This window comes from Sphingobium sp. VMM, from assembly GCF_056790315.1.
The window spans coordinates 172,097-229,767 of record NZ_JBXGSI010000005.1; the positions used below are offsets into that span (position 1 = coordinate 172,097).

General features: G+C 65.8%; 44 protein-coding genes (2 of these 44 running past the window's edge). 22 read left to right on the forward strand and 22 right to left on the reverse strand.

The features are described from left to right. The 6 genes from ACUCV3_RS08780 to ACUCV3_RS08805 form a co-directional block, all read right to left on the reverse strand. Positions 1-282, reverse strand: the 5' end (the start) of a protein-coding gene (locus ACUCV3_RS08780) for a polysaccharide biosynthesis/export family protein (protein ID WP_279731112.1). 558 nt of this gene lie to the left of the window's left edge; only the first 282 of its 840 coding nucleotides appear in the window; its start codon is at positions 280-282; its stop codon lies beyond the left edge, outside the window. Between the two features lie 19 nt (positions 283-301). Continuing rightward, positions 302-1,459, reverse strand: coding sequence for a hypothetical protein (locus tag ACUCV3_RS08785; RefSeq protein ID WP_279731113.1), 1,158 nt, complete (start codon positions 1,457-1,459; stop codon positions 302-304). A 261-nt stretch (positions 1,460-1,720) separates the two neighbouring features. Further along, positions 1,721-1,930 (reverse strand): hypothetical protein, encoded by a 210-nt coding sequence (locus ACUCV3_RS08790; protein ID WP_010339081.1) that lies wholly within the window; start codon positions 1,928-1,930, stop codon positions 1,721-1,723. 168 nt (positions 1,931-2,098) lie between these two features. Next, a complete protein-coding gene (locus tag ACUCV3_RS08795; protein WP_004212431.1) occupies positions 2,099-3,490 on the reverse strand; it encodes a sugar transferase in 1,392 nt (463 codons plus the stop codon). A gap of 286 nt (positions 3,491-3,776) precedes the next feature. Beyond that, positions 3,777-4,013 (reverse strand): hypothetical protein, encoded by a 237-nt coding sequence (locus tag ACUCV3_RS08800; protein ID WP_279731114.1) that lies wholly within the window; start codon positions 4,011-4,013, stop codon positions 3,777-3,779. Between the two features lie 91 nt (positions 4,014-4,104). Further along, positions 4,105-6,252 carry a TonB-dependent receptor plug domain-containing protein gene (locus ACUCV3_RS08805; protein WP_279731115.1) on the reverse strand — a complete coding sequence of 716 codons (2,148 nt, stop codon included), beginning with the start codon at positions 6,250-6,252 and terminating at the stop codon, positions 4,105-4,107. 75 nt (positions 6,253-6,327) lie between these two features. Here ACUCV3_RS08805 and ACUCV3_RS08810 point away from each other — a divergent pair, with 75 nt between their 5' ends. Next, entirely contained in the window at positions 6,328-6,855 is a 528-nt protein-coding gene (locus tag ACUCV3_RS08810; RefSeq protein WP_279731116.1) for a hypothetical protein, read from the forward strand. Further along, positions 6,852-7,838: a cytochrome-c peroxidase gene (locus ACUCV3_RS08815; RefSeq protein ID WP_482240559.1), complete on the forward strand. Its 987-nt coding sequence runs from the start codon at positions 6,852-6,854 to the stop codon at positions 7,836-7,838. The genes ACUCV3_RS08810 and ACUCV3_RS08815 overlap by 4 nt, the downstream gene beginning before the upstream one ends. Here ACUCV3_RS08815 and ACUCV3_RS08820 read toward each other — a convergent pair. Continuing rightward, positions 7,833-8,210: a winged helix-turn-helix domain-containing protein gene (locus ACUCV3_RS08820; RefSeq protein ID WP_279731118.1), complete on the reverse strand. Its 378-nt coding sequence runs from the start codon at positions 8,208-8,210 to the stop codon at positions 7,833-7,835. The genes ACUCV3_RS08815 and ACUCV3_RS08820 overlap by 6 nt on opposite strands. Before the next feature lie 160 nt (positions 8,211-8,370). Between ACUCV3_RS08820 and ACUCV3_RS08825 the strand changes: the two genes are divergently transcribed. The 3 genes from ACUCV3_RS08825 (at position 8,371) to ACUCV3_RS08835 (ending at position 12,924) form a co-directional block, all read left to right on the forward strand. Beyond that, complete coding sequence (locus ACUCV3_RS08825) at positions 8,371-10,812, forward strand: hypothetical protein (RefSeq protein WP_279731119.1); 2,442 nt, start codon at positions 8,371-8,373, stop codon at positions 10,810-10,812. 62 nt (positions 10,813-10,874) lie between these two features. Next, positions 10,875-11,843, forward strand: coding sequence for a magnesium and cobalt transport protein CorA (locus ACUCV3_RS08830; RefSeq protein WP_279731120.1), 969 nt, complete (start codon positions 10,875-10,877; stop codon positions 11,841-11,843). An 85-nt stretch (positions 11,844-11,928) separates the two neighbouring features. After that, positions 11,929-12,924, forward strand: a complete 996-nt coding sequence (locus tag ACUCV3_RS08835) for an AraC family transcriptional regulator (protein ID WP_279731121.1) — start codon at positions 11,929-11,931, stop codon at positions 12,922-12,924. Positions 12,925-12,928: 4 nt separating this feature from the next. On the opposite strand, the gene ACUCV3_RS08840 is transcribed toward ACUCV3_RS08835, so the two are convergent. From ACUCV3_RS08840 to ACUCV3_RS08855, 4 genes are all read right to left on the reverse strand, one after another. Then, complete coding sequence (locus tag ACUCV3_RS08840) at positions 12,929-13,768, reverse strand: TauD/TfdA dioxygenase family protein (RefSeq protein WP_161731026.1); 840 nt, start codon at positions 13,766-13,768, stop codon at positions 12,929-12,931. Between the two features lie 18 nt (positions 13,769-13,786). Continuing rightward, positions 13,787-14,560, reverse strand: a complete 774-nt coding sequence (locus ACUCV3_RS08845) for an SDR family NAD(P)-dependent oxidoreductase (RefSeq protein WP_482240560.1) — start codon at positions 14,558-14,560, stop codon at positions 13,787-13,789. Then, a complete protein-coding gene (locus ACUCV3_RS08850; RefSeq protein ID WP_279731123.1) occupies positions 14,557-15,312 on the reverse strand; it encodes an SDR family oxidoreductase in 756 nt (251 codons plus the stop codon). Before ACUCV3_RS08850 ends, ACUCV3_RS08845 begins: the two co-directional genes overlap by 4 nt. 108 nt (positions 15,313-15,420) lie before the next feature. Beyond that, a complete protein-coding gene (locus tag ACUCV3_RS08855) occupies positions 15,421-15,990 on the reverse strand; it encodes a TetR/AcrR family transcriptional regulator (RefSeq protein WP_279731124.1) in 570 nt (189 codons plus the stop codon). A gap of 149 nt (positions 15,991-16,139) precedes the next feature. On the opposite strand from ACUCV3_RS08855, the gene ACUCV3_RS08860 reads away from it, so the two are divergent. Genes ACUCV3_RS08860 through ACUCV3_RS08870 form a run of 3 tightly spaced genes read left to right on the forward strand, consistent with a single transcriptional unit; the run spans position 16,140 to position 18,205 of the window. Then, positions 16,140-17,312, forward strand: a complete 1,173-nt coding sequence (locus tag ACUCV3_RS08860) for an FAS1-like dehydratase domain-containing protein (protein WP_482240561.1) — start codon at positions 16,140-16,142, stop codon at positions 17,310-17,312. Positions 17,313-17,353: 41 nt separating this feature from the next. Next, positions 17,354-17,602, forward strand: a complete 249-nt coding sequence (locus ACUCV3_RS08865) for a hypothetical protein (RefSeq protein ID WP_004212448.1) — start codon at positions 17,354-17,356, stop codon at positions 17,600-17,602. Positions 17,603-17,614: 12 nt separating this feature from the next. Beyond that, on the forward strand, positions 17,615-18,205 hold the full coding sequence (locus ACUCV3_RS08870; protein WP_279776130.1) for a TetR/AcrR family transcriptional regulator: 591 nt from the start codon (positions 17,615-17,617) through the stop codon (positions 18,203-18,205). 38 nt (positions 18,206-18,243) lie between these two features. Here the strand turns inward: ACUCV3_RS08870 and ACUCV3_RS08875 are convergent, their stop codons facing one another. The 4 genes from ACUCV3_RS08875 to ACUCV3_RS08890 all read right to left on the reverse strand — a co-directional run bounded on the left by ACUCV3_RS08875 (position 18,244) and on the right by ACUCV3_RS08890 (position 21,612). After that, on the reverse strand, positions 18,244-18,558 hold the full coding sequence (locus ACUCV3_RS08875) for a hypothetical protein (protein ID WP_037521534.1): 315 nt from the start codon (positions 18,556-18,558) through the stop codon (positions 18,244-18,246). Between the two features lie 125 nt (positions 18,559-18,683). After that, positions 18,684-19,817, reverse strand: coding sequence for an N-acetylglucosamine-6-phosphate deacetylase (nagA, locus tag ACUCV3_RS08880; RefSeq protein WP_279776131.1), 1,134 nt, complete (start codon positions 19,815-19,817; stop codon positions 18,684-18,686). After that, positions 19,817-20,848 carry an SIS domain-containing protein gene (locus tag ACUCV3_RS08885; protein ID WP_482240562.1) on the reverse strand — a complete coding sequence of 344 codons (1,032 nt, stop codon included), beginning with the start codon at positions 20,846-20,848 and terminating at the stop codon, positions 19,817-19,819. The genes nagA and ACUCV3_RS08885 overlap by 1 nt, the downstream gene beginning before the upstream one ends. Before the next feature lie 20 nt (positions 20,849-20,868). Next, a complete protein-coding gene (locus ACUCV3_RS08890) occupies positions 20,869-21,612 on the reverse strand; it encodes a GntR family transcriptional regulator (protein ID WP_010339098.1) in 744 nt (247 codons plus the stop codon). A 200-nt stretch (positions 21,613-21,812) separates the two neighbouring features. Here ACUCV3_RS08890 and ACUCV3_RS08895 point away from each other — a divergent pair, with 200 nt between their 5' ends. The 4 genes from ACUCV3_RS08895 (at position 21,813) to nagE (ending at position 31,018) form a co-directional block, all read left to right on the forward strand. Continuing rightward, on the forward strand, positions 21,813-24,473 hold the full coding sequence (locus ACUCV3_RS08895) for a TonB-dependent receptor (protein WP_482240563.1): 2,661 nt from the start codon (positions 21,813-21,815) through the stop codon (positions 24,471-24,473). Between the two features lie 130 nt (positions 24,474-24,603). Then, positions 24,604-26,880: a beta-N-acetylhexosaminidase gene (locus tag ACUCV3_RS08900; protein ID WP_279731133.1), complete on the forward strand. Its 2,277-nt coding sequence runs from the start codon at positions 24,604-24,606 to the stop codon at positions 26,878-26,880. Continuing rightward, positions 26,877-29,345, forward strand: coding sequence for a phosphoenolpyruvate--protein phosphotransferase (gene ptsP / locus ACUCV3_RS08905; protein ID WP_279731132.1), 2,469 nt, complete (start codon positions 26,877-26,879; stop codon positions 29,343-29,345). The genes ACUCV3_RS08900 and ptsP overlap by 4 nt, the downstream gene beginning before the upstream one ends. Next, on the forward strand, positions 29,342-31,018 hold the full coding sequence (nagE, locus tag ACUCV3_RS08910; protein WP_482240564.1) for an N-acetylglucosamine-specific PTS transporter subunit IIBC: 1,677 nt from the start codon (positions 29,342-29,344) through the stop codon (positions 31,016-31,018). The genes ptsP and nagE overlap by 4 nt, the downstream gene beginning before the upstream one ends. Here the strand turns inward: nagE and ACUCV3_RS08915 are convergent. Next, entirely contained in the window at positions 31,015-32,595 is a 1,581-nt protein-coding gene (locus tag ACUCV3_RS08915; protein ID WP_279731130.1) for an ABC-F family ATP-binding cassette domain-containing protein, read from the reverse strand. The genes nagE and ACUCV3_RS08915 overlap by 4 nt on opposite strands. A 295-nt stretch (positions 32,596-32,890) precedes the next feature. Between ACUCV3_RS08915 and ACUCV3_RS08920 the strand changes: the two genes are divergently transcribed. The 7 genes from ACUCV3_RS08920 (at position 32,891) to ACUCV3_RS08950 (ending at position 44,533) form a co-directional block, all read left to right on the forward strand. After that, positions 32,891-34,063, forward strand: coding sequence for an FAS1-like dehydratase domain-containing protein (locus ACUCV3_RS08920; RefSeq protein WP_482240565.1), 1,173 nt, complete (start codon positions 32,891-32,893; stop codon positions 34,061-34,063). A 192-nt stretch (positions 34,064-34,255) separates the two neighbouring features. Next, positions 34,256-34,603, forward strand: coding sequence for a hypothetical protein (locus ACUCV3_RS08925; RefSeq protein WP_482240566.1), 348 nt, complete (start codon positions 34,256-34,258; stop codon positions 34,601-34,603). After that, positions 34,603-35,322 (forward strand): ParA family protein, encoded by a 720-nt coding sequence (locus ACUCV3_RS08930; protein WP_279731129.1) that lies wholly within the window; start codon positions 34,603-34,605, stop codon positions 35,320-35,322. Before ACUCV3_RS08925 ends, ACUCV3_RS08930 begins: the two co-directional genes overlap by 1 nt. Further along, a complete protein-coding gene (bcsA, locus tag ACUCV3_RS08935) occupies positions 35,319-39,698 on the forward strand; it encodes a UDP-forming cellulose synthase catalytic subunit (protein WP_482240567.1) in 4,380 nt (1,459 codons plus the stop codon). Before ACUCV3_RS08930 ends, bcsA begins: the two co-directional genes overlap by 4 nt. Then, positions 39,695-43,069: a cellulose synthase subunit BcsC-related outer membrane protein gene (locus ACUCV3_RS08940; protein ID WP_482240568.1), complete on the forward strand. Its 3,375-nt coding sequence runs from the start codon at positions 39,695-39,697 to the stop codon at positions 43,067-43,069. The genes bcsA and ACUCV3_RS08940 overlap by 4 nt, the downstream gene beginning before the upstream one ends. Then, positions 43,069-43,533, forward strand: coding sequence for a cellulose biosynthesis protein BcsD (bcsD, locus tag ACUCV3_RS08945; protein ID WP_010339109.1), 465 nt, complete (start codon positions 43,069-43,071; stop codon positions 43,531-43,533). The genes ACUCV3_RS08940 and bcsD overlap by 1 nt, the downstream gene beginning before the upstream one ends. Then, complete coding sequence (locus ACUCV3_RS08950; RefSeq protein WP_279730888.1) at positions 43,523-44,533, forward strand: family 8 glycosyl hydrolase; 1,011 nt, start codon at positions 43,523-43,525, stop codon at positions 44,531-44,533. Before bcsD ends, ACUCV3_RS08950 begins: the two co-directional genes overlap by 11 nt. Positions 44,534-44,552: 19 nt before the next feature. On the opposite strand, the gene hutU is transcribed toward ACUCV3_RS08950, so the two are convergent. From hutU to hutI, 4 genes are read right to left on the reverse strand one after another with little or no spacing between them, the layout of a single operon-like run. Further along, the gene (hutU, locus tag ACUCV3_RS08955) at positions 44,553-46,220 is read right to left on the reverse strand and encodes a urocanate hydratase (RefSeq protein ID WP_482240569.1); all 1,668 of its coding nucleotides are present in this window, start codon (positions 46,218-46,220) and stop codon (positions 44,553-44,555) included. A gap of 6 nt (positions 46,221-46,226) precedes the next feature. After that, positions 46,227-47,039: an N-formylglutamate deformylase gene (gene hutG / locus ACUCV3_RS08960; RefSeq protein ID WP_279730885.1), complete on the reverse strand. Its 813-nt coding sequence runs from the start codon at positions 47,037-47,039 to the stop codon at positions 46,227-46,229. Next, on the reverse strand, positions 47,036-48,565 hold the full coding sequence (gene hutH, locus ACUCV3_RS08965) for a histidine ammonia-lyase (protein ID WP_482240570.1): 1,530 nt from the start codon (positions 48,563-48,565) through the stop codon (positions 47,036-47,038). Before hutH ends, hutG begins: the two co-directional genes overlap by 4 nt. Next, positions 48,562-49,761, reverse strand: a complete 1,200-nt coding sequence (gene hutI, locus ACUCV3_RS08970) for an imidazolonepropionase (protein ID WP_279730891.1) — start codon at positions 49,759-49,761, stop codon at positions 48,562-48,564. The genes hutH and hutI overlap by 4 nt, the downstream gene beginning before the upstream one ends. A 96-nt stretch (positions 49,762-49,857) precedes the next feature. On the opposite strand from hutI, the gene ACUCV3_RS08975 reads away from it, so the two are divergent. Beyond that, entirely contained in the window at positions 49,858-51,213 is a 1,356-nt protein-coding gene (locus ACUCV3_RS08975) for a formimidoylglutamate deiminase (RefSeq protein WP_482240571.1), read from the forward strand. Next, on the forward strand, positions 51,210-51,920 hold the full coding sequence (hutC, locus tag ACUCV3_RS08980; RefSeq protein WP_099230102.1) for a histidine utilization transcriptional repressor HutC: 711 nt from the start codon (positions 51,210-51,212) through the stop codon (positions 51,918-51,920). Before ACUCV3_RS08975 ends, hutC begins: the two co-directional genes overlap by 4 nt. Positions 51,921-52,046: 126 nt before the next feature. Here hutC and ACUCV3_RS08985 read toward each other — a convergent pair whose 3' ends face one another. Beyond that, complete coding sequence (locus ACUCV3_RS08985) at positions 52,047-53,693, reverse strand: amidohydrolase family protein (protein ID WP_279730878.1); 1,647 nt, start codon at positions 53,691-53,693, stop codon at positions 52,047-52,049. Positions 53,694-53,766: 73 nt separating this feature from the next. Next, positions 53,767-56,685 (reverse strand): TonB-dependent receptor domain-containing protein, encoded by a 2,919-nt coding sequence (locus ACUCV3_RS08990; RefSeq protein ID WP_482240572.1) that lies wholly within the window; start codon positions 56,683-56,685, stop codon positions 53,767-53,769. A gap of 293 nt (positions 56,686-56,978) precedes the next feature. On the opposite strand from ACUCV3_RS08990, the gene ACUCV3_RS08995 reads away from it, so the two are divergent. After that, positions 56,979-57,671, forward strand: partial view of an amidohydrolase family protein gene (locus tag ACUCV3_RS08995; RefSeq protein ID WP_279730874.1) — the 5' end (the start) only. Its footprint extends 783 nt past the window's final position; 693 of the gene's 1,476 nt are visible here — the first part of the coding sequence; the start codon lies at positions 56,979-56,981; the stop codon falls past the right edge of the window.

A 57,671-nucleotide genomic window follows, 5' to 3' on the forward strand; every position in this document is an offset into this window, starting at 1 on the left:
CTTCGCATCCACCGGCCCGACCAGCGCGAGCAGCACCGTGCCGTCGGCCTTGATCCGGGTTTCGGTGGACAGGTCGGGCTGGCCGAAGATCGAAATCTTGAGCTGATCGTCCGGACCGAGCAGATAGCCGGCGGGGGCAGACGCCGCCGGCCGCGCGGGCGTGGCGGCAACCGCCGCAGCCGCCGCAGGCGCCTGTGCCGTCTGGGTTTGCGCCGACAATGCGGTCGGCCCCGCCAGCAGGGGGAGGGCGGCAAGGATATGGAAGCGTGTCGCTATTCTCATGGGTCAGGCTCCCTTCGGGTCAAAAGCGCAGCAGGGCTGAGAGCGTCACCTGCGTGCCGCTATAGTTGGAGACATCGGTGTCGGTACGACGGCGGTAATGCTGGGCGTCGAGGCTGAGATCGAAGCGATCGGTCAGCTTGCGCTTGAGCGTCGCGCCGAACTGGCGATTGCGGTCCGCCTCGATCGAGAAGGGGCGCAGCGCCGCATCCTGCCGGAACTTGCGCCTCTGCCAGTCGGCGTAGAGGCCGGCCGAGGTCAGCTCGCTGATCGCGAACTCCCCCTCGATCCGATAGCTGGACCGGATCGCGAAGCCACTGGCGATCAGGCTGTCATTCATGATGTCGCGGGCGGTGGAGGCGGTCAGCTTCACGCGCGGGATGATGCTGGTCGACAGCCGGACATCCCAGCCCATGCCATTATAAGTGCCGACGGCGGCGGAATCGCTGCTGACATCCAGCCATTGCAGGTCGGCATCGATCTGGGTGATCGGCGTCACCGACCGCTGGAAGCGCAGGCCATAGGCGTTGATCCGGTTCTTGATGCCCAGCGTGCGCCGGTCGCTGACCGTGCGCTCATAATAAGTGGTGAGCGTGCCGAAACTGGGCTTGTTATAGCCAAGGCCAACCTTGAAGCTGTCGCTGTCCTGGTCGGCATAGTCGAAATCATCGGCGTTGCGGGTCGTGTCATGCTGGTAGCCGGCGACCGGGAAGAAGCCCGGCCGTTCGCACGACAGGTCGGCCCCCAGCGTGGAGAAACGCTGGAGATTTTCGGTCGCGGCGTTGATGTCGCCATAATCGGCGCGCTGCTGGCGATAGCTGGCGCGCGGCGTGATGCCGCAGGTCGCTCCGAATCGAATCGTCGCCTTGGCCTCCGCATCGAGTCGCAGCTTGCTGCGCTGGGTCTCCGACACGAACTGGTCATAGCCGGCCTTGGCCCGGATCTGGATGTCGTGCCGCCCGATCGGATGGGCATAGGTCGCCTCGATCGAGGGTGTGACGATCAGGTCGCCGGTGGGGTCTTCGACCCGGTCGTCGACGCGATAGACATTGTCGTCATAGAGAAGATCGAGCCCGGCCGTCAGGTGCAGGCCGAGCGTATCTATGCGCTTGTCATCATCCTGGGCCTGCGCCGTGGAGGGCAGGCCGGCGAACAGCATTGCGCCGCCAAGAGCGGCCATGGCGGCCGCATGCGGCCATGCAAAATCATTTGGTGCGGGCGCACAGGGGCGCGCCCGCAAACACGGGTTATGGGCATTATCCAAACGCATGAATCCTTATTGCATTGCAGCAACAAGGGGCATGCTAATCGTATTTTTACGTAATGCACACGGGTCCGGACGCGACTTGTCGCGCCAAAACAACGGCTCGTTTCATCGACGAAAGGAGCCGTTAACAGCCGATCCCGGCTGTTAATCTGAGGGCAAGGAAACTGGCCCCGATCAGAAGATCAGATAAGCGATCGCGCCGATTGCCGCGCAGAAGGCGAGGATGCCTGCCCAGCGCGAAACAAACTGAATCGGTCCTTCTGCGCGGTCGGCGATCGACAGCGCATGGCCGTTTTCGGGGAGATCGCGGACGGCGATGCCCGCATCGGAAAAGGAGGTTTTCGTTGCGGCAACTGCCGCCAATTCATCAGCCACGACCGTCATCCTGGGAACTTTATGAACGGCCGTTAATATAGGATTTTAGGGTTCACAAATAGTTTACATCGGCATGAAAGCCGGCTCAGCTCATCGCAAAAGCCGGCTTCTGATGCGGAAAATCCTCAATCCTGGTCAAAGCCCCTGTAAACATTGGAGCTTCGTCAGGGCGTGGGATCAATAGGCGTTGCGGTGAACCAGAACCCGTGCCGTGCCGACCAGGATGCCGATGTCGCGCATCAGGCTCCAGCCATGCAGATATTCCAGATCCGCCTCGACCCGGTTCAGAATGTCGCGACGGGTTTCGGTCGCGCCGCGGAAGCCGCGGATCTGGGCCAGGCCGGTGATGCCGGGCTTGAGCGCATGGCGATGCCAATATTGGCGGTCGACCTGCCAGAACAGCTGGTCCTCGGCGGTCGAGCCCAGCGCATGGGGGCGCGGGCCGACCAGGCTCATCTCGCCGAGCAGCACGTTGAGCAGCTGGGGCAGCTCGTCGATGCTGGTGCTGCGGATGAAGCGGCCGACGCGGGTGATGCGGTTATCGTCGCGCTGGGTCGAGGTGGCGCCGGCGGTGTCGCACTGTTCCACCCGCATGCTGCGGAACTTGAGGATGTGGAACAGGCGGTTGCCGCGGCCGATCCGTTCCTGGCGGAAGAAGACCGGGCCTGGCGAGTCCAGTCGGATGGCGACGGCCACAGCGATCATCAGCGGCGCAAGCGCGATCAGCACCGGCACGGTGAGGATGATGTCGAGCAGCCGCTTCTTGGCGCGATTGGCAAGATTGAGCGGGCCGCGAGCGACCACCAGCGTCGACACGCCGCGATGGCTCTGCACCGCGAGCGGCGCCATCGGGTCGAGTTCCGGCACGATGATCTCGCCCAGGATATTGCCGCCCTTGAGCATCTGCGCCCAGTCGGCCTTGCGCTCCAGCGGGCAGGAAATGACCACCCGATCGAAATCCCGCAGCAGCATGCCCAGGCGATGCAGCATATAGGGATCGTCAAGATCGGCGCGCAGGCCGAGCGTCGGTGCATCCACGATCGTCATGCCGTTCACATCGTCGGGGATCAGGCCGTCGTCGATGATCAGCAACTGGGCGAACAGCCCTTCGGCGAAATGGCGACGAACGGCGCGGACGACCAGCACCCGCTGCATCACGATCAGCGCGCCGCTGAAGAACAGACCCGTGCTGATGCCCAAGCGCGAGAAATTGTCGGTGACCTTCAGCGAGAAGACGACGAGCAGGAAGATCAGCAGGGTTCCGGCGAAGGCCATTACTGCACTGCGGCATGAAGCCGTCATGCTGGTCAGGCAACGTGGGTTATAGGCCTGGTTGTGAAAGGCGATGGTGCCATAGACCAAGATGCCGCCGGCGAGCGGCTGCCAGACCTCCATCGACAGGATCGGAATACCCGCCACGCGCAGGCCGATGACGAACCCTGCGGCCAGGGCCATCATGTCTGCAAGCAGCAGAACCAGGCTCAGCCACAGGCGCGCGTTCCGCTGGAAAGCGGCGGTGGCGGGCTGGCGACTGGGGGTTCCTGCAATCGCCAGATCTATTTTGGACATCGGCAACCCTTTAAATGCGTCGTGACGTCATGGTCCGCCCGCCCGTCGTCAGACGGTGGCGATCTTTCCCCAGGACATCCGCTGCCTTTGATTTATGTTGCGTAGCAGCAGGACATAGTTGCTCGGTTGTTACAATTGGGGGAGGGATATTCGGACGCACATTTCCGACGATCCGTTGAGCGCCCATTTTTCATCCTGCCGCCCCTTCGTTCTGTCGCAGGGAAAATCGATCAGGCGCGGTGAGAGGCCTTGCCGGCCTGATGGAAACGACGTCGAATCAAATCGCTCAGCGAAACAGCCACCAGCCGATCAGAAGCAGCGCGCCGACGAGGGCCACGGGGCCGGCCCAGCGTGACAGGAACTGCACGCCGGCTTCGGCCAGATGATGGGGGAAAGGCCAGATTCTGGGGCCATCCGCATCCTCGCCATGCTGCGGGACGGGATCATGTCGTGGCGCCGACCGGGCGCTGTCGTGTCCGGCGTTGCGATCTTGCGGTGGCGGAAACAGATCGACCATCATCATTCCCGATGCGATGCGAGAATAGCGACCGCAGATCACGATAACCCGCGGCCGGGCAAAGATAAACCATTATCCCCGCCCGGCCGCGTTCGGTTCAATAGCGGAAACGGGCCGATGCATAGACGGTGCGTCCCGGTTCGGGAAAACCATCCGTCAGCGTGTAATAGTCATCGAACAGATTGCGCCCGCCAATGCCGAGGTCGATCTGGTCGGTCAGCGCCAGATCGACGCGCAGGCTGGCATTCACATAGGCGCCGGTGCGGTAATAGCGGGCTGGCTGTGAAGCCGGGGTCGCGGTGAACAGGGTCCAGCGGTTCGATGCCAGATCGACGCTGGGGACGATGTGCAATCGTTCGACCGGTGCCCAGTCGAGATAGGCAAAGCCCTTGTGCGTGGGAACGCCGGTGGGGCGGAAGCGCGCGTTGGACGGATCGGTCAGATCGCGCTTGATGCCGGTATAGTTGATGCCCGCGTCCAGCCCCGGCAGCAGCGTCGCCGACGCCGACAGTTCGACGCCATAATATTCACCCTTGCCGACATTGCGGCTCTGGCTGAGGTTGGTGAGGGCGCAGCCCGTGGTCGGCACTGCGGGCGGCGTGGTCGATGCGGTGCAGGGATAGGCCGGCGTCGGCACGCTGAAGATGGCGTCCCGCACCCAACTGTAGAAGAGCGCGCCTTCCAGCCGGATCGACCCCTGGCTCCAACTGCCGCCGATTTCCGCATTGGTCGCCCGTTCGGCCTTCAGGTCGGGGTTGGGAATAGCGGTGTTGAAGCGCTGGCTGAACCGTTCAAAGATGGTCGGGAAGCGGGCACGCGATGACAGGCTGGCGTGGAGCGACAGCGCATCGCTGGCCTGCCAGTCGAACCGGCCCTGCGCGTTCCAGGTGTCGGCGTCCCTGCGCGGATAATTGTAAATGACCGATGGCGTGCCCGACGTGCCGAGCGGGGCGCCATATTCCTCGGCCCGTTCCAGGTTGCGCCAGTCATAGCTGCCACCCAGGGTGAAGCGGAGCGTCGGGCTCAGCGCCAGCTCATTTTCCAGCGCGATGGAATAGGTGGCCTCGCTCTGGGTCTGTTTCGGTTCCGTGGTGGCGACGCCGGCCGTCGAAAAGCTGGTCTGATATTCGACATGCTCATCATGGCGATAATGGAAGGCGAGGCGCAGCGTGTCCGCATCGGTCGCACTGAAATCGAGCTGGGCCGATCCGCCCCAGGCCTTGTCTTCATAGGGGCTGTCAAAGGCATAGGGCCGGCTCTGCGTGGTCTGTGTCCGGTCGTTGAACGAGCGAAGCATCGAATCGAACTGGTTATAATAAGCGCGGGTCTTGAGCGTCGCCCGGTCGCCCAGCGCCGTGGTCGACAGGAAATAGACGCTGGTGATGTCCCAGGACGGCCAGTCCCAGAAACGCGCCGTGGTGACCGTGTCGCTGATATGCAGCGGCGCGCCCTTCGACCCTTCCTGATGGGTATAGCTCAGCGCATATTCGTCGGTGGCGTTGGGAGTGAAGCCGATCTTGGCATTGACCCGCCAGTCTTCCGCCCGTGAAAAGTCGCGCGCTCCGCCATCTTCCAGTGTGGGCACGTGTGGCGTGAAACCATTGGGCAGATCCCAATGATCGGTAAAGCTGCGGGCATAGCTGGCCTGCGCATACCAGAGGTCGTGCCGGGTGCCGACCTTGGCCGAGGTGGTATAGCCGGCATAGTCCATGTCATTGTCGAAGCTGACCTGTCCGCGCAGGTCGATGTCGAGCGCCTTGGTCGGCTTGCTGGTCACCAGGTTGATCGCGCCACCCATGGCGCCGGGTCCGTCCAGCACGGAGGCATAGCCCTTGGCAACCTGGACCTCGGCAATGTCGGTGGTCAGGAAGCGGCCATAATCGAGCCGGTTGTCGGCGGGCAGATAGACACGGATGCCATCCATCGAGAGCGGCACCTGGAACCGGTCGAAGCCACGCACGAAGACCAGCCGCTCGTTGCGGGTGCCGCCGCTGTTGCCGGCGGACACGCCGGGCATGAGGTTGACCGCATCGTCGAGCGAGGTGCGGTTGAAACTGTAGATGGCATCAGAGGACAGGGTGCTGCCGTCAATCTCGATCCCGCTGGTGCGGGGGGCGGTGACGATGATCTGGCCGAGCGAGAAGCGATCGCTGTCGCCCGTCGCGTCGGGCGCGCCCTGCGCCGCTGCCGTCGCAGCCCAGCAGCAGGCGCTGGCCAGCAAAATGCGCATCATGGTCTGTCGCATGATAATCCCACTATTCTTGGTCGTTCGACTCGCTATATCCCGCGGTATATAGTTTTGCTTTCGGGAGGGAAGCCCGTGCGTCAGCCACTGTTCCTGCTGTTTCCGGCCCTGTGCGCGGCCTTGGTGCCGGCATCGGCCTTTGCGCAAATGTCGGGCACGCCGGCCTGCGCTGCCCCGGCCGATCCGCCGGCGGAGATGGCATCCTGGCGCGCGCCGCAGCCGATGCAGGCGGCGGCGGATGCCAAGGGAGCCGGCAAGGTCATGCTGAAAGCCGGGCAGGCCGTGACGCTGACCCTGCTGCCGACGCCCAGGATCAGCTATCCGCTTCGCCCGGCCAAGCCGGGCGGCAGTGTCAGCTTCGGTGGCATCGTCCATTTCACCGTCGATCAGCCCGGCACCTGGCGAGTGGCGCTGAGCAGTGGCGCCTGGGTCGATGTGGTGAAGGACGGCACCGCCGCGACCTCGACCGCGCATGGCCATGGCCCCGATTGCACCGGCATCCGCAAGATGGTTGATTACAGCCTGGAACCGGGCGACTATATCCTGCAACTTGCGGCCAATGGCGATCCGCAGATGATGGTGCTGGTGACCCGCCTGCCGTGAAGCCGGCGCGCTGGCCGTTATTGCTCGCGACGCTGCTGCTGATCGGGGCAGGGCGGCCATGGCATTGGAGCTTGCCCCTGGGCGAAGCACCGCCCCCGGTCCCGGTCGGCAACGCAATGAGCGCGGCGAAGGTCGAGCTTGGCCGCCGCCTTTTCTATGACGCCGACCTGTCGGCCAATGGCACGTTGAGCTGTGCCGGATGCCATGAGCAGCATCGCGGCTTTGCCGACGGCAATCGCACGCGGCCCGGCGTCCATGGCGATCCGGGGCTGCGCAATGTGCCGGGCCTGGCCAATGTCGCCTGGTTGCCGCGCCTCACCATGGCCGATCCGGCGATCACCAGCCTGGAGGCGCAGGTTGCGGTGCCCCTGCTGGGCGAGCATCCCGTCGAAATGGGGATGAAGGGGCTGGAGGCGGAACTCCCGCGTCGGCTGGGCGCCAATGCCTGCTATCGGCGGATGTTCGCGCGCGCCTTTCCGGACCGTCGCGGCCGGATCGACATCGCGACGGTGTCGGCGGCACTGGCGGCGTTCGAACGCACGCTGATTTCGCGCGACAGCCCCTATGATCGCGATCGACGGGGGCAGGCCGATGCCCTGTCGATGTTGGCCCGGCGAGGCGCACATCTGTTCGCGGACAAGGGCTGTGCGTCATGCCATGCGGGGCGGGATTTCAGCGACGGCGCCTATCATCGGCTGGAACCGGCGACGGCCACCGATCCGGGGCTGGCGGAAAAGACGGGGCTGACCAGTGATGCCGGGCGTTTTCGCACGCCCCCGCTCCGCAATGTCGCGGTGACCGGTCCCTGGTGGCATGATGGGTCCGCGCAAACGCTGGATGCGGCGATCCTGCGCCATGGCCAGCAACTGACCGACGCCGAACGGATAGCGATCACGGCTTTCCTCGACAGCCTGACCGATCAGGCGTTCCTCACCGATCCACGCTTCGCCATGCCGGACGAAGCCTGCGGCAAGAAATTATGAAAGAGGGGCGGGCAGGGGGATCGGCCGCAGCAGGGCGTCAAGCTGGCCCTGCGCCTGTCCGCCGGTCGCGGTGAGCGCGGCCTCTTCCAGCGCTCGATAGGCGGCGAGCACGGCCTGACCTGCTTCCGTCACCCGCGCGCCACGATCACGGCCGCCGCCGGCGACCGTCTCGACCAGCCGGTCGTTCCAGCAGCGGTTCATCGTGTCGACCAGCAGCCAGCTGCGCCGATAGCTCATGCCCAGCACCCGCGCGGCCGCCGATATGGAGCCGTGCAGCGCGATCGCATCGAGCAGATCGGCCTTGCCCGGTCCCATGGCGATCTCATCCCCGCAAAGGATCTGGATCTTGAGCTTGAGCGTTCCGGTCTGCATGGCCCTGCCTGATTGCGTGGAATTTGCCCCTCTTAGCCCGTTGTCGCAGGTTCAGCGAGGGGGTGACATGGCCCGCATTTGCTGTCGCCTTGGAATTGCCGAATTCCTGTGGGACAGGCGCAATGGTCGCCGAAAAACATAGATAGCCGGATAGAGAGACATGCCCCAGCCTTCCGCCCCGATCCAGATTGCGCGCCTGCGCCAGCCGATCGGCCTGTTGATCGGAACGGCATTGGGGGCTGCATTGCTGACGCCGGGCCTTGCAGCCGAGCCTGCGCCGTTCGAGCTGACCGGGCCGGACCTAAAGGTCAGCGTGACCCGCGGCACGACCAGCTTGCCGATCAGCCAGGTGCCGAGCCTGAGGGCGGGCGACAAGCTGCTGATCGAGCCTAATCTGCCCAAGGAACAGGGTGCCAATTTCGTGCTGATGTCGGCCTTCCTGCGGGGCGCGACCAATCCGCCGCCCAAGGACTGGATCGACAGCGCGGAGACATGGAAGAAGAAGGACAAGGATCGACGCCTCGCGCTGACCGTGCCGGACGGCGCGCGTCAGATGGTGCTGTTCCTGGTGCCCGAGACCGGCGGTGGGGAGGGCACGGTCAGCGATGCGGTGCGGGGAAAACCCGGCGAGTTCGTGCGGGCTACGCAGGAACTCAATCAGGCGTCGCTTGATCGCTCGCGGCTGGATGCCTTCATGACGGCGATCCGGACACAGGAAAACAGCCATCCCGAATTCCTGCGCAGCGTCGCCCCGGCGCTGGCCCGCAGCCTGTCGATGAAGCTCAACGAGGATTGCCTGTCCAAGGTGATCGAGCTTCAGGCGGCCTGCTTGCTGGAAAATAAGGACCAGTTGGTCCTCGCCGATGTTCACAGCAGTTCGATTGCCGAGACGCTGAGTGGCACGCCGACCGACCTGGCCCTGCAACTCGCCTCCACGCGTGAGGCGGGCTATGGCTATTACAGCCCCTATATCGGCGTGGTGCGCGATCTGGCCCGGATGTTTGGGGCCTTCAGCAGCCCCAGCTTCGAATATCTGCCCACCGTCAGCCTGCGCCGCGACGACAATATCGGGCTGATGCTGAACAAGGCGCCGTCCTTCGCCAAGCCCAAGTCGGTGATGGTGGTCGGCATGCCCTCGATCGAGGCGGACAGCCCGCCGCGCCTGCGCAGCGGTGCGCAGGCACCGATCTGCGCGGCATTGCCCGGCACGGTGCTGCCGGTCGAGGGGGCGCCGCTCATCTATTCGACCAGCTATGCGCGCGGCATGACGGTGCAGTTGAAGGCAGCGTCGGGTCAGACGATCGAATATCCGCTGGAGGCGCGGGCCGACCGGGGCGGCTATGTGATCCGCGCCGATGGTCCCTGGCCGGCTGACTTCAGGGGATCGATCGAGGCTCATGTCTATGGTCAATGGGGGTTCGACCGGTTCGAAGGCCCCGATTACATCCTGCAGCGGCCCGATGATGCGGCCTGGCAGGTGAAGGGCGAGGCGCCGACACTGGTCGTCGGCCGCGACAATGGCCTGACGCTGACGGGCGGTGCGCCTTCTTGCGTCGAAAGTGTCACCCTGCGCCAGGGCAATGCAGCGCCCCAGGCGATCGGCTGGAAGGTGCAGGGCCGCGATGCGCTGGACCTGACCCTGCCGCTTGCTGATCGGCGCGCTGGACCTGTCACTGTCGATGTCAAATATCAGGGCGTGGCCAAGCCATTCTCCATGGCGCTGCGCGCCTACGCCCAGGCGAGCAAGCTGGACGGCCTGACCGTGCATCAGGGTGACAATTGGGGAGAAATGACGGGGCAACGCCTCGATCAGGTGGCGAGCGTCGACCTGGGCGGGCGTAGCTGGAAACCCGATGGCCTGAGCCGCGACGGTTCGGTCGATCGGCTGCGTCTGACGGCCGCGGGCGATGGGACTGTGCCAGCCGAAGGCGCCAGCGCCCGCGTGCAGCTGGAGGATGGGCGGACCGTATCCGTGCCGGTCACGATTGCCCCCGCGCGGCCCCGTGTGGCCCTGCTCAACAAGAGCGTCACGCCGGCCGCGGCAACGGGTCTGCCGGTGACGCTGGGCGGATCGGACGTGCTGCCCAATAACGGGCGCCTCATCTTTTCCGTGCAGGCGCAGGACGGCACCAAATTGGCCATGGCCGATGCGATCGAGGTGGCGACGCAGGATGGCGGCGCCAGCGTCCGGCTGACGGCCGGTTCCGGCCTGCAACTGCAAAGTCCGCAGGTGATGGTGGCGACCCTGGATCCCGCGGCGCTCGGCCCCGCCTTCGGCCCGCTGCAATTCCGCATCGTGCGGGGCCGCGAACAGGGGGATTGGCAGCCGCTGATGCCGCTTGCCCGCCTGCCGCGGATCGAGGCGGTGGATTGCGCGGGCCAGGAGCAGAAGGATCAGGGCTGCACCATCAAGGGACGCGACCTGTTCCTGGTCGATGCCGTCGCCGGCAATCCCGCCTTTGATCAGCCGGCGCCGGTGGCGCAGGGCTTCACCGGATCGACCCTGACGGTCCCGGCGCCGACGGATGGCAAGCTTTATGTCCGCCTGCGCGACGCGCAGGGCGCGATGCTGGTGGTGCAGGCGCCATCACCCGCCGCCTGATCGCCTTCCCGATCACGGCTGGCCACGCTAGGCTGGCCGAATAGCATGATTTCGAGGCCCGAATGACCGTCATTGCCGCCTATCTCTATCGCAACGGCCAACGCGTGCGCGAAGTGTCGATCACCGAACGGATCGACTGCGCCGAAGACAAGTCGGAATTCGTCTGGATCGGCGTTGCCAGCCCGACGGCCGAGGAAATGCGGACGCTGCAGCAAAATTACAATCTCCATCCGCTGGCGGTGGAGGACGCGATCAAGGCGGATCAACTGCCCAAGGTCGACATTTATGGCGAGCAACTGTTCGTGGTGGCACGGACTGCCCATGTCGAGGAGCGGGCGATCGCCTATGGCGAGACAGCGATCTTCGTCGGCCACAGCCATATCATCAGCGTCCGCCATGGTTCGGCGCGGGGGCATATCGAATTGCGTCATGCGCTGGAGGCGGTGCCGGATCGGCTGGCCCATGGCGTCGACTATGTGTTGCACGCCATCCTCGACTTCATCGTCGACGGCTATCTGCCGATCGTCGAGGGGATCGAGGAGGAAGTGCTGACGATGGAGCAGCACACAGTCGACAATTTCCTCGGCCGCGACGAGATCACCCGTATCTTCAACCTGCGGCGCCAGTTGATCCGCTTCCAGCGTATATTGGGGCCGATGCAGGAGGTCGCGACCAAGTTCGTCAAGATCGACTTGCCCTGCATCGATCCGGAAACCCGTCCCTATTTCAGCGATGTGCGCGATCATGTGCGGCGGGTGCAGACGATGGTCGACGATCTGCGCGATGTGCTGAATTCCGTCTTCGAGTTCAGCAATTTGCTGGAGCAGCAGCGCACCGGCACGATCACCCGTCAGCTTGCCGCTTGGGCCGCGATTCTGGCGGTGCCGACCGCGATCGCCGGCATCTACGGCATGAATTTCGAGCATATGCCCGAGCTCAAGACCCGCTACGGCTATTTCGTCGTACTGGCGGTGATCCTGCTGATCTGTTCCATCCTCTACCGGCGTTTCCGCAAGCTCAACTGGCTTTGACGGCATCGCCCCGCCGAAATGGGGCCGCGGTCGCTTGACCTATTCGGACTGGCGGTGCCAGCCTGTCCGAATGGGAGGTCCGGCGATGGATGAGCAGCGCGACGCGTTCGAGGCGATCAATGCGCATATGCTGCGGTTCCTGCCGGAGCTGGTGGCGGAACTGGGCGGGGAGGCGCCGGACAGCGGCGATGCGTCGCCCAGCTATCGCCAGGCCATCGCGCTGATCGAGGATGCGGCGCATCGGCTCGCCTGCCCGGATTTCGGCATGCGTCTTGCCCTGCGCCAGCGCGGCGTCGACCTGTTCGGGCCACTGGGCGACGCGATGCGCAACGCGCCGACCTTCGGCGCGGCGATCGATTATGTGTGCAGCCATAATTATGCGCACAGCCTGGCGGCGTCGGTGTGGCTGCGGCGCTTTCCTTCCGTCCGCCATGTCTTCGTCGGGCACGACATATTGCTCGACGGCGTGCCCAATCGGGCGCAGGCGATGGAGCATATCCTGCTGGTCGGCCATCTTTTCGCGATGGAACTGACCGGCGGCCGGGCACGGGCGCGGCGGGTGCATTTTCGTCACCAGCCGATCTCGCCGGCGCGCATCTATCGCCGCTATTTCGGATGCCCGGTCCATTTCGGCCAGAATGAGGACGGGATCAGCTTTTCCGAGCGCGACATGGCAAGTCCGGTGATCGACCGGGACGCCGCGGTCTTCGCCGCGGTCACGGCCCATATCGAACGGGAATTTCCCCATCGCCATCCGCCGCTGCATGCGCAGGTGCGCGGCATCGTCATGCAATGGCTGTGGACCGCCCATTGCTCGAACGATCGGGTTGCGGCCGAGCTGGAGCTGCATCCGCGCACGCTGCACCGCCGGCTGGCGATGGAGGGCACGAGCTTCCAGAAGATCAAGGATGAGGTGCGGCGCGACATATTGCGCTACTATCTGGAGCAGACCGACATCGACTTCGCCCATGTGTCGGAGAAATTGGGATTTTCCGAACAGTCAGTGATGACGCGCAGCTGCAATCACTGGTTCGGCGCGTCGCCGACGCGGTTGCGGGCGCGGTTGCACGCGCCCGCCTGACCCTTCAGCCCGCAATCGAGGTGCGGTGCATCATTCGCCCGGAATCACGGGCATAGGGCACCACCCGGTGCAGCGCGCCGGTGTTGCTCCAGATCACGAAGTCGCCCGCCTGCCACTGATGCTGATAGACGAAATCGGGCTGGGTCGCCCATTCGTTGAGCCGTGCGATATAGGCGCGGCCATAGGCCAGCTCCATGCCGACGATCCGGTCGGCGGTCGACCCAACGATCAGGCTCTTGCGGCCATTCTTGTGGGTCTGGACCAGCGGTCGTTCCTTCTCGACGCCGATCGCCAGCTTGCCCTTTTCCGCCTCGGGAATGGCGTCGGCGATCGAGCGCAGACTGGCGGCGACGCTGTGGATGATGCGCAGATCCTCGATCTCGGCGCGCTGCGCTTCGGGCATCTGTTCATAGGCGGCGAAGGTGTTGGCGAATTCGGTCTGGCCGCCCTTGGGCGCCAGGCGCCGGGCCGAGAGCAGCGTCGCGAGCGGCGGCGGCATTTCCATCGGCATGCCGTCCATGTGCCAGAAGAAGGTGCCCAGCACATATTCCGGCGCGCGGTTGATCTTGCGATCCAGCGTCACCTGATAGACGTCCTCGTCCTTGTTGGTTGTCGCTTCGCTGGTGAGGTTGAGCCGCCCGCCGAGCAGGTCGGTGAAGGCCAGTTGCTCCTCATTGGTGAAATGAACCTGCGGCATGACCAGCACGGTCCGTTCCTCCAGCATGTCGCGGCACTGGGCGACCACTTCGGGATCGAACAAGGCCTCCCGATCGGCCTCGACCACCGCGCCGATCAGCGGCTTGACCGGGCGGAAGGTCACGCGGCTCTTGTGAATGACGTTCATGATCCTGCTCCTTCGATCTCAACCCTGTTCGGCGGCCATGCCGGAAAAGCCGATGCAATAGCCGCCATCGACCGGCAGCAAGGTGCCGGTGATGTAGGATGCCTCGTCACTGGCGAGGAATAGCGTCGCATTGGCGATCTCGCTGGCCAGACCCCACCGGTCCATAGGGATGCCGGGCACGCGGAAGATGCCGGGCGGCGGTTCGGGATGATCCTTGGCCATCGGCACCAGCCCGGTCCAGATCGATCCGGGCAGCACGGCGTTCACGCGGATATTGTGCGCGGCATAATCGAGCGCGGCGCATTTGGTCATCTGGCTGACCCCGCCCTTGGCGGCGGCATAGACGCCATGCCCCTTCCATCCGACCATGCCGGTGGCCGATCCGATATTGACGATCGCGCCGCCGCCGCTTTCCAGCATGGCGATCACGCCATATTTCATGCCCAGGAATACGCCCTTCAGATTGACGGCATGGACCCGGTCCCAATTGTCGCTGCTCTGTTCGTGCAGCGGCATGATGCCGCCGCCGAAGCCGGCATTGTTGACGAGGATGTCGACCCGGCCAAAGCCGTCGCGGGCCGTGGCGATCATCGCCTGCACGTCCGCTTCCTCGGCAACGTCGACATGCAGGCCGATCGCGCCATTGCCGATGGCGGCGGCGACCTCGTCCTGTGCGCCGCTGATGTCGGCGCACAGCACGCGCGCGCCCTCCTGCGCGAAGCGCTGCGCCATCGCCTTGCCCATGCCCGATCCCGCGCCGGTGATGACCGCGCTCTTGCCTGCCAGCCTCATGGCATCGGCTCCGTGTCGACGGTCGGCTGGATCAGGATGCGGCTCACATTGGCCCGGCGCGGCAGGCTGACGGCGAGCAATATGCCCGCGACGATATCGTCCGGCGCCATCGCCCCGTCCTTGTGGGTGTGCTGCTGGATCATGTCGCGCCATTGCGGGTCGGAAATGGAGCTGGCGATCTCGGTCGCGGTCGCGCCCGGTTCGATGATCGACACGCGGATGCCAGCCTGGCCGCCCTCCTGCCGCAGGCTTTCAGTGAAGCCGGTCAGGCCGAACTTGCTGGTCGAATAGGCGGCGAAGCGCCAGCCCGAGCGGCGCCCGGCGGTCGAGGAGATATTGACGATGTCGCCGCTGCCCTGTGCCTTCATTACCGGGAAGGCGGCGCGGCAGGCATGGATGGTGCCCATCAGGTTGATGTCGATCACCCGCTGCCACTGGGCGCTGGTCAGGCTTTCGATGCCGCCCGCCTCGTTGACGCCGGCGGAGTTGACGAGGATGTCGAGCCGGCCGAACCGCGCCACCGTGTCAGCGACGGCCGCTGCTGCATCTGCCTCGATAGACACGTCGCCGGGCAGGGCGATCGCAGTGCCGCCTGCCGCTTCGATCCGGGCGACCAGCGCGTCGAGCCGGTCGCGACGCCGTCCGTTGACAGCGACATTGACACCCTCAAGCGCCAGCGCGAGTGCCGCCGCCTCGCCAATGCCCGAGGATGCACCGGTGACCAGCGCGACCTTGTTTTCCAGTGCTGCCATGACCTCTCCTTGCCCCGCTGGCCTGTGCTGGACCGCGATGCTGAACAGGTTGTTAGCAGGGGTGGGCGGGGTGGTGCGATGGCAGGATTGGTAATAGCGCCGGGGCGATCATTTGGCTTCGAGCTGGTCCAGCATGGCCTCGATCATCGCCAAGGCCTGGTCATGGCCTTCGGTCAGGCCAAGCGCCGTTTCGCTGACCAGCATGCGGGCGAGCGAGGCGGCGATCATCACTAGGCCGCTGGCGTTGGCGGCCTGATCGGCGGGCAGCAGCGCCGCGACGGCCTGCGCCTGATGCGCGCGGAACGCCTGGGCGGCGGTGACGATCTCTGCCCGCACCGCCTCGCGATGATGGGCGATGGCGCTGAGTTCTGCGGCAAGGGCAGCGGTCGAGGGATCGCGCATCATCTCCCACATGGCGCGCAGCGGGCTGGGCGCGGCGAGCGCCTGCTCAAACCGGGCCATGCGCCGCTCGTTGATCCGCTGCACCACGGCGCGCAGCAGATCGTCCATGGTGCGGAAATAATAATAGAGAAGCTGGGTCTTCAAGCCCGCCTGCTGCGCCACCTGCCGCGCGGAAATGCCATGTTCGCCGACCTCTGTCAGGATCGTTTCGGCCGCGTCGATGAAGCGGGCGCGGTTCTGCGATCCTTCGGCGCCAAGTCTGCGAGCGGTAGCCATATCGTCCTTTCCGTCCTTCTCCCGATCCGCTTCTGGGCAATTTTGCGAGGCGCGGCAATGGCCGGACGCCTGTCCATTTTGGTCAAGTCGTGGTGTCGGGGCGTCGTTAGCCTTGGCATCAAACAAGCCCATTTTCGGAGAGACGATCCATGACCAGCCCGACGCTCGATTGTTCGGATATCGACAATTATCTAGGCAAACCGATCCAGCCCGCGCGGATGGTCGAGCCGATCAACAATGGCGATATCCGCCGCTGGGTGCAGGCGATGCATTATCCCAACCGGCTCCATTATGATGCGGGTTATGCCGCGCAGAGCCGCTGGGGCGGCATGGTCGCGCCACAGAGCTTTGCCGTGACGATGGACTGCGCCCATGGCTCCGCGCCGTCCTGCATTGGCCGGGTGCCCAATTCGCACATGCTGTTCGGCGGCGATGAATGGTGGTTCTACGGCCCGCGCATGGTGGCGGGCGACCGCATCCTCAATGAACGCATCCCGTTCGACTATACGGTCAAGGATACCAAGTTCGCCGGTCCGACCTGTTTCCAGCGCGGCGACAATTTCTATTATAACCAGCAGGGCGACCTGATCGCCAAGCAGCGCTCGACCTCGATCCGCTACAGCCAGGAAGCGGGCAAGGATAATGTCCCGACCGAAGGTTTTGACGATCCGGTTTGGACCGACGACCAACTGGAGGAACTGGAAGCGCGCAAGATGCAGTGGGTCCAGATGCTCCACGATCTGGGCCATGACCGGCGCTGGTGGGATGATGTGACGGTCGGCGCGGCGCTGCCAGAACGGGTGGTCGGCCCGCATTCGATCGTGTCCTTCGCGACCGAATGGCGATCCTATATCTTCACCCAATGGGGCGGCACCCACCGGCGCACCGACCTCGACATGGAGGCGCTGGGCTTCGTCAAGGAAATGGCGGGGCATGAGAATGACCCGGTGATGGAGGCGATCAATCCCGAATTCACCGACGGTGCCTATGTCGGCCCGTCGCGTGGCCATCTCTTCCCGCGCTGGGCCCGCTTCATCGGCATGCCGCGCGGCTATGGCTATGGCGCATCGATGGGGGCGTGGATCACCGATTATTTCGCGGGTTGGGCGGGCGAATGGGGGATGATCCGGCATTCGGCCTGCAATTATCGCAGCCCGGCGCTGACCGGCGACATCACCATCACCACCGGCACCATCCTCGACAAGTTCGTGGACGAGGATGGCCGGCACATGGTGCAGGTCGATTGCCGCATGGCCAATCAGGTGGGCGCGGTGCTGGCCACGGCCAAGGCGGAGATCGAACTGCCCAAGCGGTCGGCCTGATCCGTCTGGTCAAGCGCGCCGCGCTGTGGGATAGCGCGGCGATGGATTTAGACGATCAGTTTCGCCATTATTTCGGCACCGACGACCTTGCCAGCGTACCGCCGGAGGGCATGGCAGCCGGGATCGAGCGGATGCAGGTGGCCTTCGGGCTGGAGACCGACCGCCCCCGGCGCTTCGCCCTGTGGACGTTGCTCTACATGCTGGGCGCGGCGCCTGATCTGGATGTCGCCTTCGAGGATGAAGCCGATCGCAATGCCGCGCGCGACGTGATGGACATGCTGGACGAATAGGCCGCAGGGGCGATGGAGAAAGGCATAACCCGCGCCGGCAGGAAGGAACGCGCATCGGCGCGCGGCGCGATATTGGCCGCGACCGAGAGGCTGATGGTCGAGGAGGGCTATGCCGCCGTCACCACCCGGCGCGTGGCGAAGATCGTCGGCGTAACGCCGGCGCTGGTCCATTATCATTTTGCGACGACCGACGACCTGCTGCTGGCGCTGTTCCGCAGTCTGTCGGCCCGGTTCAAGGAAGAACTGGCGAACCGGCTGGATACGTCCGATCCGCTGCGCGCGCTGTGGCAGCTCAATTCCGATCCGGATGGCAGCGCGATCGTGCTGGAGTTCATGGCGCTGTCCAACCATCGCAAGGCGATCCGCCAGGAAATCGCCGCCTTTGTCGAGGAATTGCGCGATATCCAGACGCGGGCGATCGGCGCGGCCGACGGCGCGGGGCTGTCGCCTGTGGGGCTTTCGGTGCTGACGGCGGGCATGGCCCGGTCGATCGTGATGGAGCAGAGCCTGGGCGTGACGCTGGGCCATGAAGAGGCGCTGGCCATGGTGGAGGCGCTGATGCGCCACGCCACCGGCAAGGATGCCGACGAACCCACCGCCTAGCCGGTCAGCCGGCGCGATGATGCGCGCCGGCCTTATCCTTATTTCTTGGCCGGAATTTTGTTGAGATCGGCCTGCACCTTGGCAAGCGCGGCGTCGGTCAGCGTGTCGGCAGCATATTGCTGCACGCCCTTCAGCGTCATCGAACGCGCCATGTCGATCTGCGGATTGGCGGTGAAGCCCGGCAGATTCTTGTCCAGGACGGCCTTGGTCGCCGGATTGTCGAGCAATGTGCCGATGTCGGTCGTCTCGACGCTATAGGCTGGGGCAGGCGCGGCGGCAGGGGCCTGCGCCATGGCGATGTGCGGCGTGGTCGCAGCGAAGATCAGGCTGGTGGCGATCAGGGCGGTTTTCATCGGCATCCTCTCAAGGCAACAGGTCTTGTCCCGACGTCCAGCGGCCGTGAGACGATCTGTATCATAAGCGGGGCCGAGCAGGCAGGGAACCGGGGCGCGATCCAACCGCCCCGGCGATGTTTGGTTCAGTAGCTGCCGCCGATCCAACTGCGCACGACCGCGCCCTGGGCATTCAATTGCAGCAGGTCGGCGCGCAGGCCGGGCGCGATGCGACCGGTTTCGGCGGCAAGGCCGAGGAAGGCGGCCGGGGCCGCCGATGCCATGGCGATGGCGCGCTCGATCGGGACGTCCAGCATGGCGACGCTGTTGTGGACGGCGGTGATCATGTCGAGATTGGAACCGGCCAGCGTGCCGGCATCATCGGTGCAGGCGCCGTTGCGGACCAGGATATGGCGACCCTGGAGCATGAACTCGTCCGCGTCGGAGCCGACCGAGGGCATGGCGTCGGTGACGAGCATCAGCGTGCCTTCCGGCTTGCAGCGCAGCGCGATCTTGAGCGCGGTGGCGCTGACATGATGGCCATCGACGATGATACCGCAGGTCACGCTGTCCTGCTCCAGCGCGGCGCCGACGATGCCGGGCTTGCGCGAGCCCAGTGGCGACATGGCATTGTAGAGATGGGTGACGCCCGACAGGCCGGCCTCGATCGCGCCAATCATGTCCTCATAGCGGCCATTGCTGTGTCCCGCCGCGACGATCACGCCGCGCTCCACAAGCTGGCGCACCATGTTGGGCGAGGTCCGTTCGGGCGCCAGCGTGACCAGGGTGCGACCGCGCTTGAGCGAAGACAGAACTTCCAGCCCCTCGGCATCGAGCGGCCGGATCTTGTCGCCGTCGTGAATGCCCTTGCGCTCGATATTGAGATAGGGTCCTTCGATATGGATGCCGAGCACGCCCGGCACGCCTGCCTCGATCGCGGCGTCGACGGCGGCGACCGCCTGGCGGATGACGGCCAGATCGTCGCTGATGAGCGTCGGCAGGAAGCCGGTCGTGCCGAAACGCCGATGGGCGGCGCCGATCGCGGCGATGCCTTCGATCGTTGGGGCATCATTGAACAGCACGCCGCCGCCGCCATTGACCTGCGTATCGATAAAGCCGGGCACCAGCCGGTCGCCGCCCAAGTCGCGCCGCGCGACATCGGCCGGGACATCGGCGTCGGGCAGGATCGCGGCAATGCGATCGCCCTCGATCAGCAGCGCCTTGCCGGCATGGAAGTGGCCGTCGATCAGGATCGACCCGTTGACCAGAGCGTGACGCATCAGAGGGTCTCCGTCACCTTGGCAAGGTGCGGGGGCTGATCTGGATTGAAGCCGCGCCGGACCGACAGCGCATTGACCGCGCGGTAGAAGGCCTGGACCTGCAGCATCGGCTCGATCGCGGGATGGGCGGCGGGAACCGGCAGGTGGATGGCGCCATCCACCGGCTCGCCGGCGATCAGCACCTGGCCGCCCCGCGCAACGACCTCGCGCACCAGTTCATCGACGCTTTCGGCGGTCTCGTCCGCCTGGCGGAACACCAGCAGCGGGAAATCGGGACCGACCAGCGCCATCGGGCCATGCTTGACCTCCGCCGCGCTGAACGCTTCGGCATGAAGGCCGCTGGTTTCCTTGAACTTGAGCGCAGCTTCCTGCGCGATGCCGAAGCCGATGCCGCGGCCGATGACGTAGAGGCCGCGCGCTGTGGCGAGTTGTTCGACCAGCGGCGTCCAGTCGCAGGCCCAGGCCTGGGCGAGCAGGGTAGGGGCGGCGTCCAGCGCTGCCAGCAATTCCGCATCCTCGCTCCAATGGGCGGCAAGGTTCAGCAGGCTGGCGATCGAGGCGATATAGGATTTGGTGGCGGCGACGCTGCGTTCCGGGCCGGCGTGGAGCGGCAGCAGCGTATCGACCTGGCCGGCAAGCGGCGAGTCGGCGACATTGACCATCGCGACGGTCCTGGCGCCCGCGCTTTTGGCGGCATCGACCGTGGCCAGGATATCGGGGCTCTTGCCCGACTGCGAGATGGCGATGGCCAGCATGTCGGCGAGCGCCGGGGCGGTGCCATAGACCGAGGCGATCGAGGGTGCGGCCGAGGTGGTCAGCAGGCCCAGGCGGGTTTCGAACAGATATTTGGCGAAGGTCGCCGCATGATCGGAACTGCCGCGGGCGCAGGTGACGATGCCGCGCGGCGGATTTGCGCGCAGGCTGGCGGCCAGCGCCCTGATCGTTTCGGCGTTGGCGGCGAACTGGCGGGCGATGACGGCGCCGGCCTCTGCGGCCTCGGCGAACATCAGGGTATCTTGCGGATTGAGCATCGTGTCAGGCATCTTTTCGGTCAGGCGCGCATGTCGAGTTCGGCAACGAAGTCATAGGCATCGCCCCTGTACCAGCTTTGCGTCGCTTCGATGACGCGGCCATCGTCCAGGAAGCCGCGCCGTTCGATATAGAGGCCGGGCGCCCCCGCCTCGATCCCCAGCAGCTTGGCCTGTTCGGCGTTGAACAGCACGGCGCGCAGGCGCTGGAGGGCGCGGACCGGACGGTTGCCGGCGGCTTCCAGGGCGGCATAGAGCGAGGCGCCGACGACATCGACACCGTCGAGGCCGAAGCCGGGAATGGTCGAATATTCGAGCGCCATCGCGACATCGTCGGCATAGCGGATACGGTTGAAGCGGTAGACGGCCGCGCCGGGGCTGAGGCCCAGCGTCAGCGCGTCGTCGGGCGTGACCGCGCCGACGCTGCGGCCCAGCCACTCGCTGCGCACGGTGCGGCCGCGTGCCGCCATATCCTCGGAAAAGGAGGAGAGCTTGGCGAACTGCTTTTCGACCCGGTTGGCGACGAAGGTGCCGGCGCCCTGCTTGCGCACCAGCAGTCCTTCCTCGACCAGGGAATCCAGCGCCTTGCGCAGCGTAATGCGGGACACCGAGAGTTCCGATGCCAGGTCGCGTTCGGGCGGCAGCGCTTCATTGGGCTTCAGTCGCTGGGTGCGCAGCGCTTCGCGTAGCGCGTCTTCGAGCCGACGGTAGAGCGGGCCACCGCCCAGCGCGTCGAGCGGTCCAATCTGTTCGGCAAGCAGCGGCATCTCGTCTCCACCAGCATCTGTGTTGCTTGCACACTAAGACCAATTAAATACCATATGCCAGTGAAAAATTCCAAACACCGTCACAATTTTGAAAATATCCCTCTTGACGGCGATATGACTTCGGCGGATGGTCTGCTTATTGGTATGCAGTTGGTCCGCCCAATTGGTGCCATGCATCAAATATAAATAAGGGGTGAGATATGGGGATTCGGACTTTTCTGGTCGGTACCGCCAGCGCCATCGCGCTGTTTTCCGGTGCCGCGCATGCGCAGGGAAGCGACGCTTCCGCGCCGGCCGCCGATGCAAATGCCAGCGATATCGTCGTCACCGGCTATCGCGCCTCGCTCGCCAAGGCGATCGACGTCAAGCGTAACGCCGACGCGATCGTCGACAGCATTTCCGCCGAAGATGTCGGCAAATTCCCCAATACCAATGTCGCCGAAGCGCTGACGCTGGTGCCGGGCGTCACCGTCGACCGCCAGTTTGGCCAGGGCGAAAAAGTGTCGATCCTGGGCACCGATCCGGCGCTCAACCGCACCCTGTTGGACGGCCAGACCGTGGCGTCGGCCGACTGGTTCATCCTCGATTCGCCGGGCCGCACCTTCAACTATGCGCTGCTCGCACCGCAGCTGGTCGGCCGGGTCGACGTCTACAAGTCGCCCGAACCGCGTATCGACGAAGGTTCGATCGGCGGCACGGTCAATGTCGTGACCCGCAAGCCGCTGGACCTGAAGCCCTTCACCATGGCGGGTCAGCTTGGCTATCTCTACAATGATCGCTCGAAGAAGGGTGATATCCAGGGATCGGCGCTGGTCAGCTGGCATAATGAGGAAGGCACGTTCGGCATCCTCGCCTCGTTCCAGCGCGCCAAGGACCGGCTGCGCCGCGACGGCGTGGAGACTTATGGCACGATGAAGGCCGACCAGTGGGCCGGCGGCAATGCCGACAATCCGGTGGACTCGCGCGACAATGGCTGCGTCGGCGAATGCGCCACCACGCTCAGCAACAATCTCGACGCGATCAGCCCCAACGCCTTTGGCACCTCCTATTTCGAGCAGGGCCGCGAGCGCCTGACCTATTCGGCCACTGCCCAGTGGAAGCCGGTCGACGAGCTGACGCTGGAAGCGAGCTGGCTCAAGATCGACGCCACCTACAACAACCTCAACCAGTCCATGTATGCCTTCCAGGGCAATACCTGGAACAGCCTGGGCGCGCTGACCGGCTTGGAGGTCAATAACGGCATCGTCACGAGCGCGAGCTTCAAGAATGCGCTGTCGGTGCTGGACGTCCAGTATCGCGAGGCGGAGATGAAGTCCGACACCTATCGCGGCAAGGCGCGCTGGGACGGCGGTACCTGGGATCTGACGGTCGAAGGCGGCCTGTCGGACGCGGACGGCGGCACCAAGCGCCAGGTCTTCCTCGAATTCCTCAACTGGGCGGATTATACCGTGAACATTGGCGGCGCCCCCAAGTCGCCGGGTTCGCTGAGCTATGCCACCGACGTTCAGGGCAACCCCAATGCCTTCGTCACCGATCCGGGCTGGAGCGGCAACACCGTCACCAAGCCGACCAGCGACAAGGAGCGTTACGGCCAGGCTGACCTCGGCTTCGATTTCGACGGTGCTTTGAAGCGCATCCAGATCGGTTATAAATATCGCCATCACGAGACCGGCCAGCAATATGCGGGCATCGCGCTCAATGGTCTGGGCGTCGCGGCGGCGCAGTTCGATCCCAAGACGGTCGCGGGCAATTATCTGCGCGGCTTCAGCGGCGTGAACGACCAGATGACCGACCGCTTCATCATCAGCGGCCCGTCGATGGTCGACTATCTGGAAGGCCAGACGCTGCCGACGCCGTCGATCTTCGCGGCGGCCGAATTTACCGCCGGCAACTGGAACATCCAGGAAGACATCAACGCGGTCTATGCCCAGGCCAATTTCGACACCGGCACGCTGCGCGGCAATTTCGGCGTGCGCTATGTGAACACCAAGACTGACAGCGCCGGCTATGTCTGCAATCCGGGCGCGCCCTGCAACAGCCAAGCCGACTGGACCTGGCAGACGACCAAGCGCAGCTATGACAACTGGCTGCCCAGCGCCAACATAGCCTGGACCGCGCAGCAGGATCTGATCGTCCGCTTCTCCGCCGCCAAGGTGATGTCGCGTCCCAACTATGCCGACATGACCAATTATTTCTGGCTGTCGGACACGGTGCTGACCGGCGGTGGCGGCAACCCGAACCTGAAACCCTATACCTCGGGCAATCTCAACGCCTCGGTCGAATGGTATTTCAAGCAGGGCTCGATCCTGTCGGCGGAAGTCTTCTACAAGGATATCAGCAACTATATCCTGCAGAAGACGGCGCCCGAGAGCTATTTCAACCAGTCGCAGGGCCGGGTGACGACCTATCAGATCAGCCGTCCCTACAATGCCGGTTCGGCCGAGGTGAAGGGTTTTGCCGTCGCCTATCAGCAGAACCTGCCTTATGGCTTCGGCATATTGGCCAACTACACCTATTCCGACGGTTCGGGTGAAGGCGGCCAGGCGCTGCCCTATAATTCCAAGCATCAGGCCAGCGTCAGCCCCTTCTTCGAAAGCGGCCCGGTCGCGCTGCGCGCCACCTACACCTGGCGGTCGAAATATTTCACCGGCATCGACCGCGGCGACAGTATGTTCGTGCGGGACTCCGACAATCTGGACGTGTCGGCGACCTATGATGTCACGCCGCAGATCGGCATCACCCTGTCGGGCATGAACCTGACCGACGCGGAATATTATGCCTATGCCAACACCACGGCACTGCCGCGCGGCGTCTATCGCTCGGGCCGCAAGTTCCTGGCGACGGTGAACTTCAACTATTGATTGCCTCGCCTGTCAGAAGGCGCATGACTTGAAGACGGCGGGACGGAACGCAACAGCGTCCGCCCGCCGCACGTCCCTTGTCGCGTCCGCGCGGCGCGGCAAGGGCACGCTATTTTCGGGAGCCTGTTTCGTGATCCGTGCCCGCCGCCTGACGCTGCTTGCGTCGCTGATGCTGTCCGGCATCGCCACCGCCCCGGCCATGGCCGAACTGCCCCGCCTGTTGCCGGTGCCCGCGCAGATGCGGGAAGGGCAGGGCGTTTTTCTCATCAGCTCGACCACGCCGATCCGGGTGCCTGTCGGCGATGCCGCTGCCCGCAACGCGGCCGAGCGGTTCGCTGATCTGGTCGCGCGCAGCCGGGGCTTTCGTCCCCGGATCGAGACGGGCGCTGACGCCAACAATGCGATAGTGTTCCGCCGCGCCAAGACCGGTGCAGCGGAATCCTACACCCTCGACGTGACCGGCAAGGGTGCCACGATCGCCGCCGGCGACGATGCGGGGCTGCTCTATGGCGCGGTGACGCTGTGGCAGGCGATGACGCAGGATCAGGCTGCTGGCCCGGTATCGGTCGCGGCGATGCACATTGCCGACGCGCCGCGCTTCCAGTGGCGCGGGCTGATGCTCGACAGCGCCCGCCATTTCCAGTCGCCGGCCTATGTCCGCCAGTTGATCGACTGGATGGCGGTCAACAAGCTCAACCGGCTGCACTGGCATCTGGTCGATGATCAGGGCTGGCGCATCGAAATCCCCAAATATCCGCGCCTCACCGAAACTTCCGCCTGGCGCGTGCCCGCCGGGGCGCCCGGCGCGCCGCCGCTGCCCAAGGTCGGCGGCTTCTACACCCAGGCCGAAATCCGCGAGATCGTTGCCTATGCCGCCGCGCGCGGCGTCATGATCGTGCCGGAGATCGAGATGCCGGGCCATGCGCTGGCGGCGATCCGCGCTTATCCTAAGCTCGGCATGGGCGTGCCGATCCCGCCGGGCACGGAGTCCGACTGGGGCGTCTTCCCCTGGCTCTACAATGCCGATGATGCGACCTTCACCTTCCTGGAGGATGTGCTGACCGATGTGATGGCGCTGTTTCCGTCGCCCTATATCCATATCGGCGGCGACGAGGCGGTGAAGGACCAGTGGAAATCCTCGCCGGCAATGCAGGCGAAGATGAAGGCGCTGGGTATCAGCAGCGAGGATGCGATGCAGGGCTGGTTCATGCACCGCATCGACGATTTCCTGACGAAACATGGCCGCAAGCCGATTGGCTGGGACGAAATATTGGAAGGCGGTGCCTCGCCCCATGCCACCATCACCTCCTGGCGTGGGATCGAGGGGGCGGTGACGGCCGCCAAGTCGGGCCATGACGCGATATTGAGCCCGGCGCCGATTCTCTATTTCGACAATCGCCAGGGCTTCGGGCCGCTGGAACCGCCGGGGCGTGGCCATCTGTCCGACCTGCGCAGCGTCTATGATTTCAATCCAGAACCCGAAGGGCTGAGTGCCGCCGAGCAGCAGCATATTTTGGGGCTGCAGGGCAATCTCTTCACCGAGCATGTCCGCACCGAGGAACGCGCCCAGTGGCAGCAATTCCCGCGCGGCAGCGCGGTGGCCGAAATCGGCTGGTCGCCGGTCGCGAGCCATGATTTCGCCAGCTTCATGGACCGGCTGGTGCCGCAGATGACGCGGATGGGGACGCTGGGCCTCAAGCCCGCGATCAGCGCGCTGACGGTGACGGCGAAGACCGACTATGCGCCGGGCGACAAGACGGCGCGGGTGACGCTGGAAAGCCAGTCGGGCTTCCCGATCCATTATACGCTGGACGGCAGCGCGGTGACGCCGCGCGCACCGGTTTACAAGGACGGTCTCAGCCTGCCGGTCGGCACCCGGCTGCGCGCCGGCACCGCCTGGCACGGCGGGATGATGCCGGGCGCGATCGACATCGGTCTCGACGCGTCCTTCCTGCGGCGCCGCACCGACGAGCAACTGGCAAGCTGCGCCAACAAGGTCGTGCTGTCGCTGGAGGATGATGCTCCGGCGAAGGGCGAGCGGGCGCATTTCCTGACGGATATCCTGCAGCCCTGCTGGTTCTATGCCGACGCCCCGGTCGGCGGCGCGTCGAAGATTGCGATCGATGTCGGCCAGCTGCCGTTCAATTTCCAGATCGGCAAGGATCGCGACGCCATCCATTTCCGCGCCCCGGCGACCCCGGCGGGCGAGGTGGAAGTGCGGGCCGGCAGTTGCGAGGGCGAGCGCATCGCCGTGCTGCCGCTGGCGCCAGCGGTCGGCAATCCGGAAGTGACCCGCCTGGTCGCGCCGATCGCGCCGCGCAGCGGCAAGGAGAATTTGTGCATCACCTATACGGCGAAGGATGTTGAGCCCCTATGGGCGATCAAGCAGGTGGAACTGATCCCATGAGCGGGATGATGGCCAGCGTGACGTTGCGCGCGCCCCTGGCGGGCTGGCTGGCGCCGATCGAAAGCGTGCCCGATCCGGTCTTTGCCGAGCGGATGATGGGTGAGGGCTTTGCCATCGACCCGATCGAAGGCGAAGTCCGCGCGCCCGCCGCCGCGATCGTGCTGACGGTGGCGCCGACTGGCCATTCGGTCTCGCTGCGTCTTGCCAATGGCGCGGAACTGCTGATCCATGTCGGTCTGGAGACGGTGACGCTGAGCGGCAAGGGTTTCGCGCCGCAGGTGAAGCCGGGCGATGCCGTTGCGGCCGGCGACCTGCTGATCGGTTTCGATCTCGATGCCGTGGCGGAAGGGGCCAAGGCGCTGATCACGCCGGTGGTGCTGGCGGGTGAGGGCTATGCCCTGTCGCTGGAGCCGCTCGATCGGCTGGTTGGCTGGAATGATGGCGTCGCGCGGATCACGGCGCTGGCGCCGGTGGCGGCCAAGGGTGACAGCGAAGGTGACAGCCATGAGCGGGTCGTGCGGGTCGATGCGCCCCATGGCATCCATGCCCGCCCGGCCGCGCGGATCGCGGCGCTGCTGCGCACCTTCGTCGCGCCGGTGGCGATCCTGCGGGACGGCAAGAGCGTCAATGCGCGCAGCACGGTTGCGTTGCTAGGCCTGGGCGTGCGCTGCGGCGACGAGATCATGATCCGGGGCGAGGGCAGTGATGCCCGTGCGGCGGTCGAGGCGCTGGTGGCGCTGATCGAAGCGGGGCTGGGCGAGGAGGCGAAGGCCGATCATCCTGCGCCGGCGCCGGTCGTGCCGCAGCATGGGCCGGTGACGGCCGCGCCGGGGCTGGCGATCGGCCAGGTGGTGCAACTGCGCGTCGCCGATGTCGATGTGCCGCGCGACGGGCAGGGCGGCGCGGCCGAACATGCCGCGCTCGCGCGGGCAATGGCGGCGGTCGATGCCGAATTGTCGGCGGGCCACGGCTTGGCGGCCGAGATCGCGGCGGCGCATCGCGCGCTGCTCGCCGACCCGGAACTGGCCGAGGCGGCCGGGCATCAGATCGATGCCGGGCGCAGCGCGGCCTTTGCCTGGCGCCACGCGACCGCGCAGGCGGCCGAGGCGATCCGTGCGACCGGCGATCCGCTGCTGATGGAGCGTGTCGCCGACCTGATCGATATCGAGCGACAGCTGATCGCTGCCCTGCTCGGCAGCGAGACGAGCGCGGTGCCGACGCTGCCCACTCAAAGCATATTGATCGCCGAGGATCTGCTCCCCTCGCAGTTCCTGGCGCTCGATAGGGACCGTCTGGCCGGAATCTGCACGGCGGCCGGCGGTCCCACATCCCATGTCGCGATCCTCGCGGCGTCGGCCGGTATCCCGATGTTGGTCGCTGCCGGGCGGGATGTGCTGGCCATTGTCGACGGACGTACGGTCATCCTGGACGCGGACGGCGCACGGATCGATGCCGATCCGGGCGTGAACACATTATCGGAGGTCAGCGAACGGATCGCCGCAGCGCGCGAGCAGCGCAGCCGCGACCGGTCGCAGGCCCATGCCGATTGCCGCATGGCGGACGGCACCCGAATCGAGATTTTCGCCAATCTGGGATCGCAGGCCGATGCCGCCGTCGCCGTGACGGCCGGGGCCGAGGGTTGCGGCCTGCTGCGCACCGAATTCCTGTTCCTGGAGCGGGCGGAGGCGCCGGACGAGGCCGAGCAAAGGGATGTTTATTCCGGTATCGCAACGACATTGGGCGATCGGCCGCTGATTGTGCGGACGCTCGACATTGGCGGCGACAAGCCGGTGCCCTATCTGCCGATGGCGGCCGAGGACAATCCGGCGCTGGGCCTGCGCGGCGTGCGCCTTAGCCTCGCCCGGCCGGACCTGATGCAGGTGCAATTGCGCGCGATCCTGCGCGCCGTGCCGGCGGACCAGTGCCGCATCATGCTGCCGATGATAGCCGACCTGTCCGACTATTGGGCGGTCAGGGCGATGCTGGATGCGGAGAAGGCAGCGCTGGGGATCGACGCGCCGGTGCCGCTGGGCGTGATGATCGAGACGCCGGCGGCGGCGATGCTGGCCGACATGCTGGCGGCCGAGGCCGATTTCCTGTCGGTCGGCACCAATGACCTGACCCAATATACGCTCGCAGTCGATCGCGGCAATGCGGCGGTGTCGCACCGGATCGATGCGCTGCATCCCGCCGTGCTGCGCCTGATCCGCGAAGTCGGCCGCGGCGCACAGCGTCATGGCCGCTGGGCCGGCGTCTGTGGCGGCCTTGCCTCCGACCCGCTTGCCGCGCCGATCCTGATCGGCCTCGGCATCACTGAATTGTCCGCCACGCCTGCTGCCATCGCCCGGTTGAAGGCGGTGGTGCGCACGCTCGACATGGGCCGCTGCATCGACCTGGCGGAGCGCGCCTGCGCCGCCGAAAGCGCCGCCGCCGTGCGCGACATGGCCCAAGGAGTCCTGCCATGAGCTTTCGTCCCGCCACCCTGCTGGCCCGGCTGCAACCGCTTGGCCGCGCGCTGATGCTGCCGATCGCGGTGCTGCCGATCGCCGCGCTGCTGCTGCGCCTGGGCCAGCCCGACATGCTCGCCATTCCCTTCATCGCGGCGGCGGGCGACGCGATCTTTTCCAATCTTGGCCTGCTCTTCGCCGCCGGTGTCGCCGTGGGCCTCGCCCGCGAAAATCATGGCGCGGCGAGCCTGGCCGGCGTGATCGCCTATCTGGTGACGACCGAGGGGGCGAAGGTGCTGCTGGTCCTGCCGCCCGACGTGGCGGAGGCGGCGCAGGCGGCCTGGCGCGCCAAGGAAATCGCCAAGGTCTCCGTGCCCGCGGGCATCCTGTCGGGCATCGTCGCGGGTCTGCTCTACAACCGCTTTTCCGACATCAAGCTGCCCGACTATCTGGCCTTCTTCGCCGGGCGTCGCTTCGTGCCGATCGTCGCGGGCCTGGCCGGCCTGTTCGGTGCGCTGATGTTCGGCCTCGGCTTCCCCTGGATCGAGGCGGGGATCGATCGCCTCAGCCAATGGGTGGTGGCGGCCGGGCCGCTCGGCCTGTTCGTCTATGGCCTGCTCAACCGGCTGCTGCTGATTACCGGGCTGCACCATATCATCAACAATGTCGCCTGGTTCCTGCTCGGCGACTTCCACGGCGCGACCGGCGATATCAAGCGCTTCTTCGCGGGCGATCCGACCGCCGGCGGCTTCATGTCTGGCTTCTTCCCGGTGATGATGTTCGGCCTGCCCGCCGCCTGCCTTGCCATGTATCGCACCGCCTTGCCGGATCGGCGCAAGCGGGTCGGCGGCCTGCTGCTCAGTCTCGCGCTCACCTCCTTCCTCACCGGCGTGACGGAGCCGATCGAGTTCAGCTTCATCTTCCTGGCGCCGATCCTCTATGTCGTTCATGCAGTGCTGACCGGCCTGTCGATGGTCGTCATGGACGCGCTGGGCGTGAAGCTGGGCTTCGGCTTTTCCGCCGGCCTGTTCGACTATCTGATGAACTACGGGCTTGCGACCAAGCCGCTGATGCTGATCCCGGTCGGGATTGTCTATTTCGCTGTCTATTATGCCACCTTCAGCTGGTGCATCCGTCGCTTCAACCTGAAGACGCCGGGGCGCGAGGATGAGCCCGCCGCTGCGGCCGAGATGCCAAGCGTGACCGGTGCGCGCGGGCCGGCGATGGTCGCGGCGCTGGGCGGGAAGGCCAATGTCCGCTCGGTCGATGCCTGCACCACCCGGCTGCGGCTGGTGCTGGGCGACAGCGCGATTGCTGACGAGGCGCGGCTGCGGGCATTGGGCGCGCGCGGCATCGTCCGCCTGCGCGACGGCGGCTTCCAGGTGGTGCTGGGGCCGATCGCCGATCAGGTCGCGGCGGAGATCCGCAGCGCGCTGGCCGGGCATGATCCGGCGCCGGTCGCGGGCACGTCCGATCTGGTCGGGCTGCTCAAGGGCGCCGGCGTGCGCGCGGTCGAGCCGCGCGGCACGCGCCTGCTGGTGCGCATCGATCGGCCCGCTGCCGTGGATGCGGCGGCGTTGCGGGGCGCCGGGGTCAAGGCCTGGGTGCTGCCGGCATCGGCTGATGGCTGGCTGCACCTGATCCTGGGCGATCAGGCGGAGCCATTGGCGGATGCGTTGCGGGCTGCCTAGCCGAGTGCGATCCGGCGCGTGATGCCGATCGCGTCGAGGAAGCGCTCGTCATGGCTGACGACCAGCAGGGCGCCGTCATAGCCGCGCAGTCCCGCTTCCACTGCCTCGATGGCTTCGAGGTCGAGATGGTTGGTCGGCTCGTCGAGGATCAGCAGCGGCGGCGGCGCGCTGCCCAGCACACAGGCCAGGCCCGCGCGCAGCATCTGTCCGCCGCTGAGGCTCGCGACGCGCTGTAGCGCAGCGCCGCCGCGAAAACGGAAATGGGCGAGCAGGGCGCGACGGCCATTCTCGTCCAGTTCCGGGTGCAAGCGCGCGAGATTGTCCGCGATCGACAGCGTGGGATCGAGCAGCGCAGCGGTCTGGTCGAGCACGGCGTGACGCACTGGCCGGTCGATCCGCCCGGCGAGCGGCGGCAATGTGCCGGCCATGGTCGCAAGCAGGCTGGTCTTGCCCGATCCATTGGGGCCGGTGATGGCGATCCGTTCCGGCCCTTCGACCAATAGGTCGACATGCGCCAGCAAGGGCATGGCGGGATCATGGCCGACGCTGACATCGGTGAGGCGCAGGACGATCCGATCCGGCGCCAGGCCAGTCGAGGGCAGGGCGATGCGGATCGGCTCCAATATCTCGACCCGGCTGCGTGCGGCTTGCGCCTGATCCTCCGCCTCGGCGCGCAGCCGCTCCGCGACATGGCGGCCAGCGGCGGAAGAGGCTTCCGCCTGGTTCTTGCGCGCGCCGATCAGGATGCGGGGCATGTCGCCGCGCGCGCCCTTGCGGGCGCCGGCTGCGTCGCGTCGCTGCTGGCGCTCGGTCGCGAGCTGGGCCTTGCGCGCGGCCTGCTTGACCTGTCGTTCCGCGATGTCGAGATCATGGGCGGCGGCGGTGAGTTCGACCGCCTTGCGCTCGCGATAATGGGACCAGTTGCCGCCATAGCGCTGGGCGCCGAGGCCGGTGAGTTCGACGATCGCGTCGACCCGCTCCAGCAGTTCGCGATCATGGCTGACGAGGATCAGGCCGGCGCGCCAGCCATCGACCAGTTCGGCGACCGCCGCGCGCCCGGCTCGGTCGAGATTGTTGGTCGGTTCGTCCAGCAACAGGAAATCGGGTGCGTCAAGGATCGCGCCGGCAAGCGCCGCGCGGGTGCGCTGGCCGCCCGACAAGGTGCAAAGCCGGGTATCCGGTCCGGCAGCGAGCCCGACCCGCTCCAGCGCGGCGTCGATCCGGCTTTCCAGCGTCCAGTCGGCATCGGCCAGTTGTTCGGCTGTGGCGTCGCCGCTTTCCGCCAGGCGCAGCAGGGCGATGGCATCGGCGACGCCCCACAGGTCGGCGATCCGTTCATCCGCGCCGAACTGCACGGCCTGGCGCAGGCTGGCGAGCCGGCCCTGCACGGTGATGCTGCCGCTGCTGGGGGTGAGATCGCCGGCGATCAGGCGCAATAGGGTCGTCTTGCCGACGCCGTTGCGGCCGACAAGGGCGGTGCGTTCGCTTTGGAAACGAAGGTCTAGGCCGGAAAGGACGGACTGGCCGTCAGGCGTGGTCCAGCCGAGATTGGAACAGGATATGGCGGGCATGAGCATGAATTTCCCTGGCAGCGTTGCAGATCGGCATTGCGGTCAGGTTGAAATCCACGGCACGGTCTCTTTTCTTGTGAATTGAGGCGGCAATCTAGCTGCGATCGCCGCCCTGTTCAAGCGCCGGGCCGCACAGGGCAAACATCGGCATCGCGATAAACGACGAAAAATCGCGCTTTTCTGCGGCCTGGCGGGATGTTCCCGCTCGTCTGTGCGCATGCTGTTGCCGGTCCTGGACTTGTGCCGGCGGGCGCTGCTCCGCCATGGCAGGGCAGAACAAAGATTTCCTCGGAGGGGAACCATGAGCATAGCCGTCTTCGACTGTTCGGACATCGACCAATATCTCGGCAAGCCGATGCAGCCCGCGCGGATGCGCGAGCCGATCCACAATAATGACATCCGCCGCTGGGCGCAGGCGATGCATTATCCCAATCTGCTGCATTATGATGCCGATTATGCCGCCGAGGGGCGCTGGGGCCGGCTGGTCGCGCCGCAGAGCTTTGCCGTGACGATGGATGATGGCCATGGCGCAGGGCCGGCCTGCGTCGGCGCCATCCCCAATTCGCACCTGCTGTTCGGCGGCGACGAATGGTGGTTCTATGGCCCGCGCATCCAGGGCGGTGACCTGGTCCATAATGAGCGCATTCCGTTCGACTATACGGTCAAGGATACCAAGTTCGCCGGGCCGACCTGTTTCCAGCGCGGCGACAATAATTATTACAACCAGAATGGCGAACTGATCGCCAAGCAGCGCTCGACCTCGATCCGCTATCTGGCCGAGGCGGGGCGCGAGAAGACGACCGATGTGGTCGAGGGCACCGAAGATCCGGTGTGGAGCGACGAGGAACTGGCGCAGATCCAGGATCGCAAGTTCGACTGGGTGCAGATGCTGCACGAACTGGGCCATGGCAAACGTTATTGGGACGATATCCAGATCGGCGCCGCGCTGCCCGAACGTGTCATCGGCCCGCACAGCATTGCCAGCTTCACCACCGAATGGCGCGCCTATCTCTTCACCATCTGGGGCGGCACGCACCGGCGCACCGACCTCGACATGGAGGCGCTGGGCTTCGTCAAGGAAATGGCGGGGCATGAAAATGACCCGGTGATGGAGCGGATCAATCCGGAACTGACCGATGGCGCCTATTTCGGGCCATCGCGCGGCCATCTCTTCCCGCGCTGGGCCCGCTTCATCGGCATGCCGCGGGCCTATGGCTATGGCGCGTCGATGGGCGCCTGGATCGTCGATTATCTGGCGGGCTGGGCCGGCGAATGGGGCATGGTGACCCATTCGGTCGCCTCCTATCGCGGGCCGGCCTTCACCGGCGACATCACGATCATGACCGGCACGGTGGTCGACAAGTTCGTCGACGACGACGGACGCGACGTCGTGCAGATCAACTGCCGCATGGTCAATCAACTGGGCACGACCCTGGCGACCGCCAAGGCGGAAGTTGCATTGCCGCGCAAATAAGCGCGGCAATGGCCGCGGCGGGCTTTTGCTGCTCGCGGCGCCAAGATGTTGAAGCAAAAAGGGGATTTTCCTGCGTGCGACGAACGGTGCGTCGCACGCAGCGCCCGCAATGGCGCAACTTCGATCAATTTCTAAAGATTTTGTTAACCATTTTACTCTAGGTTTTCCTTGAATATCAGGGAGAACAGGGCCATGCGCTCCGACGCAGAAAGCCTTCTGGCCCGGCTGGGGCGCCGGGATTTTCGCTATCGCGAGTTCGCGGACAGTTTCGCGGACATGGAATTGTGGCCTATCTTCGAGGCCCTTCTGACCGACCCGCGCGTGGTTGGACGCCCCCTGTCCAAACTGGAAGCGCGCGAGGCGGAAGCCGTGCTGGCGGTCCGCCGCGCCGAGACCGAGCAACATGCGCCCGCACCTCGCGCCAATGTAACCAGCATGTTCGACGCCTATCAGGACGCGCCGCCATCCGCTGCGCCGCGCGGCAATCTGCGCGATTTCCTGGGCCATCTGTCGAACGATCCCGACAAGCGAGATTATTGATGCCGCTGATCCTCTGTCATTCGCCCAAGGGCGGCGTCGGCACCAGCTTCATCGCGGCGCAACTGGCGATCCATCTAGCGCAGCGGGGGCATGATGTCAGCGCGCTCGACTTCACCTATCAGGATTCTCTCAAGCTTTATTTCGGCCTGACCCCGGCCCAGGGTCTGCCGGAACTGAACGACGGGGGCGCCGACCAGATCGCGGTGTCGGGCGTCGCGCTTTTTTCTGCCTATGGCCTGCGCCGTGACGCGACCTTCCAGGATCTGCTGGGCAAGCCGGATCATTCGCCGTTCGCCGGCAAGAAGATCTTCATTGCCGATGTGGCGGCGGGGGACCGCGAGACCAAGGACATGCTGCTGCCGCATGCCGCCCTGCATGTCTGCCCCCTGCATCCGCGTCCCGGATCGCTCGCAGCCCTGCCCAAGGTCGAGCCGGGCACGGCGACGATCGATCTCGCCAAGACCGGGTTCGTGCTCAACCATCTGGACGACACCCATCGCCTGTCGCGCCACACCCATATCTTCCTGCGCGAACTGTTCGGCAGCAAGCTGCTTGGTACGATCCGCCGTGACGAGGCGGTAAACGAGGCCAGCGCGATGTTCGAGCCGCTGGCCCGCTTCGCGCCGGCCAGCGTGGCGCTCAACGATCTGCGCAGGCTGGTGACGACCGTGGAACAGGCGGCTGGCCTGGTCGAGGCGGCCGAGGAGGCGGCTTCGTGAAGGCCCGGCAGGCGATCCTGAGCAACGGGCTGCTGGTGCTGGCCGGGCTGTTCGCCCTGCTGGCGATCACCGTGCCGCTCGACCTGGAAGCGCAGTGGATCTTTGCCGGCATCACCATTGTGGGCGCGACCATATTGGGGCGCATGCGCAGTCGCCGCGCACTGCTGGTGCTCGCGATCCTGTCGATGATCGTATCGACCCGCTACATGTTCTGGCGCACCACCGAAACGCTGGAGTTTGGCACCCTGGCAGAATTCCTGTTGGGGTCTGGCCTGTATCTGGCCGAAGTCTATGCCTGGCTGATCCTGGTGCTGGGCTTCCTCCAGACCGGCTGGCCGCTCGACCGTGAAGTCGTGGAGATCGAGGGTGAGCCCGATCAATGGCCCAGCGTCGACGTCTATGTCCCGACCTATAATGAAAGCCTGGAGATCGTTCGCAACACCGTGTTCGCGGCGATGGACATGGATTATCCCGCCGATCGTTTCCGCGTCTTCATCCTGGATGACGGTCGCCGGCCCGAGTTTCAGGCGTTCGCGCGCCAGGCCGGCTGCGGCTATCTGACCCGCGGCGACAATCTTCATGCCAAGGCCGGCAACCTCAATGCCGCGATGAAGAAGACCAATGGCGAACTGATCGCCATCTTTGACTGCGACCATGTGCCGACCCGCGCCTTCCTGCAAATGACCGTCGGCTGGTTCCAGCAGGATCCCAAGCTGGCGCTGATGCAGACGCCGCACCATTTCTATTCGCCCGATCCCGCCCAGCGCAACCTGGGCACGGTGCGCGACCTGCCGGGTGAGGGCGACCTGTTCTACGGTGCGGTCCAGTCCGGCAACGACCTGTGGAACGCGACCTTCTTCTGCGGTTCCTGCGCCGTCATCCGCCGCGATGCACTGGCCCAGACCAACGGCTTTGCCGGTGAGACGGTGACCGAGGACGCGCATACCGCGTTGAAGTTGCAGCGCATGGGCTGGAATACCGCCTATATCGGCGCACGCCTGTCCGCCGGTCTCGCGACCGAGCGGCTGGTGCTGCATATCGGCCAGCGCATCCGCTGGGCGCGCGGCATGACGCAGATCCTGCGGATCGACAATCCGCTGTTCGGGCGCGGCCTCAATTGGCAGCAGCGGCTTTGCTACCTGAATGCGATGCTGCATTTCCAGTTTCCGCTGCCGCGCATCGTCTTCCTGACCAGCCCGCTTGCCTATCTGATCTTCGGCCAGAACATCATCCATGCCTCGGCCTCGCTGATCTTCGCCTATGCGCTGCCGCATCTGGTCTGTTCGATGACCTCGTCGGCCAATACGCAGGGCGGTGATCGCCGGCCGTTCTGGGGCGAAATCTACGAGACGATCCTGGCTTTTCACCTCGCGCGCCCCACGGTCATGACCTTCTTCCAGCCGCGCAAGGGCAAGTTCAACGTGACGGACAAGGGCAGTCTGCTCGACCGGACCTATTTCGACCTGTCGACGGTGCGCCCGCACCTGATTTGCATCGGCCTCATCATCTTCGGCATCGGGCTGGCGATCGTGAAGCGGGTCTTCTTCCCGCATCTGTTCAACATCCAGACCGATACGCTGGTGCTGAACGTCGTCTGGGCCGTCTTCAGCCTGATCATCCTGATCGCCGCCGTTTCGGTCGCGCGCGAGACGCGGCAGGCGCGCGAATATATCCGCATCATCACCGAATTGCCGGTCACCCTCTACATGGCCGACGGCTATGTGATTGACGCGACGACGATCGACATTTCGATGGGCGGTGCGGCGATTGCCGTGCCGCCCGACTTCCCGCTGCGCGACCGGCGCGTCGCCTATATGTCGCTGCCGATGGGTGACGAGAAGCTGACGATCCCGGTCGAAATGGTCCGGTTCGATCGGGGCGAGGTCAATCTGCGCTTCCAGGAACTGGACATGATCTCTTCGCGTCACCTTGTCCGCGCGGTGATGGGCCGTGCCGATGCCTGGCAGCCCGTAGCCCCCCGCAAGCCGGTTTCGGCCCTGCACTCTCTCTGGGATATCATCGTGGTCGACTATATGACCCTCAAGCGCCTGTTCCGCCTCAACCGCACGGAGCGCCGCAAACAGAAGAAGGCCGTTCGCCTGGCCGCCGCGGCGAAAGCCGCCAAGCAGGCTGCGGCCGCATTGCTCGGCCTGGCCGCGATCGGGACGCTGGTGCTCGCAGGCAGCGGTCACGCCTTTGCGCAGGCGGCACAGGCGCCTGCCGCGACGCTGGCGCCCGCCACCGCAGCGGGCGTGCAGAAGCAGCGGCTCAGCTTCCGCGACCTGCAGGTCAAGATGCCGATCCGCCTAGCCGGCACGCGCGGCGAAATCGGCATTCCCTTCGGCATGCGCCGCAACGAGGTGGTGACCGACAGCAGCCTGACGCTGAACTTCGCCTGGTCGCCGGCCATGCTCGGCGATCTCAGCCAGTTGGTCGTGCTGCTGAACGGCGAAGTGGTCCGTACCATTCGACTGACCCCGGCGGAATCCGGTGGTCAGAACATCACCATTCCGGTTAATCCGGCGCTGTTCCTGCCCGGCGACAACCAGCTCAACCTGCGTCTGGTCGGCCATTATGCGCGCGATTGCGAGGATCCGTTCCACAGTTCGCTCTGGGCCAATATCAGCAATGTCCGGTCCTGGTTCGACCTCAGCGTCCAGACGCTGCCGATGGCGCCGGATCTGGGCCGTCTGCCCGGTCCCTTCTTTGATCGGCACGACAATCTGCCGCTGCGCCTGCCCTTCGTCTTCGCCGGCACGCCGCGCGCTGGCGAGTTGGAGGCGGCCGCCAGCCTGGCTTCATGGCTGGGCGCCCAGGCGAGCTATCGCGGCTTTTCGTTCAAGCCGGTCTACAACCAGATCCCGACCGGAAACGCGATCCTGTTCGCGACGCCGGACCGGCCGATCGCCGGCCTGAACCTGTCGATCACCGGGCCGAGCGCCACGGTCATCCGCAATCCGCGCGACACGTTCGGCGAATTGCTGGTGGTGATGGGCCGCAACGCCAGCGAGTTGAAGCTGGCCGCTGCGGCGATCGCCAGCGGTCGCGGCGTGCTGAGCGGCGCGCGGATGAATTTCGACGGCGTCCGCATCCCGACCTATGCGCGCTATGCCGCGCCGCGCTGGCTGCGCACCGACCGCCCGGTCCAGCTGGGCGAGATCATGGATGCCAATGCGCTGCAGGGCATGGGCCTGCCGCCCGGACCGCTGTCGGCGCGCTTCCGGGTTGCGCCCGATCTCTTCTTCTGGCCGCGCCAGGGTGGTCGCCTCGACCTGCGCTATCGCTATCCGGCGGCCAAATGGCTCGATCGTCGCGCTTCGCGCCTCGATGTCTCGATCAACAACCAGTATCTGCGCACGCTTCCGCTCGCCGGGGCCGGCTGGTGGGACAGCCTGTTCGGGGCGCAGCAGGGCGCATCGTCCAACGATTCCAGCGCCTCGATCGTGCTGCCACGCTACAATCTGTTCGGCCAGAACGAGCTGATCTTCGACTATAATCTGATCATTGCCGACAAGAAGAAGTGCGAAGGGACGCTGCCCGAGAATGTCCGGGTCAGCGTGCGTCCGAGCAGCAGCATTGACCTCAGCCGCGCCTATCACGCGCTGCACATGCCCGATCTCGCCACCTTTGCGGGCGCCGGCTATCCCTTCACCATTCGTCCCGACCTGTCGGAGACCACGGTGCTGATGGGTGGCCAGCCTTCGGCCGGCGCGGTCGAGGCCTTCCTGGTGCTGATGGGCCGCATGGGCGATTCCACCGGCGCGCCAGTGACGGGGGTCGTCGTCGCCAACGCGGTGGATGGCGAGCGGCTGCAGGGCAGGGACATCATCGTCATTGGTGGCAGTAGCGTCGCGGGTTCCGACCAGCTCTTCGCCGGCGCACCGGTCCGTTATGAAAATGGCCGGTTGCAGGTGACAGAGATGAGCCCGATCCAGCGCATCTTCGCCTTCTTCTCGCTGTTCGATCGATCGGGTGATGGCGAAGCGGACGCGTTCGTCACCTCGTCCAGCGGCTTTGCCGGCATTGTTGGCTTCGAATCCCCGTTCGAGGGTGGTCGCAGCGTCGTGGCCCTGCTGGCGGACGATCCGCGCGCATTGCCCGATCTGGTCGGCGGCATGGCCGATGCCAAGATCAACGCACAAATCCAGGGCGACCTGGCCGTCACCAGCGGCGACGGGATGAGCAGCTTTGCCGTCGGACCCGGCTATTGGGTCGGTTACCTGCCCTTCTGGATGAAGGCGGCCTTCTGGCTGAGCCAGCGGCCGTTGCTGATGGCCGCCTGTGGCCTGCTCGCGGCGCTCATCCTCGCCGGACCGCTGTATCTCTATCTCAGCCGTCAGCAGCGCCGCCGCCTGAGCAAGGAGGATGAGGCATGAGCCGCACCCTCCGTCTGCGTGTCACCTGCGCCGCCCTGGCGCTGGCCTGCATGGCGCCGATGCCCACGCTGGCCGATGTGCCGGGCGTCGCGCCGCTGATCCAGCAGGGCCGCTACTGGCAGTCCAAGGGGCGGCAGGATCTGGCAAACCAGGCCTATCGACGGGCGCTGGCGCTCGATCCCAATAACGCCGAAGCGCGCAAGGGGCTGGCCGGCCCGCCGCCCAAGGCACAGCCGGCACCCAAACCCACGCCCGCGCCCGCGCCGGCACGGCGCGCCGAAACGACGCCACGCCCGACGCCCACGCCGGCTGCGGCCCCCTCGGCGGCAAATCGGACGCAAGCAGCGCGCCCGAGCGGCAATGCTGGCGGTGGCGCGTCGCGCGCGAGCGGTTTCAAGGCGCTCGACGCCAATGATCTGGATGGCGCGGAGCGCGCGTTCGAGCGCGCCGTGGCGGCCAATCGCAATGATGCCGACGCGCTGGGCGGCCTTGGCCTGGTGCGCCTGCGCCAGGGGCGCTTTGGCGAAGCGCGTGACCTGCTCGATCAGGCATCGCAGCGCGGTTCTGCCGGGCAATGGGCGCAGGCGCTGGCCTCCGCCCGCTTCTTTGGCGGGCTTGCGGAAGCGCGTGCGGCGCTGGCGCAGGGCCGGCTTGGCGAAGCGCAGGCGGATGCCGAGCTGCTGGTTCGTTCCGGCTATCCGCAGCGTGGCCCGGCGCTCGAATTGCTGGCCGATATCTATGAGCGGCAGGGGCGCTATGCCGATGCGGCAGACCTCTACCGTCAGGCAAATGAAGGGACGAAGCAGTCCGATGGTCGGCTGGCGAGCCGGGCGGCGCGCGATCGCGCCCGTGCCGCGGCCGCGCGCGGCGATGATGTCACCGCCGAACAGGAATTTCATTCCGGCCTGCTGCTGGACCAGCAGGATCCGTGGATCCGTTACGAGTTTGCCCGTTATCTGATCCAGCGCCAGCGCCTGCCCGAGGCGGAATCGCTGATCAACTCGCTGGGGTCGTCGAGCGACCCGGACTGGCTTTATGCGGCAGCGCTGCTCAATGCCGATCGCGGCCGGGCGTCGGCCGCCGATACGCTGATGGCGCGGATTCCCGAAATGCAGCGCACCGAACAGATGCGCAATTTCGCTGTCGGCCTGAAGGTGGACGGCGCGATCGAGCGGGCCAAGGCGATGGCCGCGCAGGGGCGGCAGGCCGATGCGCTGATGGCGCTGCGCCAACTGGCCGCGACGCCCGGCATCGACCCGACCAAGCAGGCTGCGGTGGCCGATGCGATGTTCGAACTGGGTGACCGGGAAGGGGCGGCGCAACTGGCGCAGCAGGCGCTGACCGCCGGGACCATCACCGACCCGGCCGGCTATGAACCGATCGTGCGCGTGCTGGCCAAGACCGGGCGCGATGCCTTTGCCACCAGCGCCGTGCAGCGCGCCGCGCAACTGGCGGGCAATACGCCCGACGGCCAGCGTGTCGTCGCGCGGATGAACGGCATCATGGCGGCGTCGCAGGCGGATCGGCTGCGGCTTGCAGGCCAGAACGCCCAGGCCTTCGACCTGCTGCAGGGCGCGTGGAACGCTGCGCCAGGCAATCAGGAAGTGCTGGCCGCGCTGGCACGGCTTTATCAGTCGGGTGGTATGCCGGCTCAGGCGGCGCAGACCTACCAACTGGTCCTGGCCCAGTCGCCCAATGACAAGGGCGCGCTGATGGGCCTGATCGAGACGGCGGGGGCAGCGGGCGACAAGGATCTGGCACGCGCCACGATCGAGCGCGCCTTGCAGCAATCGCCCAATGATTATCAGATCTACATGGCGGCGGCGCGGATGGAGCAGGCGCGGGGCGACGAGGGCGCCGCGCTGCGCTATCTGAAGCGCGCGAAGGAAGTCTATGCCGCGCAGAGCGGCGCAGGCAATGTCACCGCCAGCAATCCCTTCGCCGCGACGATGCAGGGCAACAACCCGTTCCGCAACCAGTCGGCTGCGGCCGCCCCTGCGGCGGTCAATCCGTTCGCACTGGGATCGGGCGCGCGGCTGGCCGGACAGGCACCGTCACCGGCAGGCATGGCGTTCGCGCCGATGTCGCAGGTTGGCGAAGCCGGCGGCTTCCCGCCCGCGGTCGTGGCCCAGTCCGCGCCGATGCCGGGCGGCTATCCGGCGGTCGGCGTGCCGGCGTCTGCGCCGGGCGGATCGATGATGACAAGCGGCGATCCGGTGATGGACCGTATCCAGACCGAGATCCGCACCCTGACCCGCGATAGCGGCCCGCGCGCCGAACTGCGCACCGGCTATCGCGAGCGATCGGGTGAAGCGGGGCTGAGCGAACTCAAGGAACTGACCGGATCGGCCGAAGTCTCCACCAGCCTTGGCAACGGCCGGATCAAGGCGAGGGCGGAAGCCGTGGTGCTGGATGCCGGCCGTGCCAGCCGGTCGGGGCTTGCCCGCTTCGGTCGCAATGCGACGCCCGAAGCGCAGGGGATCGTCGATCAGGAAGAATCCGCACTGGTGGACGCCGATACCCAGCATGCGTCGGGCGTGGCGCTGTCGGCCGGCTACGAGACGCCATTGTTGAAACTGGAGGTCGGCGTCACGCCGCTCGGTTTCGAGGATAGCGACGTGACCTGGCATGCAGCGATCAGCCCGCGTTTCTCGCCCTATGCGACGGCCCGCGCCTGGTTCGAGCGCAAGCCGGTGACCGACAGCGTCCTGTCCTATGCTGGCACACGCGATCCCGTGACCGGGGCGATGTGGGGCCAGGTGATGCGGACCGGTGGCGGTGCATCCTTCTCCTATGATCAGGATGGGGCGGGGGTCTATGGCGACCTGTCCTATTATAAATATGCCGGGCATGATGTCCGCAAGAACCATGGCTTCCAGGCGAACGTCGGTGGCTATCTGCCCTTCTATCGCGGCGACCGTTCGTCGATCACCGGCGGCGTCAATGTGAACTATCAGGATTTCGACAATAATCAGAACTACTTCACCTACGGCTTTGGCGGCTATTTCAGCCCGCAGAGCTTCTTCAGCATCAGCCTGCCGGTGCGTTATGCCTATGCGTCGGACCTGCTGGAAGTGAAGGCGGGCGTGGCGCCTGGCTATCAGAGCTACAGCCAGGATCAGGTCAATGTCTATCCGACCGATCCGGCGGCACAGGCGGTGCTGGATGGCCTCAAGGCCCAGAACAGCGATGTGCGCTCCTATTATGACAGCCTGAGCAAGACCGGCTTTGCCCTTTCGGCGGACGGCTCGATCTATTATCGTGTCAGTCCCAGCACGCGGGTCGGCGGTGAGATGAGCATCAACACCTTCGGCAGCTATGACGAGTTCAAGTCGCTGATTGGGATCAAACAGTCTCTGGGAGGCAATTGATGATCCGGGAAGCCGTGGAATATCAGCCCGCCGAAACCGATCAGTGGACGATGGACGGGCTGTCGCTGCTGACCGCGATGATCGGCAGCGAGGTGTTCGGCACCGCCACCCGTGGTCAGGCTGACGCCTTTTTCGGCGCAGTCGGTCGGCGCATCGCGTCGCTGCTTCAGGTCGCCGACATTTCGGACGGAGACGCGCTGATGGCGCGGATCAACCGGCTGTGGCGGACGTTGGGCTGGGGTGAGGCGCAATTGCGGATGACGGACGATGCAATCATGATCCAGCATGTCGGCTTGCCCGAAACGCTCCAGGGCGATGTCGATGGCCGCTGGGCGGACATGGCGCCGCCGCTGCTGCGTGGCGCCTATGACGCCTGGTTCCGGGCGCTGGGCGGCGGCGCGGACCTGCATACATCCGTGCTCCAATGGCGCGACGGCATCATGGAAATACGCCATGGGCGTTGACCGGCGTGCGTTGCTGGTGGGGATGGGACTGGTTTTCACGGCAGCCTGTGCCAAGGCGCGTCAGCCGCGGGGCAGCAGCGTGACCAATGGCGACTGGGCCCGGTTCAAGGCCGCCTTTCTCGACCCGTCGGGCCGCATCGTCGACAATGGCAATGGCGGTGTCAGCCATAGCGAGGGGCAGGGCTATGGCCTGGGCCTGGCATTGTGGAACGATGACCGGGAAGCGTTCGACGCTATCCTGCGCTGGACCGATAGCAATCTGGTCCGGCCCGACATGGCGCTTTACGCCTGGCGTTATGATCCCCGGCAGCCCAATCCGGTGGCCGACACCAATAATGCGACCGATGGCGACCTGTTCATCGCCTGGGCACTGGCCGAAGCCGCGAAGAGCTGGGGCGAGGGGCGTTATGCCAGCCGTTCGGCCGAGATCCGCGCCGCCATCCGCCAGCATCTGGTCCTGGAACGCCATGGGCGCACATTGCTGCTGCCCGGCCTGCAGGGCTTCGTCACGCCGGAAGCGGTGACGCTCAACCCTTCCTATTTCGTCTGGCCCGCGCTCGACGCCTTCCGCCGCCTGGATGGGGAGGCAGCCTGGGGGCGGATCATCAGCGACAGCGAAGCGCTGATGGCGGCGGCGCAATTTGGTCCGCTCAAGTTGCCGACCGACTGGGTCGATGTGACGGGGCATGACATGGTCGTGCCGGCCGTGGGCAAGCCCGCCCGTTTCGGCTTCGACGCGATCCGCGTGCCGCTCTATGCTCAGGCCGGGCGCCGGGCGGCGCTGCTGAAGCCGATCCGCGACTATTGGCAGGGCTATGTCACCCGGCAACAGCCGATCCCGGCCTGGGTCGATGTCCAGTCCGGGGAGGTCGCGCCCTATGCCCTGTCGGCGGGCGGGATGGCGATTGCCGGCAAGATCATGGGCCTGCCGCAACCGGCAGGCCTGTCGACCGACTATTATGCCGCATCCTTGCAGATGCTGGCCGGCAAGCTCGCCTGATCGGGGCTGAGCCTGCGGCTCAGCCCAATATCCCCGGCAGGTCCAGTCCCTTGTCACGGGCACAGTCGCGCGCGATTTCGTAGCCCGCATCGGCATGGCGCATCACGCCGGTGGCCGGGTCGTTCCACAGCACCCGTTCCAGCCGCGCGGCCGCTTCCGCCGTGCCGTCGGCGACGATGACCATGCCGCTATGCTGGCTATAACCCATGCCGACGCCGCCACCATGGTGCAGCGACACCCAGGTCGCACCCGAGGCGGTGTTGAGCAGGGCGTTGAGCAAAGGCCAGTCGCTGACCGCGTCCGACCCGTCCATCATCGCTTCGGTCTCGCGATTGGGGGAGGCGACCGAGCCGCTGTCGAGATGGTCGCGGCCAATGACCACCGGGGCCTTGAGTTCGCCCTTCGCCACCATCTCGTTGAAGGCAAGGCCAAGGCGATCGCGATCGCCCAGCCCAACCCAGCAGATGCGGGCGGGCAGGCCCTGGAAATGGATCTTCTCCCGCGCCATGTCGAGCCAGTTGTGGAGATGGGCGTTGTCGGGGAGCAATTCCTTCACCTTGGCGTCGGTCTTGTAGATATCCTCCGGATCGCCCGACAGTGCCGCCCAGCGGAACGGGCCGATGCCTCGACAGAAGAGCGGGCGGATATAGGCGGGGACGAAGCCGGGAAAGTCGAACGCATTGTCCACGCCCTCGTCCTTCGCCATCTGGCGGATATTATTGCCATAGTCGGTGGTGGGGACGCCGGCAGCCTGGAAATCCAGCATGGCGCGGACATGGACGGCCATGCTGGCCTTAGCGGCCTTTGCCACCGATTCGGGTTCGCGCTCGCGCCGCTCGATCCATTCGGCGACGCGCCAGCCGGCGGGCAGATAGCCATTGACCGGATCATGGGCGCTGGTCTGGTCGGTCAGCAGGTCGGGGCGGATGCCCCGCGCGAACATTTCGGGCAGGATTTCGGCCGCGTTGCCGAGCAGGCCGACCGAGACGGGTTTCTTGTCGGCGCAGCTCTTCTCGATGATCGCCATGGCTTCCTCGATCGTCGCGGCGGCGACATCCAGATAGCCGGTGCGCAGGCGCATCTCGATGCGGCTCGGCTGGCATTCGATCGCGAGGCAGGACGCGCCGGCCATGACGGCGGCGAGCGGCTGCGCGCCGCCCATGCCGCCCAGGCCCGCCGTCAGCAGCCATTTGCCGTTCAGGCTGCCGCCATGATGCTGGCGCCCCATCTCGACGAACGTCTCATAGGTGCCCTGCACGATGCCCTGGGTGCCGATATAGATCCAGCTACCCGCGGTCATCTGGCCGTACATGGCGAGACCCCGCTTATCGAGTTCGTTGAAATGCTCCCAATTGGCCCAGTGCGGCACCAGATTGGAGTTGGCGATCAATACGCGTGGCGCATCGCGATGGGTGCGGAACACGCCGACCGGCTTGCCCGACTGGACCAGCAAGGTCTGGTCGTCGTCCAGCCGCTTCAGCGTCTCGACGATCCGGTCATAGCTTTCCCAGTCGCGCGCGGCGCGGCCGATGCCGCCATAGACGACCAGCTCCTCGGGCCGCTCCGCGACATCCGGATGGAGATTGTTCATCAGCATGCGCAGCGGCGCTTCGGTCAGCCAGCTCTTGGCGCTGAGAACGGTGCCGGTGGCGGGCTTGATGATGCGGCTATTGTCGATGCGGGTCATGGAGGATCAGCCTTCCTGGCGGGTGAAGGCGAGGCAGGCCTTCAAGATGGCGGTAAGGGTGGCGGTCAGCGGCGCGGCATGGGCCGGGTCGAGCGGCGGCGGCCAACTGGCTTCGGTGCGCTCGGCCGGTTCTTGGAGATAGCCGCGCATGGCCAGCTCCATCTGGATCGCATGGACGCCCTGTTCGGGCCGGCCATAATGGCGCGTGGTCCAGCCGCCACGGAAGCGGCCGTCGACGACATGGCTCATGCCGCTTGCCGCGCAGAGCCGGGCGATTTCGGCGGTCAGTTCCGGTGAACAGGTCGTGCCGAAATTGGTGCCGATGTTGAACTGCGGCAATGCGCCATCGAACAGGCGCGGCACATGGCTGCGGATCGAATGGGCGTCATAGACGACGACCCGGTCATGCCGGGCGCGCAGCCGGTCGATCTCCGCCTGCAGTGCGGCATGATAGGGGGTGAACCAGTTGGCCCGCCGCCGGTCGATCTCAGCCGCATCGGGGACGGCGCCGGCATAGAGCGGCGCGCCATCGAAATTGGTGGTCGGGCAGAGTTCGGTCGTCGCCTGTCCCGGATAAAGCGAGGCGCCCGAAGGATCGCGATTGACGTCGATCACGCTGCGCGAAATGGCGGTGCGGATCGTCGTCGCGCCCAGATCGCAAGCAAAGGCGTAAAGCTGGTCCACCCACCAGTCGGCATCGGCGCGCGCGATCCAGCGCGAATGGAAGGCGTCGCCGACATCGGCGAGATCGGTGCCGGTGTGGGGAAAGGCGACGATCAGCGCCGCCTCGCCCCGCCGGATGTCGAGCCAGTCGTTCATCCCATCACCGGCAGGGCGTGACCAGCGGCCGCCACCAGCGCGCCCGATCGCACTATGCGGTTGGCCGCTTCCATGTCGGGATGGAAATGACGGTCGTCGGTCAGGTGCGGCACCTGATCACGGACGCAAGTGCGCGCCGCTTCCAGTGCCGTGCTGGAAGTGAGCGGGGCGTGAAAGTCCATGCCCTGCACCGCCGCCAGCAATTCGATGCCGATCACTGCGGTCGCATTGTCCGCCATGTCGAGCAGGCGGCGCGCGCCATGCGCTGCCATGGAGACATGATCCTCCTGATTGGCGCTGGTCGGGATCGAATCCACGCTGGCGGGATAGGCGCGCTGCTTGTTCTCCGAGACCAAGGCGGCGGCCGTCACCTGCGGGATCATGAAGCCCGAATTGAGGCCGGGCTTGGGCGTCAGGAAGGCCGGCAGGCCGCTCAGCGCCGGATCGACCAGCATGGCGATGCGCCGCTCGGCGATCGATCCGATCTCGCAGATGGCGAGCGCGATCATGTCGGCGGCGAAGGCGACCGGCTCGGCATGGAAATTGCCGCCCGACAGCGCCTCGTCGCTGTCCGGGAAGATCAGCGGATTGTCCGACACGCCATTCGCCTCGATGGCCAGCGTGGTCGCTGCCTGACGCAGCAGGTCGAGCGCGGCGCCCATCACCTGTGGCTGGCAGCGCAGGCAATAGGGATCCTGCACGCGTTCATCCCCCTTCAGATGGCTCGCGCGGATGGCGCTGCCTGCCATCAGGCCGCGCAGCGCATCGGCCGTCTCGATCTGCCCGGCGTGGCGGCGCAGCGCGTGGATGCGCGGATCGAAGGGGGTGTCGGAGCCCTTGGCCGCTTCGGTCGAGAGCGCGCCGGTGACGAGCGCGGATTGGAACAGCGTTTCCGCCTCGAACAGGCCGGCGAGCGCATTGGCGGTCGAGAATTGGGTGCCGTTGAGCAGCGCCAGCCCTTCCTTGGGGCCAAGCTCCAGCGGGGCGAGGCCGGCACGGGCCAGTGCCTCGGCGGCGGGCAGGCGTTCCTCGCCCAGCATGATCTCGCCGACGCCAATCATCGCAGCGGCCATGTGCGACAAGGGCGCCAGATCGCCGCTGGCGCCGACCGATCCCTGGGCCGGCACCACCGGGGTCAGCCCCTGAACCAGCATTGCCTCCAGCAGGGCTACCGTCTGCGGCTGTACGCCTGACGCGCCCTGGCCCAGGCTGGCGAGCTTCAGCGCCATCATCAGGCGGATGACCGGCACGGGGGAGGGGGCACCGGTGCCGGCAGCATGGCTCAGCACGATATTGCGCTGGAGCGTGGCGAGGTCTTCGTCGCCGATCCGCACGCTCGCGAGCTTTCCGAAGCCCGTGTTGATGCCATAGACCGGCTCGCCCTTTGCCAGGATGCGCGCCACCGCTGCCGCGCTTTGCGAGATGCGCGGGGCCGCCGCGCCATCAAGCCGGGCCGTCGCGCCGCGATAGATGGCGCGCCAGTCGGCCAGCGAGGCTTCGCCGGGGACGAGGATGATAGCGTTCATTGACCACTCCAGATGCGGGCATGGAGCGGGTTATACCCCATGCGATAAACCAGTTCGGCGGGGCGCTCTATGTCCCAGATGGCAAGGTCGCAGCTCTTGCCGACCTCCAGCGTGCCGATTTCGTCGGATAGACCGAGCGCGCGGGCCGCGTTGCGGGTGATGCCCGCCAGGCATTCGTCGACGGTCAGGCGGAACAGGGTCGCGCCCATGTTCATGATCAGCAGCAGCGAGGTGAGCGGCGATGTGCCAGGGTTGCAGTCGGTCGCCAGCGCGATCGGCACGCCGGCGCGGCGCAGCCCGTCGATCGGCGGCAGCTTCGTCTCGCGCACGAAATAATAGGCGCCGGGCAGCAAGGTTGCGACCGTGCCGGCGCGGGCCATGGCGGCGATGCCGTCCTCGTCCAGATATTCCAGATGATCGGCCGACAGCGCACCATGGCTGGCGGCAAGCGCTGCGCCATGCAGGTTGGAAAGCTGTTCGGCATGGAGCTTCACCGGCAGGCCGAGCGCGCGCGCGGCGGTGAACAGCCGGTCGGTCTGCGCCGGCGAAAAGCCGATCCCCTCGCAAAAGGCGTCGACCGCGTCCGCCAGCCCTTCGGCAGCGACCGCGGGCAACAGGTCGTCGCACAGCATCGCGATATAGCCATCGGCATCGCCGGCATATTCGGGCGGCAGGGCGTGGGCGCCCAAGAAGGTCGTGATGATCCGCACCGGCCGTTCGCGGCCCAGCTGGCGCGCGGCGCGCAGCATCCGCAGTTCGGAGACGGGATCAAGGCCATAGCCGGACTTCACCTCGACCGTGGTTGCGCCCTCGGCGATCAGCGCGCCGAGCCGGGGCAGGGCGCTGGCGACCAGTTCCGCCTCGCTCGCTGCGCGGGTGGCGCGCATGGTCGAGACGATGCCGCCGCCGGCTCGGACAATTTCCTCATAGGAGGCGCCGGCCAGGCGCAGCTCGAACTCGGCGGCGCGATCGCCGCCATGGACCAGATGGGTGTGGCAGTCGACCAGGCCCGGCGTGATCCAGCGGCCGGCGCAGTCGATCGTTTCGGTGGGGGCGAAGGCAGGGGCATCGGCACGCGAGCCAGCATAGGTGATGCGGCCGTCGCGCGCGGCGATCACGCCGTCCTCGATCGCGCCGATCCCATTGCCCGCCATCGTCGCCAGCCGGGCATTGGTCCATAGCCGGTCGCATATCATCGTCATCGCCAGCCTCCCTTCACGGCCTTCCGCCCAGATTGCATGATTCGATATTTAATGTATAGACATTATATCGGTCCGGGAGATTTGCAGTCCATGACGTCCCTGTTTTTCGCGCATGTATTGCTGCCGGTGGGCTGGGCGCGGGACGTCCGCATGCAGTTGCAGGGCGGCACGATCGCGTCGATCGAGCAAGGCGCCGCCCCGCAGGCCGAGGATATCCGTCACCCTGTCGCGCTGCCGGGCCTGCCCAATCTGCACAGTCACGCCTTCCAGCGCGCCATGGCGGGGTTGACCGAGGTGCGGGGCCCGGCGGGCGACAGTTTCTGGACCTGGCGCGACCTCATGTATCGCTTCGTCGGTCGCATGGACCCGGACGACATCGCGGCGATCGCGGCACAGGCCTATGTCGAGATGCTGGAAAGCGGCTTCACTCGTGTCGGCGAATTTCACTATCTGCATCACGCCGCGGACGGCGCGCCCTATGCGAACCCGGCGGAAACCAGCCTGGCGATCATGGCGGCGGCGGCGGAAAGCGGCATCGGCCTGACGCTGTTGCCGGTCTTCTATGCCTGGTCGGGGTTCGGCGCACAGCCGCCGAGCGAGGGCCAGCGACGTTTCATCAATGATCTCGACGGTTTTGCCCGGCTGCGCGAGGCAGCAATCGCCGGTGCATGCGATCTGCCCGATGCCGTGGTCGGCGTGGCGCCGCACAGCCTGCGTGCGGTTGCACCTGACGAACTGGCGCTGCTCGCCCGGATCGCGGGTCATAATCCGGTCCATATCCATATCGCCGAGCAGCAGAAGGAAGTGGCCGACTGCATCGCCTGGAGTGGCCAGCTGCCGGTCGAGTGGCTGCTGGATCATGCGCCGGTGAGCAACCGCTGGTGCCTGGTCCATGCGACCCATATGACTGAGGATGAGGCGCGGGCGATGGCAACCCGCGGCGCGGTGGCGGGGCTCTGTCCGATTACCGAGGCCAATCTGGGCGACGGTCTATTTCCAGCGGAGGCCTTCCTCGACGCTGGCGGCGTCTATGGTGTCGGCAGCGATTCCAATGTCCGCATCGATGCCACAGAGGAACTGCGACTTTTGGAATATGGCCAGCGTCTTGGCCTGCAGCAGCGTAATGTGCTGGCGCGCCACGCAGGCATATCGACCGGCGATCGCCTTTACCGTTCGGCGGTGGCGGGCGGCGCGCAGGCGCTGGGTGTCTCCGCTGGGCTGCGCGTCGGCGCATCGGCAGATTTCGTGACGCTGGACCTTAATCATCCCTCGCTGTCCCATCGCCCGGTCGAGCGTGTGCTGGATGGGCTGATCTTCGGCGCCGGGCGCGAGGCGATCGATACGGTCTGGCGCCGGGGCGTGCAGATGGTAAGCGGCGGGCGGCATCGCGCCCGCGACGCCATCGCCACCCGCTATCGCCGGACGCTGGAGAAACTGACCGCGTGAAACAGCCGCTGCACGAGAAGATCCGCGCCGATTTCGAGGCCCGCATCCTGGCCGGCACGCTGGCGCCGGGCGACCGGCTGCCGACCGAGCAGGAACTTATGCAGGCCCATGGCTGTTCGCGCATGACCGTGAACAAGGCGCTGTCGGCGCTGCAATCGGCCGGCCTGATCGAACGGCGCAAGAAGGCGGGTAGCTTCGTCGCCCGGCCGCGCGTCCATTCGATGGTGCTGGATATCCCGGACCTTGCCGTCCAGATCGGCGAGCGCGGCCAGCGGCACAGCTATCGCCTGACCCGGCGGCAGGTGCGCGGCCCGATTGCCGGGCGCGACGAGGAAACGGCTCTGGCCAATGGTGCGCAACTGCTGGAACTGGATGGCATTCATTGCGCCGATGATCGGCCGCTCGCGGTGGAGCATCGGCTGATCGCGACCCGCGCCGTGCCCGCGATCGTCGATGGCGATTTCGACAGCATCTCGCCGGGCACCTGGCTGTTGCAGCATGTGCCCTGGACCGAGGCGGAAAACCGGATTTCGGCCGTGGGGGCGACGCGGGAGGAGGCCGCCCAGCTCGGCATCGCGCCCGGTGCGCCCTGCCTGTGCGTCGAGCGCCATACCTGGCGCGGCGGCGACCCGATCACCTATGTCCGCCAGGTCTTCCTGGCTGACGCCTATGACATGGTGGCCCGCTTCGGGCCGGCGGGCGGTTGACGGGCCAAAGGCAAATCGGCGCTCTTCCCCGCTGCCGACAAGGGCTGTCGGCAACAGGAAAGAGCGCCCATCGACAGGCTCCGGTCAGGCCTCAAAGGCCGCCTTCTGCCTGTCGCTGCGAAGACCTCATGGTAGCGTAGAGGCCTCCGCATTCTCGATCGTCATGATGCCCGGTGGCATGCCGCGCTCGGCCTTCTGCCGTGCGACCATGGCGCGGACTTCAGCGCGCAACGCCTTTGCATCATAGATGATGCCGTCCTTGATCGTGTAATCGACGCCGCCGACCCGATCGACCTTGCCGGTCGCGTCATTGAGCCTGATCGATCCGGTGCCGAACAGCAGCTTCATGTTCGCCAGCGGGTTGCCCTTGATGACCACCAGGTCTGCCTTGCGGCCGACGCGGATGGTGCCGATCTGGTCCTCATGGCCGAGCAGTCGAGCGCCTTCCTGCGTCGCGGCGTGGATCACCTCCAGCGGGCTGAACCCCGCCTCGCGCAGCAACTCCATCTCCTGAATATAGCCGAAGCCGTAGAGATTGTAGATATAGCCGGAATCGCTGCCCACGGTGACGCGGCCGCCCCGGTTCTTGTAATCATTCACGAACCGCATCCAGCGGCGATAATTGTCCTTCCACGCCATTTCATGCTCGGTGGTCCAGTCGAACCAATAGGCGCCATGATTGGTGCGGCTGGGGCGATAATAGTCCCACAGCGCCGGCATGGTGTAATCGGCATGCCATTGCGCCCGGCTCATCCGCATGAAGTCCCGGCTGGTGAGATAGGCGGTGAAGGTCGGGTCCAGGGTGAAACCGCGTTCCAGCAGCCTGTCCATCACCTTGTTCCACTGGTCCGATCCCGGCTCGGCCGCCTGCGCCCACAGCCGCCCGGCCTCGCCGAAGCGCATCTGCTCGTCATTGTTGATGAAGTCGGTGGGAAAGGCCTGGATACGCTGGTCGGTGAACATCGCTTCGGGCAGGCCATACCAATGTTCCATGCTTTCGAGGCCCGCGCCCGACGTGCCCAGCACATTGGCATAGGCGACCAACTGCTGGGCATGGTGCATGGTGCTGTGCAGGCCGAGCTTCTTCGTCTCGTCGAGCGCGGCGTAGAGGACATCCTCCGGCGCGCCGCCGATGAACTTGATGCCGTCGGCGCCGCGCTTCTTGGCTTCCTGGATCACCGCGCGAGCGGTGGCCGCGTCGTTCACCGGGCCGCGTATCTGGTGGAACATCGGATAGATGTCGATGCGCGGGGCGACGATCTCGTTGCGGGCGCTGCGGGCCTTGATGTCGGCCAGCCACTCGATCGGATGGCCGCTGCCCAGGTCGCGGACGGAGGTGATGCCATGCGCCATCCAGAGCTTGAGAATATAGTCGGACGGCACTTTCTGCGCGTCGCTCAGCGAATGAAGATGGACATGGGCGTCGACGAAGCCAGGCATGACATAGGCGCCGGCCAGGTCGATCTCATGGTCGCCGGGCGCGGCGCGCAACGCCGGATTGATCGCGCCGGGCGCGCCGATCGACTTGATTTCGGCGATGCGGTCGTTCGACAGGACGATGTCGAACGGCCCCTGGGCCGGGGCGCCGGTGCCGTCGATCATATAGACATGGCGCAGCACCGTGCGCTGGAACGGCCCCACGCCCTGGTTGCGGGCGGGAATGGGATCGGCCGCCTTTGCCGCCGGCGCATTGGATGCTTCGGGCGCCGCGAGCGCGCTGCCGCTCAGGAGCAGCGCCGCCAGGGCGAGAATGGGACGGGACCGGACGGCCATGCGACGCTCTCCTCTATCGCTGTTGTGAAAGGCGGGCCGGAGCATCACGGCCCCGGCCCACCTGCTCGTCGGATCAGAACTTCATCCGCGCGCCGATGAAGTAGCGGCGACCCAGCGTGTCATAGAGCGACACGTCGGTATTGGCGTCGCCGACCAGCGTCGTGCCCAGGATCGGCGGCTGGCGATCGAGCAGGTTGTTGACGCCGCCGAAGAAGGAGAAGGTCTCCGTCGCGTCGATCGAGAAGCTGGTGTCGAGATACCAGACCGGATCCACCGACTTCACGACATTGGTCGCGGTCGGATAGAGCTTCAGGTCGCCGATCATCCGGCCCTGCAGGCGGAAGCTTAAGGGGCCGCTGGCATAGGTGGCGCCCAGGTTCAGCTTGAAGTCCGGGGTGATGAAGCCGCCGGTGCCGACCGAACAGCCCGCGCCATAATAGCCGGCGCAATCCTGCGGGGCGGAGGTGGCGAGCACCTGCGTCGTGCGCTCGAACAGCCAGCTGGCGATCGCCTGCAGCGACAGGCTGGCGTCGTCGCCCAGCGACAGCGCACCGGGCAGCGGCACGCGATAATCGACCTGCGCGTCGATACCGTTGACCTTGAGCGAGCCGATATTGTTGCTCGACACGCTGACATAGTCGAGCTGACCATTGCCCAGGCGCGTGATCGCCCGGCAGGTGGCGCTGCCCGCATCCATCATCGTGTAGCAGTCGTTCATCGTCTGCTGCGCGTTGACGGTCATGATCGCGTCGTCGACCTTCACGTTGAAATAGTCGACCGTGATGTTGAGGCGCGGGATGAAGGGCGGCGAGATGACGGCGCCGATCGTGTAGGTCTTCGACTTTTCCTCGCGCAGGTTCGGGTTGCCGCCGCTGTCCTGGTTGAGGCCGAGCGTCGCCTGGGTGAAGTTGGCGATTTCGCCCGCCGGTACGCCGGTGGCGACGCAGAAATTCTTGAGCGCGTCGCTGCGGCTGTCGCCGCCGGAGGTCGGGATGGCGCAGGGATCGGTGCCGCTGGAATAGCCGCGCGTCACCGCCGTATAGAGTTCGGCGATATTGGGCGCGCGGATCGCGCTGTTATAGGCGCCACGGATGCGGATCCAGCTGACCGGGGCATATTCGCCGCCCAGCTTCCAGGTGAAGACCTTGCCGACCGAGCTGTAATCCGAATAGCGGGCCGCACCCTCGATCGCGAGCGTGTCGAAGAAGGGCATGTCGGCCAGGATCGGGATGCGCAGTTCGCCGAACAGTTCCTTGACGTCATAGGCACCGGCCAGCGCCTTTTGCGACACCGCGCCATATTCATTGGCCAGGTCGAGCGGGCTGGGGCTGAACGTATATTTGTCCTTGCGATATTCGGCACCCAGCGCGACCGAGACCGGGCCGGCCGGCAGTTCGAACAGGGTGCCGGCGATGCTGGCGCCCGCGACCTGGCGGGTGAAGATGTCATGGCTTTCGCGGACCGGGGTCAGGAAGGCGCCGGCTTCCGGGCTGATTGAATTGAGACCCAGGATCGACACGGGGACGCAGCCCAGCGACTGGTTGCGACAGACGACATTGCCCGAGGAATCGATGACCGCGTCCAGGCCCATCGACAGGCGGGTCTGCGAGATCAGACCCTCGTTGCGGGTGTCGGTGCGGTTGCGCATATATTGGTAGAAGGCGTCCCACTTCCAGTCGCTGCCCAGCAGCGATACGTCGCCGCGCAGGCCGGTGGTGATCTGGTAGGATTGCCGTTCATAGCGATAGTTGCGGGTGCCCAGTTCGTCGGCGCGGCGGCCGCCGCCGACGATTTCGGCCGTGCCGTCGCCATTGGTGTCGAAGATGGCGGCATTGTTGGCGAAGAACTGGCGCAGGCTTTCGGGCAGTACCGGGTTGCTGGCATAATTGGGGATCAGCAATGTCGATGACGCGGCGCCCGGCGTCAGCGGGGTGAAGCTGTCGGGCGCCAAGATCATGTCATTCTTGGCGTTGACGAAATAGGCCTCGGCATAGGCGGTGATCTTGTCGGCCACCTCATAATGGGCGTTGGCGGCGACGTTGAAGCGATCGAGCGGACGCTGCAGCAGATTATAGGGGGCGTAGTTGTAGGTATCTTCCGGCTGGCAATAGGGCAGGACGGTGCCGTTCTCGCCAAAACGAATGCCGGTGACCGACGTGCAACTGCCGCCGGGGGTCAGGTTGACGCCGGTCAGCGCTGCACGCTGCGCGGCGCTCAGCGGGACGCGGGTGCCGGGGATGCTGCCCGAACCCGAATAGACCAGCTGGCCATTGACTTCGCCGAGCGGCGTGCGGCTGAAACCACGATCATTCTGGGTGATTGACGACTGGCGCGTCCAGCTGCCCGACAGGGTGATATTGCCCCGGCCATCGGCGGTGCTGGTGCCAAAGGTCAGGTCGAGCTTCTTCGATTCGGCGTCGCCGCGGTCGCTGATGCCATATTGGGCGCTGGCTTCGACGCCCTCGAACTTGTCGTCGAGGATGAAGTTGACCGCGCCGGCGATCGCATCGGAGCCATAGACGGCCGACGCGCCGCCAGTAATGATCTCGACCCGCTTGATCAGGGCGTCGGGAATGGAGGCAAGGTCGACATTGCCGTTGGAATCGGCGGGGATGAAGCGGCGGCCATTGACCAGCACCAGCGTGCGGGTGTTGCCCAAGCCGCGCAGATTGGCGGTCAGCACGCCCGACCCGCCGCCATTATTGACGGTGGAGGTGTTGCCCGACGCCAGCTGCGGCATCTCGTTCAGGGTCTTTTCCAGCGTGACGTTGCCCGACAGCTTCACATCCTCGCTGCCCATGACCGAAATCGGGCTGGGCGCGGTCAGATCGGTGCGGACCAGGCGCGAGCCGGTGACGACGATATCGGTGGAGGGCTGGGCCGCCTCCTGGGCCTGGGCGGTGGAACCCAAGCCGCCGCCGGCCAGGATGGTCGACAGCAACAGCAAGGCATTGCGGCGGCCGTACAGGCCCGCCGGTCGGATCGTCATCATTGGTCTATCCCCTTGTAATCGCTAGGATTCAATTCATTCGACACACATTATGATTTTGCATGCGCAGCAATGTGGGTGCTGCGCCGATGTCGGCTCCTGCGTACCGGACCGCCTGACGGTCCCCCGGACGGGTTTTCAGCTCCTCTCTCTGTCTTTGCGGCTCTTTGACCGCTTCAATGTATATTGAATATCGTATACTTTAATCATGCTGAGGCTGCAGGAGGCTGTCAAGATTGCAGTTAAATGTCAGTCCGCAGTCGCCGGCGAAAAGCGTCGAACGGGGAGTTAGTGATATGAAAATAAATAGAAAAATTGTTCGTGCCCTGCTGCTGTCTGGAGCGGCTCTGGGGCTGTTCCGGCCCGATATTGTTGCAGCTGAAACAATATGGATACGCGACGTAACCGTCATCGACGGCACCGGGGCCGCAGCAAAGGCGGGGCAGGACGTGCTCGTTGCGGATGGGCGCATCGCAGCGGTCGGCACAAAGCTGAAGGCGCCGGCCTCGGCGCGGCAGGTCGACGGCCGCGGGCGCTATCTGCTGCCCGGCTTCATCGACTCCAATGTTCATGCGACCGTCTATGGCAATCCGGCGCGCCGCGACACCTCATCGCGTTATGCCGACCGGAACGAGGAACTGGCGCTCGAATTTGCCCAGCGCCAGTTGCGCGCGGGCGTGACCACCATGCGCGACAGCTATGGCGTGCTGCCGCCGCTGCTGGCGGTGCGCGACCGGATCGCCAGCGGCCAGGCGATCGGCGCGCGCATGCTGGTGGCGGGCAATATATTGGGCTGGGGTGGGCCATTTTCGCTGACCTATTCGCTGACCGGCGATCGCGACCTGACCCTGTTTCAGGAACAGTGGAACGACCTGCTGGCCCAGGGCATGGGCGAGGAACTGATGGACATGACGCCGCAGCAGTTGCGCGCTGCCGTCAGCGCCTATCTCGATCGGGGCGTCGATTTCCTCAAATATGGCGGCACCAGC

What these genes read in the sequence shown, in the direction of transcription:
- ACUCV3_RS08785 (WP_279731113.1), bottom strand. Translation starts at nt 1,459, where the DNA reads ATGGCCGCTCTTGGCGGCGCAATGCTGTTCGCCGGCCTGCCCTCCACG.
- ACUCV3_RS08790 (WP_010339081.1), bottom strand. Translation starts at nt 1,930, where the DNA reads ATGACGGTCGTGGCTGATGAATTGGCGGCAGTTGCCGCAACGAAAACC.
- ACUCV3_RS08795 (WP_004212431.1), bottom strand. Translation starts at nt 3,490, where the DNA reads ATGTCCAAAATAGATCTGGCGATTGCAGGAACCCCCAGTCGCCAGCCC.
- ACUCV3_RS08800 (WP_279731114.1), bottom strand. Translation starts at nt 4,013, where the DNA reads ATGATGATGGTCGATCTGTTTCCGCCACCGCAAGATCGCAACGCCGGA.
- ACUCV3_RS08805 (WP_279731115.1), bottom strand. Translation starts at nt 6,252, where the DNA reads ATGCGACAGACCATGATGCGCATTTTGCTGGCCAGCGCCTGCTGCTGG.
- ACUCV3_RS08820 (WP_279731118.1), bottom strand. Translation starts at nt 8,210, where the DNA reads ATGCAGACCGGAACGCTCAAGCTCAAGATCCAGATCCTTTGCGGGGAT.
- ACUCV3_RS08825 (WP_279731119.1), top strand. Translation starts at nt 8,371, where the DNA reads ATGCCCCAGCCTTCCGCCCCGATCCAGATTGCGCGCCTGCGCCAGCCG.
- ACUCV3_RS08830 (WP_279731120.1), top strand. Translation starts at nt 10,875, where the DNA reads ATGACCGTCATTGCCGCCTATCTCTATCGCAACGGCCAACGCGTGCGC.
- ACUCV3_RS08835 (WP_279731121.1), top strand. Translation starts at nt 11,929, where the DNA reads ATGGATGAGCAGCGCGACGCGTTCGAGGCGATCAATGCGCATATGCTG.
- ACUCV3_RS08840 (WP_161731026.1), bottom strand. Translation starts at nt 13,768, where the DNA reads ATGAACGTCATTCACAAGAGCCGCGTGACCTTCCGCCCGGTCAAGCCG.
- ACUCV3_RS08845 (WP_482240560.1), bottom strand. Translation starts at nt 14,560, where the DNA reads ATGAGGCTGGCAGGCAAGAGCGCGGTCATCACCGGCGCGGGATCGGGC.
- ACUCV3_RS08850 (WP_279731123.1), bottom strand. Translation starts at nt 15,312, where the DNA reads ATGGCAGCACTGGAAAACAAGGTCGCGCTGGTCACCGGTGCATCCTCG.
- ACUCV3_RS08855 (WP_279731124.1), bottom strand. Translation starts at nt 15,990, where the DNA reads ATGGCTACCGCTCGCAGACTTGGCGCCGAAGGATCGCAGAACCGCGCC.
- ACUCV3_RS08860 (WP_482240561.1), top strand. Translation starts at nt 16,140, where the DNA reads ATGACCAGCCCGACGCTCGATTGTTCGGATATCGACAATTATCTAGGC.
- ACUCV3_RS08865 (WP_004212448.1), top strand. Translation starts at nt 17,354, where the DNA reads ATGGATTTAGACGATCAGTTTCGCCATTATTTCGGCACCGACGACCTT.
- ACUCV3_RS08870 (WP_279776130.1), top strand. Translation starts at nt 17,615, where the DNA reads ATGGAGAAAGGCATAACCCGCGCCGGCAGGAAGGAACGCGCATCGGCG.
- ACUCV3_RS08875 (WP_037521534.1), bottom strand. Translation starts at nt 18,558, where the DNA reads ATGAAAACCGCCCTGATCGCCACCAGCCTGATCTTCGCTGCGACCACG.
- nagA (WP_279776131.1), bottom strand. Translation starts at nt 19,817, where the DNA reads ATGCGTCACGCTCTGGTCAACGGGTCGATCCTGATCGACGGCCACTTC.
- ACUCV3_RS08885 (WP_482240562.1), bottom strand. Translation starts at nt 20,848, where the DNA reads ATGCTCAATCCGCAAGATACCCTGATGTTCGCCGAGGCCGCAGAGGCC.
- ACUCV3_RS08890 (WP_010339098.1), bottom strand. Translation starts at nt 21,612, where the DNA reads ATGCCGCTGCTTGCCGAACAGATTGGACCGCTCGACGCGCTGGGCGGT.
- ACUCV3_RS08895 (WP_482240563.1), top strand. Translation starts at nt 21,813, where the DNA reads ATGGGGATTCGGACTTTTCTGGTCGGTACCGCCAGCGCCATCGCGCTG.
- ptsP (WP_279731132.1), top strand. Translation starts at nt 26,877, where the DNA reads ATGAGCGGGATGATGGCCAGCGTGACGTTGCGCGCGCCCCTGGCGGGC.
- nagE (WP_482240564.1), top strand. Translation starts at nt 29,342, where the DNA reads ATGAGCTTTCGTCCCGCCACCCTGCTGGCCCGGCTGCAACCGCTTGGC.
- ACUCV3_RS08915 (WP_279731130.1), bottom strand. Translation starts at nt 32,595, where the DNA reads ATGCTCATGCCCGCCATATCCTGTTCCAATCTCGGCTGGACCACGCCT.
- ACUCV3_RS08920 (WP_482240565.1), top strand. Translation starts at nt 32,891, where the DNA reads ATGAGCATAGCCGTCTTCGACTGTTCGGACATCGACCAATATCTCGGC.
- ACUCV3_RS08925 (WP_482240566.1), top strand. Translation starts at nt 34,256, where the DNA reads ATGCGCTCCGACGCAGAAAGCCTTCTGGCCCGGCTGGGGCGCCGGGAT.
- ACUCV3_RS08930 (WP_279731129.1), top strand. Translation starts at nt 34,603, where the DNA reads ATGCCGCTGATCCTCTGTCATTCGCCCAAGGGCGGCGTCGGCACCAGC.
- ACUCV3_RS08940 (WP_482240568.1), top strand. Translation starts at nt 39,695, where the DNA reads ATGAGCCGCACCCTCCGTCTGCGTGTCACCTGCGCCGCCCTGGCGCTG.
- bcsD (WP_010339109.1), top strand. Translation starts at nt 43,069, where the DNA reads ATGATCCGGGAAGCCGTGGAATATCAGCCCGCCGAAACCGATCAGTGG.
- ACUCV3_RS08950 (WP_279730888.1), top strand. Translation starts at nt 43,523, where the DNA reads ATGGGCGTTGACCGGCGTGCGTTGCTGGTGGGGATGGGACTGGTTTTC.
- hutU (WP_482240569.1), bottom strand. Translation starts at nt 46,220, where the DNA reads ATGACCCGCATCGACAATAGCCGCATCATCAAGCCCGCCACCGGCACC.
- hutG (WP_279730885.1), bottom strand. Translation starts at nt 47,039, where the DNA reads ATGAACGACTGGCTCGACATCCGGCGGGGCGAGGCGGCGCTGATCGTC.
- hutH (WP_482240570.1), bottom strand. Translation starts at nt 48,565, where the DNA reads ATGAACGCTATCATCCTCGTCCCCGGCGAAGCCTCGCTGGCCGACTGG.
- hutI (WP_279730891.1), bottom strand. Translation starts at nt 49,761, where the DNA reads ATGATATGCGACCGGCTATGGACCAATGCCCGGCTGGCGACGATGGCG.
- ACUCV3_RS08975 (WP_482240571.1), top strand. Translation starts at nt 49,858, where the DNA reads ATGACGTCCCTGTTTTTCGCGCATGTATTGCTGCCGGTGGGCTGGGCG.
- ACUCV3_RS08985 (WP_279730878.1), bottom strand. Translation starts at nt 53,693, where the DNA reads ATGGCCGTCCGGTCCCGTCCCATTCTCGCCCTGGCGGCGCTGCTCCTG.
- ACUCV3_RS08990 (WP_482240572.1), bottom strand. Translation starts at nt 56,685, where the DNA reads ATGATGACGATCCGACCGGCGGGCCTGTACGGCCGCCGCAATGCCTTG.